The sequence below is a fragment of the Nonomuraea sp. NPDC002799 genome (genome assembly GCF_053592075.1).
In genome coordinates this window covers 806261-854155 of sequence record NZ_JBSFVA010000001.1, presented here as the reverse complement: position 1 = coordinate 854155, position 47895 = coordinate 806261, and the positions used below count along the sequence as shown (strand labels likewise).

At 67.6% G+C, this 47895-nt stretch carries 56 protein-coding genes (1 of these 56 running past the window's edge); 47 read left to right on the top strand and 9 right to left on the bottom strand.

Features of this window, described 5'->3' with window-relative positions:
• From rpoB to truA, 40 genes are all read left to right on the top strand, one after another.
• A partial coding sequence (rpoB, locus tag ACWD0F_RS03875) for a DNA-directed RNA polymerase subunit beta (RefSeq protein ID WP_449872365.1) occupies positions 1 to 2716 on the top strand: 2716 nt, incomplete at its 5' end.
• 17 nt (positions 2717 to 2733) lie between these two features.
• Positions 2734 to 6609, top strand: coding sequence for a DNA-directed RNA polymerase subunit beta' (locus tag ACWD0F_RS03870; protein ID WP_449872364.1), 3876 nt, complete (start codon positions 2734 to 2736; stop codon positions 6607 to 6609).
• A 625-nt stretch (positions 6610 to 7234) separates the two neighbouring features.
• Positions 7235 to 7609: a 30S ribosomal protein S12 gene (rpsL, locus tag ACWD0F_RS03865; RefSeq protein WP_020542315.1), complete on the top strand. Its 375-nt coding sequence runs from the start codon at positions 7235 to 7237 to the stop codon at positions 7607 to 7609.
• 2 nt (positions 7610 to 7611) lie between these two features.
• Complete coding sequence (gene rpsG, locus ACWD0F_RS03860) at positions 7612 to 8082, top strand: 30S ribosomal protein S7 (protein WP_449872363.1); 471 nt, start codon at positions 7612 to 7614, stop codon at positions 8080 to 8082.
• 90 nt (positions 8083 to 8172) lie between these two features.
• On the top strand, positions 8173 to 10221 hold the full coding sequence (gene fusA, locus ACWD0F_RS03855; protein ID WP_449872362.1) for an elongation factor G: 2049 nt from the start codon (positions 8173 to 8175) through the stop codon (positions 10219 to 10221).
• Positions 10222 to 10375: 154 nt separating this feature from the next.
• Positions 10376 to 11569: an elongation factor Tu gene (gene tuf / locus ACWD0F_RS03850; RefSeq protein WP_449872361.1), complete on the top strand. Its 1194-nt coding sequence runs from the start codon at positions 10376 to 10378 to the stop codon at positions 11567 to 11569.
• Between the two features lie 254 nt (positions 11570 to 11823).
• Positions 11824 to 12132, top strand: a complete 309-nt coding sequence (rpsJ, locus tag ACWD0F_RS03845; protein WP_012887830.1) for a 30S ribosomal protein S10 — start codon at positions 11824 to 11826, stop codon at positions 12130 to 12132.
• A gap of 14 nt (positions 12133 to 12146) precedes the next feature.
• Positions 12147 to 12800 carry a 50S ribosomal protein L3 gene (gene rplC, locus ACWD0F_RS03840; RefSeq protein ID WP_449872360.1) on the top strand — a complete coding sequence of 218 codons (654 nt, stop codon included), beginning with the start codon at positions 12147 to 12149 and terminating at the stop codon, positions 12798 to 12800.
• Complete coding sequence (gene rplD / locus ACWD0F_RS03835) at positions 12797 to 13447, top strand: 50S ribosomal protein L4 (protein WP_449872359.1); 651 nt, start codon at positions 12797 to 12799, stop codon at positions 13445 to 13447. The genes rplC and rplD overlap by 4 nt, the downstream gene beginning before the upstream one ends.
• The gene (gene rplW, locus ACWD0F_RS03830) at positions 13447 to 13749 is read left to right on the top strand and encodes a 50S ribosomal protein L23 (RefSeq protein ID WP_449872358.1); all 303 of its coding nucleotides are present in this window, start codon (positions 13447 to 13449) and stop codon (positions 13747 to 13749) included. Before rplD ends, rplW begins: the two co-directional genes overlap by 1 nt.
• 108 nt (positions 13750 to 13857) lie before the next feature.
• Positions 13858 to 14694 (top strand): 50S ribosomal protein L2, encoded by an 837-nt coding sequence (gene rplB, locus ACWD0F_RS03825; RefSeq protein WP_449872357.1) that lies wholly within the window; start codon positions 13858 to 13860, stop codon positions 14692 to 14694.
• 11 nt (positions 14695 to 14705) lie between these two features.
• The gene (gene rpsS / locus ACWD0F_RS03820; RefSeq protein WP_449872356.1) at positions 14706 to 14984 is read left to right on the top strand and encodes a 30S ribosomal protein S19; all 279 of its coding nucleotides are present in this window, start codon (positions 14706 to 14708) and stop codon (positions 14982 to 14984) included.
• A 31-nt stretch (positions 14985 to 15015) separates the two neighbouring features.
• The gene (gene rplV / locus ACWD0F_RS03815; protein WP_148439696.1) at positions 15016 to 15369 is read left to right on the top strand and encodes a 50S ribosomal protein L22; all 354 of its coding nucleotides are present in this window, start codon (positions 15016 to 15018) and stop codon (positions 15367 to 15369) included.
• Positions 15369 to 16235 (top strand): 30S ribosomal protein S3, encoded by an 867-nt coding sequence (gene rpsC, locus ACWD0F_RS03810; RefSeq protein WP_449872355.1) that lies wholly within the window; start codon positions 15369 to 15371, stop codon positions 16233 to 16235. Before rplV ends, rpsC begins: the two co-directional genes overlap by 1 nt.
• Positions 16236 to 16237: 2 nt before the next feature.
• Positions 16238 to 16657 (top strand): 50S ribosomal protein L16, encoded by a 420-nt coding sequence (rplP, locus tag ACWD0F_RS03805; RefSeq protein WP_449872354.1) that lies wholly within the window; start codon positions 16238 to 16240, stop codon positions 16655 to 16657.
• Positions 16657 to 16893: a 50S ribosomal protein L29 gene (gene rpmC, locus ACWD0F_RS03800; RefSeq protein ID WP_449872353.1), complete on the top strand. Its 237-nt coding sequence runs from the start codon at positions 16657 to 16659 to the stop codon at positions 16891 to 16893. The genes rplP and rpmC overlap by 1 nt, the downstream gene beginning before the upstream one ends.
• Positions 16886 to 17179 carry a 30S ribosomal protein S17 gene (gene rpsQ, locus ACWD0F_RS03795; RefSeq protein WP_449872352.1) on the top strand — a complete coding sequence of 98 codons (294 nt, stop codon included), beginning with the start codon at positions 16886 to 16888 and terminating at the stop codon, positions 17177 to 17179. The genes rpmC and rpsQ overlap by 8 nt, the downstream gene beginning before the upstream one ends.
• A 194-nt stretch (positions 17180 to 17373) precedes the next feature.
• On the top strand, positions 17374 to 17745 hold the full coding sequence (gene rplN, locus ACWD0F_RS03790; protein WP_106253399.1) for a 50S ribosomal protein L14: 372 nt from the start codon (positions 17374 to 17376) through the stop codon (positions 17743 to 17745).
• The gene (rplX, locus tag ACWD0F_RS03785) at positions 17745 to 18053 is read left to right on the top strand and encodes a 50S ribosomal protein L24 (protein WP_449872351.1); all 309 of its coding nucleotides are present in this window, start codon (positions 17745 to 17747) and stop codon (positions 18051 to 18053) included. Before rplN ends, rplX begins: the two co-directional genes overlap by 1 nt.
• Positions 18053 to 18628: a 50S ribosomal protein L5 gene (gene rplE / locus ACWD0F_RS03780; protein WP_449872350.1), complete on the top strand. Its 576-nt coding sequence runs from the start codon at positions 18053 to 18055 to the stop codon at positions 18626 to 18628. Before rplX ends, rplE begins: the two co-directional genes overlap by 1 nt.
• Before the next feature lie 4 nt (positions 18629 to 18632).
• Positions 18633 to 18818 carry a type Z 30S ribosomal protein S14 gene (locus ACWD0F_RS03775; RefSeq protein ID WP_345558132.1) on the top strand — a complete coding sequence of 62 codons (186 nt, stop codon included), beginning with the start codon at positions 18633 to 18635 and terminating at the stop codon, positions 18816 to 18818.
• Between the two features lie 166 nt (positions 18819 to 18984).
• Positions 18985 to 19383, top strand: coding sequence for a 30S ribosomal protein S8 (rpsH, locus tag ACWD0F_RS03770; protein WP_449872349.1), 399 nt, complete (start codon positions 18985 to 18987; stop codon positions 19381 to 19383).
• A 16-nt stretch (positions 19384 to 19399) separates the two neighbouring features.
• On the top strand, positions 19400 to 19942 hold the full coding sequence (rplF, locus tag ACWD0F_RS03765; protein ID WP_449872348.1) for a 50S ribosomal protein L6: 543 nt from the start codon (positions 19400 to 19402) through the stop codon (positions 19940 to 19942).
• Positions 19943 to 19944: 2 nt separating this feature from the next.
• Complete coding sequence (gene rplR, locus ACWD0F_RS03760) at positions 19945 to 20328, top strand: 50S ribosomal protein L18 (protein WP_449872347.1); 384 nt, start codon at positions 19945 to 19947, stop codon at positions 20326 to 20328.
• Positions 20329 to 20353: 25 nt separating this feature from the next.
• Positions 20354 to 20983 carry a 30S ribosomal protein S5 gene (gene rpsE / locus ACWD0F_RS03755; protein ID WP_449872346.1) on the top strand — a complete coding sequence of 210 codons (630 nt, stop codon included), beginning with the start codon at positions 20354 to 20356 and terminating at the stop codon, positions 20981 to 20983.
• 2 nt (positions 20984 to 20985) lie between these two features.
• On the top strand, positions 20986 to 21168 hold the full coding sequence (rpmD, locus tag ACWD0F_RS03750) for a 50S ribosomal protein L30 (RefSeq protein ID WP_262849257.1): 183 nt from the start codon (positions 20986 to 20988) through the stop codon (positions 21166 to 21168).
• A 2-nt stretch (positions 21169 to 21170) separates the two neighbouring features.
• Positions 21171 to 21626 carry a 50S ribosomal protein L15 gene (gene rplO, locus ACWD0F_RS03745; protein WP_449872345.1) on the top strand — a complete coding sequence of 152 codons (456 nt, stop codon included), beginning with the start codon at positions 21171 to 21173 and terminating at the stop codon, positions 21624 to 21626.
• Between the two features lie 167 nt (positions 21627 to 21793).
• Positions 21794 to 23098 (top strand): preprotein translocase subunit SecY, encoded by a 1305-nt coding sequence (gene secY / locus ACWD0F_RS03740; RefSeq protein WP_449872344.1) that lies wholly within the window; start codon positions 21794 to 21796, stop codon positions 23096 to 23098.
• Positions 23098 to 23748 (top strand): adenylate kinase, encoded by a 651-nt coding sequence (locus ACWD0F_RS03735; protein WP_449872343.1) that lies wholly within the window; start codon positions 23098 to 23100, stop codon positions 23746 to 23748. Before secY ends, ACWD0F_RS03735 begins: the two co-directional genes overlap by 1 nt.
• Before the next feature lie 107 nt (positions 23749 to 23855).
• Positions 23856 to 24665: a type I methionyl aminopeptidase gene (gene map / locus ACWD0F_RS03730; protein WP_449872342.1), complete on the top strand. Its 810-nt coding sequence runs from the start codon at positions 23856 to 23858 to the stop codon at positions 24663 to 24665.
• A 29-nt stretch (positions 24666 to 24694) separates the two neighbouring features.
• Positions 24695 to 25123 (top strand): DUF1707 SHOCT-like domain-containing protein, encoded by a 429-nt coding sequence (locus tag ACWD0F_RS03725; RefSeq protein WP_449872341.1) that lies wholly within the window; start codon positions 24695 to 24697, stop codon positions 25121 to 25123.
• A gap of 102 nt (positions 25124 to 25225) precedes the next feature.
• Entirely contained in the window at positions 25226 to 25630 is a 405-nt protein-coding gene (locus tag ACWD0F_RS03720; protein ID WP_449872340.1) for a hypothetical protein, read from the top strand.
• Between the two features lie 292 nt (positions 25631 to 25922).
• A complete protein-coding gene (gene infA, locus ACWD0F_RS03715) occupies positions 25923 to 26144 on the top strand; it encodes a translation initiation factor IF-1 (RefSeq protein WP_012887858.1) in 222 nt (73 codons plus the stop codon).
• A gap of 24 nt (positions 26145 to 26168) precedes the next feature.
• Positions 26169 to 26282 (top strand): 50S ribosomal protein L36, encoded by a 114-nt coding sequence (gene rpmJ / locus ACWD0F_RS03710; RefSeq protein WP_003956441.1) that lies wholly within the window; start codon positions 26169 to 26171, stop codon positions 26280 to 26282.
• Between the two features lie 217 nt (positions 26283 to 26499).
• Complete coding sequence (gene rpsM, locus ACWD0F_RS03705; RefSeq protein WP_449872339.1) at positions 26500 to 26880, top strand: 30S ribosomal protein S13; 381 nt, start codon at positions 26500 to 26502, stop codon at positions 26878 to 26880.
• A 45-nt stretch (positions 26881 to 26925) separates the two neighbouring features.
• Entirely contained in the window at positions 26926 to 27330 is a 405-nt protein-coding gene (rpsK, locus tag ACWD0F_RS03700) for a 30S ribosomal protein S11 (protein ID WP_012887860.1), read from the top strand.
• 20 nt (positions 27331 to 27350) lie between these two features.
• A complete protein-coding gene (gene rpsD, locus ACWD0F_RS03695; RefSeq protein ID WP_449872338.1) occupies positions 27351 to 27977 on the top strand; it encodes a 30S ribosomal protein S4 in 627 nt (208 codons plus the stop codon).
• 105 nt (positions 27978 to 28082) lie between these two features.
• A complete protein-coding gene (locus ACWD0F_RS03690; RefSeq protein ID WP_345558105.1) occupies positions 28083 to 29099 on the top strand; it encodes a DNA-directed RNA polymerase subunit alpha in 1017 nt (338 codons plus the stop codon).
• A gap of 132 nt (positions 29100 to 29231) precedes the next feature.
• Entirely contained in the window at positions 29232 to 29777 is a 546-nt protein-coding gene (gene rplQ, locus ACWD0F_RS03685; RefSeq protein ID WP_449872337.1) for a 50S ribosomal protein L17, read from the top strand.
• Between the two features lie 74 nt (positions 29778 to 29851).
• Positions 29852 to 30730, top strand: a complete 879-nt coding sequence (gene truA / locus ACWD0F_RS03680) for a tRNA pseudouridine(38-40) synthase TruA (RefSeq protein ID WP_449872336.1) — start codon at positions 29852 to 29854, stop codon at positions 30728 to 30730.
• On the opposite strand, the gene ACWD0F_RS03675 is transcribed toward truA, so the two are convergent.
• From ACWD0F_RS03675 to ACWD0F_RS03665, 3 genes are all read right to left on the bottom strand, one after another.
• Positions 30695 to 32776, bottom strand: coding sequence for a hypothetical protein (locus tag ACWD0F_RS03675; protein WP_449872335.1), 2082 nt, complete (start codon positions 32774 to 32776; stop codon positions 30695 to 30697). The two genes, truA and ACWD0F_RS03675, sit on opposite strands and share 36 nt — an antisense overlap.
• 347 nt (positions 32777 to 33123) lie before the next feature.
• The gene (locus ACWD0F_RS03670) at positions 33124 to 34422 is read right to left on the bottom strand and encodes a hypothetical protein (RefSeq protein WP_449872334.1); all 1299 of its coding nucleotides are present in this window, start codon (positions 34420 to 34422) and stop codon (positions 33124 to 33126) included.
• Between the two features lie 24 nt (positions 34423 to 34446).
• Positions 34447 to 35205 (bottom strand): CAP domain-containing protein, encoded by a 759-nt coding sequence (locus tag ACWD0F_RS03665; protein WP_449872333.1) that lies wholly within the window; start codon positions 35203 to 35205, stop codon positions 34447 to 34449.
• A gap of 304 nt (positions 35206 to 35509) precedes the next feature.
• Here ACWD0F_RS03665 and rplM point away from each other — a divergent pair, with 304 nt between their 5' ends.
• Genes rplM through glmM form a run of 3 tightly spaced genes read left to right on the top strand, consistent with a single transcriptional unit; the run spans position 35510 to position 37854 of the window.
• Positions 35510 to 35953 (top strand): 50S ribosomal protein L13, encoded by a 444-nt coding sequence (gene rplM, locus ACWD0F_RS03660; protein WP_449872332.1) that lies wholly within the window; start codon positions 35510 to 35512, stop codon positions 35951 to 35953.
• A 28-nt stretch (positions 35954 to 35981) separates the two neighbouring features.
• Entirely contained in the window at positions 35982 to 36506 is a 525-nt protein-coding gene (rpsI, locus tag ACWD0F_RS03655; protein ID WP_449872331.1) for a 30S ribosomal protein S9, read from the top strand.
• A 1-nt stretch (position 36507) separates the two neighbouring features.
• The gene (gene glmM, locus ACWD0F_RS03650) at positions 36508 to 37854 is read left to right on the top strand and encodes a phosphoglucosamine mutase (RefSeq protein ID WP_449872330.1); all 1347 of its coding nucleotides are present in this window, start codon (positions 36508 to 36510) and stop codon (positions 37852 to 37854) included.
• A gap of 57 nt (positions 37855 to 37911) precedes the next feature.
• Here the strand turns inward: glmM and ACWD0F_RS03645 are convergent, their stop codons facing one another.
• The 6 genes from ACWD0F_RS03645 to coaA all read right to left on the bottom strand — a co-directional run bounded on the left by ACWD0F_RS03645 (position 37912) and on the right by coaA (position 43449).
• Positions 37912 to 38628, bottom strand: a complete 717-nt coding sequence (locus ACWD0F_RS03645; protein ID WP_449872329.1) for an ABC transporter permease subunit — start codon at positions 38626 to 38628, stop codon at positions 37912 to 37914.
• A 109-nt stretch (positions 38629 to 38737) separates the two neighbouring features.
• Entirely contained in the window at positions 38738 to 39652 is a 915-nt protein-coding gene (locus ACWD0F_RS03640) for an ABC transporter ATP-binding protein (RefSeq protein WP_449872328.1), read from the bottom strand.
• Positions 39649 to 40509, bottom strand: coding sequence for an ABC transporter permease (locus ACWD0F_RS03635; RefSeq protein ID WP_449872327.1), 861 nt, complete (start codon positions 40507 to 40509; stop codon positions 39649 to 39651). Before ACWD0F_RS03635 ends, ACWD0F_RS03640 begins: the two co-directional genes overlap by 4 nt.
• The gene (locus ACWD0F_RS03630) at positions 40502 to 41410 is read right to left on the bottom strand and encodes an ABC transporter ATP-binding protein (protein ID WP_449872326.1); all 909 of its coding nucleotides are present in this window, start codon (positions 41408 to 41410) and stop codon (positions 40502 to 40504) included. Before ACWD0F_RS03630 ends, ACWD0F_RS03635 begins: the two co-directional genes overlap by 8 nt.
• A 40-nt stretch (positions 41411 to 41450) precedes the next feature.
• On the bottom strand, positions 41451 to 42377 hold the full coding sequence (locus tag ACWD0F_RS03625; RefSeq protein WP_449872325.1) for a DUF389 domain-containing protein: 927 nt from the start codon (positions 42375 to 42377) through the stop codon (positions 41451 to 41453).
• Between the two features lie 169 nt (positions 42378 to 42546).
• Positions 42547 to 43449, bottom strand: a complete 903-nt coding sequence (gene coaA / locus ACWD0F_RS03620; protein WP_449872382.1) for a type I pantothenate kinase — start codon at positions 43447 to 43449, stop codon at positions 42547 to 42549.
• 200 nt (positions 43450 to 43649) lie between these two features.
• Here coaA and ACWD0F_RS03615 point away from each other — a divergent pair, with 200 nt between their 5' ends.
• The 4 genes from ACWD0F_RS03615 to alr form a co-directional block, all read left to right on the top strand.
• Positions 43650 to 45056, top strand: a complete 1407-nt coding sequence (locus tag ACWD0F_RS03615) for an alkaline phosphatase PhoX (protein ID WP_449872324.1) — start codon at positions 43650 to 43652, stop codon at positions 45054 to 45056.
• A 13-nt stretch (positions 45057 to 45069) separates the two neighbouring features.
• On the top strand, positions 45070 to 45420 hold the full coding sequence (locus tag ACWD0F_RS03610) for a holo-ACP synthase (RefSeq protein ID WP_449872323.1): 351 nt from the start codon (positions 45070 to 45072) through the stop codon (positions 45418 to 45420).
• Positions 45421 to 45429: 9 nt separating this feature from the next.
• Entirely contained in the window at positions 45430 to 46878 is a 1449-nt protein-coding gene (locus ACWD0F_RS03605; RefSeq protein ID WP_449872322.1) for an NAD(P)H-hydrate dehydratase, read from the top strand.
• A 65-nt stretch (positions 46879 to 46943) separates the two neighbouring features.
• Positions 46944 to 47895: the 5' portion of an alanine racemase gene (alr, locus tag ACWD0F_RS03600; protein WP_449872321.1), read on the top strand. Its footprint extends 194 nt past the window's final position; only the first 952 of its 1146 coding nucleotides appear in the window; its start codon is at positions 46944 to 46946; its stop codon lies off the right edge, out of view.

Here is a 47895-nt window from a genome sequence, read left to right as displayed (position 1 = left end):
CGGCCAGGACGACGCGCTGCTCGACATCTACCGCAAGCTGCGGCCGGGTGAGCCGCCGACCAAGGAGTCGGCGCAGACCCTGCTGGAGAACCTCTATTTCAACCCCAAGCGCTACGACCTCGCCAAGGTGGGTCGTTACAAGATCAATAAGAAGCTCGGGGTCGACTCGGAGATCACCCAGGGCACCCTGACCGAAGACGACATCGTCGCCACGATCGAGTACATCGTCCGGCTGCACGCCGGTGAGGACTCGATGCCGGGCGCCAACGGCGAGATCATCGTCGAGGTGGACGACATCGACCACTTCGGCAACCGCCGTCTGCGCAGCGTCGGCGAGCTGATCCAGAACCAGGTCCGCCTGGGCCTGGCCCGCATGGAGCGAGTCGTCCGCGAGCGCATGACCACGCAGGACGTCGAGGCCATCACGCCGCAGACCCTGATCAACATCCGCCCGGTCGTGGCGTCGATCAAGGAGTTCTTCGGCACCTCGCAGCTCTCGCAGTTCATGGACCAGACCAACCCGCTGGCCGGTCTGACGCACAAGCGGCGTCTTTCCGCGCTGGGTCCCGGCGGTCTGTCCCGTGAGCGGGCCGGCTTCGAGGTCCGTGACGTGCACCCGTCCCACTATGGCCGGATGTGCCCGATCGAGACGCCTGAAGGCCCCAACATCGGCCTGATCGGCTCGCTGGCCTCCTACGGCCGGATCAACGCCTTCGGCTTCGTCGAGACGCCTTACCGCAAGGTCGTCGAGGGCAAGGTGATCGACCAGATCGACTACCTCACCGCCGACGAGGAAGACCGCTACGTCAAGGCGCAGGCCAACACGGTGCTCAACGCCGACGGCACGTTCCAGGACCCCCGCGTCCTGGTCCGTACCAAGGGCGGCGAGACCGAGCTCGCCCGTGCCGACGAGGTCGACTACATCGACGTGTCGCCGCGCCAGATGGTGTCGGTCGCCACCGCGATGATCCCCTTCCTTGAGCACGACGACGCCAACCGCGCGCTCATGGGCTCCAACATGCAGCGCCAGTCGGTGCCGCTGCTCAAGAGCGAGGCGCCGCTGGTCGGCACCGGCATGGAATACCGTGCCGCGACCGACGCCGGCGACGTGATCAGCGCCGAGAAGGCGGGTGTGGTCGAGGAGGTCTCCGCCGACTACGTCACCGTGATGAACGACGACGGCACCCGCACCACCTACCGCGTCGCCAAGTTCAAGCGCTCCAACCAGGGCACCTCCTTCAACCAGAAGCCCATCGTCGCCGAGGGCGACCGGGTCGAGGTCAACCAGGTGATCGCCGACGGGCCCTGCACCGACAAGGGTGAGATGGCGCTCGGCAAGAACCTGCTCGTGGCGTTCATGCCGTGGGAGGGCCACAACTACGAAGACGCGATCATCCTGTCCCAGCGGCTGGTCCAGGACGACGTCCTCTCCTCGATCCACATCGAGGAGCACGAGGTCGACGCCCGTGACACCAAGCTGGGCCCGGAGGAGATCACCCGGGACATCCCCAACGTCTCCGAGGAGGTCCTGGCCGACCTCGACGAGCGCGGCATCATCCGCATCGGCGCCGAGGTCGTACCCGGCGACATCCTGGTCGGCAAGGTCACGCCCAAGGGCGAGACCGAGCTCACCCCGGAGGAGCGGCTGCTGCGCGCGATCTTCGGGGAGAAGGCCCGCGAAGTCCGCGACACCTCGCTGAAGGTGCCGCACGGCGAGCAGGGCAAGGTCATCCACGTCCGGGTGTTCAGCCGGGAAGAGGGCGACGAGCTGCCGCCGGGGGTCAACGAGCTGGTCCGCGTCTACGTGGCCCAGAAGCGTAAGATCACCGACGGTGACAAGCTCGCCGGCCGTCACGGCAACAAGGGCGTCATCTCCAAGATCCTTCCGGTCGAGGACATGCCGTTCCTGGAGGACGGCACCCCGGTCGACATCATCCTCAACCCTCTCGGTGTGCCGGGCCGGATGAACGTCGGCCAGGTGCTGGAGACCCACCTGGGGTGGATCGCCGCCCGGGGCTGGGACATCTCCGGCGTCCAGGAGGCCTGGGCCGAGCGGCTGCGTGACAAGGGCTTCGAGAAGGTCGCCCCGCGCACCAACATGGCGACCCCGGTCTTCGACGGCGCCCATGAGGAGGAGATCGTCGGTCTGCTGGACAGCACCATCGCCAACCGTGACGGTGACCGGATGGTGCAGCAGAGCGGCAAGGCACGACTGTTCGACGGCCGCTCAGGCGAGCCGTTCCCGTATCCGATCTCGGTCGGCTACATCTATATCCTCAAACTGCTCCACCTGGTCGACGATAAGATTCACGCTCGATCGACCGGTCCCTACTCCATGATCACGCAGCAGCCGCTCGGCGGTAAGGCCCAGTTCGGTGGCCAGCGCTTCGGTGAGATGGAGGTGTGGGCCCTGGAGGCGTACGGCGCCGCCTACGCCCTGCAGGAGCTCCTGACCATCAAGTCCGACGATGTCCTTGGCCGCGTGAAGGTCTACGAGGCCATCGTCAAGGGCGAGAACATCCCCGAGCCGGGCATTCCCGAGTCCTTCAAGGTCCTCATCAAGGAAATGCAGTCGCTGTGCCTGAATGTCGAGGTGCTCTCCAGCGACGGCATGTCCATCGAGATGCGGGACACCGACGAGGACGTCTTCCGCGCGGCGGAGGAGCTTGGTATCGATCTGTCCCGGCGTGAGCCGAGCAGCGTGGAAGAAGTCTGAGGGGGAGATCGCAGAAAATGCTAGACGTCAACTTCTTCGACGAGCTCAGGATCGGTCTTGCGACCGCCGACGACATCCGTCAGTGGTCGCATGGCGAGGTCAAGAAGCCCGAGACCATCAACTACCGAACCCTCAAGCCGGAAAAGGACGGACTCTTCTGCGAGAAGATCTTCGGCCCGACCCGCGACTGGGAGTGCTACTGCGGTAAGTACAAGCGCGTCCGCTTCAAGGGCATCATCTGTGAGCGCTGTGGCGTCGAGGTGACTCGCGCCAAGGTGCGTCGTGAGCGGATGGGCCACATCGAGCTGGCCGCGCCCGTCACGCACATCTGGTACTTCAAGGGCGTTCCGTCGCGCCTCGGCTACCTGCTCGACCTGGCACCGAAGGACCTGGAAAAGGTCATCTACTTCGCGGCCTACATGATCACGCAGGTCGACACCGAGATGCGTGAGCGGGACCTGCCCTCGCTGGAGGCGAAGATCTCCGTCGAGCGGCAGCACATCGAGCAGCGCCGTGACGCCGATGTCGAGGCCAGGCAGAAGAAGCTTGAGTCCGACCTGGGCGAGCTCGAGGCCGCCGGCGCCAAGGGCGACCAGCGCCGTAAGGTCCGCGAGGGCGCCGAGCGCGAGATGCGTCAGCTTCGCGACCGGGCCCAGCGTGAGCTGGACCGGCTCGACGAGGTCTGGAGCCGCTTCAAGAACCTCAAGGTCCAGGACCTTGAGGGCGACGAGCTGCTCTACCGCGAGATGCGTGACCGCTTCGGCCGCTACTTCAAGGGCGGCATGGGCGCGCAGGCGATCCAGGACCGCCTGATCAGCTTCGACCTCGACGTCGAGTCTGAAAACCTGCGCGAGACCATCCGCAGCGGCAAGGGCCAGAAGAAGGCCCGCGCGCTCAAGCGGCTCAAGGTCGTGTCGGCGTTCCTCAGCACGACCAACTCGCCGCGCGGCATGGTGCTCGACTGCATCCCGGTCATCCCGCCGGACCTGCGCCCGATGGTGCAGCTCGACGGTGGCCGGTTCGCCACCTCCGACCTGAACGACCTCTACCGCCGGGTCATCAACCGCAACAACCGCCTCAAGCGACTGCTCGACCTCGGCGCGCCCGAGATCATCGTGAACAACGAGAAGCGGATGCTGCAGGAGGCCGTGGACGCGCTGTTCGACAACGGCCGTCGTGGCCGCCCGGTCACCGGGCCCGGCAACCGTCCGCTCAAGTCCCTCAGCGACATGCTGAAGGGCAAGCAGGGCCGGTTCCGCCAGAACCTGCTGGGCAAGCGAGTCGACTACTCCGGCCGTTCGGTCATCGTCGTCGGCCCGCAGCTCAAGCTGCACCAGTGCGGCCTGCCCAAGCAGATGGCGCTGGAGCTGTTCAAGCCGTTCGTGATGAAGCGGCTCGTGGACCTCAACCACGCCCAGAACATCAAGTCGGCCAAGCGCATGGTCGAGCGGGCTCGCCCCGTGGTGTGGGACGTGCTCGAAGAGGTCATCACCGAGCACCCGGTGCTGCTCAACCGCGCACCGACGCTCCACCGCCTGGGCATCCAGGCGTTCGAGCCGCAGCTCGTCGAGGGCAAGGCCATCCAGATCCACCCGCTCGTCTGCACCGCGTTCAACGCGGACTTCGACGGCGACCAGATGGCCGTGCACCTGCCGCTGTCGGCTGAGGCCCAGGCCGAGGCACGCATCCTGATGCTCTCGACCAACAACATCCTCAAGCCGGCCGACGGCAAGCCCGTGACGATGCCCACCCAGGACATGGTCATCGGCCTCTACTGGCTGACCACCCACAAGGAGGGCGCCGCCGGCGAGGGCCGCGTGTTCGGCTCCATCGCCGAGGCGCAGATGGCCTTCGACCGCAAGGACCTGGACATCCAGGCCCGGATCCAGATCCGGCTGAAGGACGTCCTGCCCCCGCGCGAGTGGGTCGCTCCCGAGGGCTGGGAGCCGGGCGACGCCCTGCGGCTGGAGACGACGTTCGGGCGGTGCCTGTTCAACCAGACGCTCCCCGAGAGCTACCCGTTCGTCGACTTCCAGGTCGGCAAGAAGCAGCTGTCCACGATCGTGAACGAGCTGGCGGAGACCTACCCCAAGATCGACGTCGCCAACTCGCTCGACGCGCTCAAGGACGCCGGCTTCCGCTGGGCGACCCGCTCCGGTGTCACGATCTCGATCGAGGACGTCGTCGCGCCCCCGAACAAGACCAACATCATGGAGAACTACGAGCGCCGGGCCGACAAGGTTCAGCGCGAGTACGAGCGTGGTCTGATCACCGACGAGGAGCGCCGTCAGGAGCTCATCGAGATCTGGACGCACGCCACGGCCGACGTCGAGACCGACATGGTCAACGCCTTCCCGGCGACCAACCCGGTCTGGATGATGGTCAACTCCGGCGCCCGTGGTAACAAGATGCAGGTCCGGCAGATCGCCGGTATCCGTGGCCTGGTGTCCAACACCAAGGGTGAGACGATCCCGCGGCCGATCAAGGCCTCGTTCCGCGAGGGCCTGTCGGTGCTGGAGTACTTCATCTCCACCCACGGTCAGCGGAAGGGTCTGGCCGACACCGCTCTGCGTACCGCCGACTCGGGTTACCTGACCCGTCGTCTGGTGGACGTGGCGCAGGACGTCATCGTGCGCGAGATCGACTGCGGCACCGACCGCGGGGTTCCGCTGCACGTCGCCGACCGCGACGCGTCGGGCAACCTGGTCAAGGCGGAGAACGCCGAGTCCAACGTGCACGGCCGCATCATGGCCGAGGACGTCGAGGTCGACGGCAAGGTCATCGTCCCGGTGGGTGTCGACATCAACGACATCCACGTGACGAAGCTGGTCGAGGCCGGTGTCGAGACCGTCCGCACCCGCAGCGCGCTCGTCTGCGAGGCCAAGATCGGTGTCTGCGCGACCTGCTACGGCCGCTCGCTGGCCACCGGCAAGCTCGTGGACGTCGGCGAGGCGGTCGGCATCATCGCCGCCCAGTCGATCGGCGAGCCCGGCACGCAGCTGACCATGCGTACGTTCCACACCGGTGGTGTGGCCGGCGCCGACATCACCCACGGTCTGCCCCGTGTCACGGAGCTGTTCGAGGCGCGCATCCCCAAGGGTGTCGCCCCGATCTCCGAGGCCGAGGGCCGGGTGCGGATCGACGAGACCGACAAGACCAGGAAGCTCGTGGTCACCCCCGACGACGGGTCGGAGGAGATCGCCTACCCGGTCTCGATGCGGTCGCGCCTGCTCATCCAGGACGGCCAGCGCATCACGGTCGGCCAGCAGCTCGTGGCCGGTGCGGTCAACCCCAACGAGGTGCTGCGCATCCTCGGCCCGCGGGCCGTGCAGCTGCACCTGGTGGCGGAGGTCCAGCAGGTCTACCGCTCGCAGGGTGTGTCGATCCACGACAAGCACATCGAGATTATCGTGCGGCAGATGCTCAAGCGCGTGAACGTGCTGGAGTCCGGTGACACCAGCCTGCTGCCCGGCGAGCTCGTGGAGCGTCCGCGCTTCGAGCTGATGAACCGCGAGACGGTGGCGGAGGGCGGCTCGCCGGCCGCCGGCCGTCCGGTGCTCATGGGCATCACGAAGGCCTCGCTCGCCACCGAGTCGTGGCTGTCGGCGGCCTCCTTCCAGGAGACGACCAGGGTCCTGACGGACGCGGCGATCCACGCCAAGTCCGACTCGCTCCTGGGCCTGAAGGAGAACGTCATCATCGGCAAGCTCATCCCGGCCGGCACTGGCATGCCGCAGTACCGCAACATCCGGGTGGAGCCGACCGAGGAGGCCAAGGCCGCCATGTACACCGTCGGGGGTTACGACGGCTCGGCCGCCGACTACACCTTCGGCACCGGCAGCGGCGAGGCTGTTCCGCTGGAGGAGTACGACTTCGGTCAGTACAACCGCTGACCTTCTGGTCGCCTGTACAAGCTGACGCGCCCGGGTCTCTCGTCGAGAGAGACCCGGGCGCGCTGCTTTTCCCCTGCGCGTCGCCGTGGTGGCCCCAGAGGCCGCGCGTGGCCGAGGGTCGGCCAGGGAGACGGCCGCGGGCCGCACCCGTCGTCATGGCGCCCTGTGGCCGGTCTCCCGGCGATGGGACCGCCCGCGGGAGGGCGGCGTGGGGGCGTACGGAGCCGTGCGTGAGCGTTACGGTCAGATGGCGGTTTCCGGTCTGGGGGGCGAAAGCGTCCGGGGGCCTATACCATGGGGCCCGAAGCTTGGATGAAATAGGTCTCGGCGATCCGAAGTGGCAAGGCTTGTACGCTTTGCCGCGTCGTTTTGACGTGTCGCACAGGCCTGGGTAGTCTTGAGCATCGTGCCCCGTCTTCTGTACGGGCTCTCGACCGTGCGCCCATTGCGGCGCGTAGGGCGGCTTCCTGGCTCGTCATCTCGCGGGATGTGTCTGTGCGAATAGCGCGACACGCCCGAGCGCGGGGGCGCCGGGACAGGGGTAAACCAGCAGGTCATGACACCGGCAGAACCTGCGAAAAGCATCACATTGACGTAGTACCGGCCAGCACGAAACGGAGTGGCAGTGCCCACTATTCAGCAGTTGGTCCGCAAGGGCCGGCAGGACAAGGTCTCCAAGACCAAGACTCCTGCCCTCAAGGGGAGTCCGCAGCGCCGCGGCGTTTGCCAGCGCGTCTACACGACGACCCCCAAGAAGCCCAACTCGGCACTGCGCAAGGTGGCCCGCGTTCGGCTCACGAACGGCATCGAGGTTACGGCCTACATCCCCGGTGTGGGGCACAACCTCCAGGAGCACTCCATCGTGCTCGTGCGTGGCGGTCGTGTGAAGGACCTGCCTGGTGTTCGCTACAAGATCATCCGCGGCTCGCTGGACACCCAGGGTGTCCGCAACCGTAAGCAGGCCCGCAGCCGCTACGGCGCGAAGAAGGAGAAGAGCTAACAATGCCTCGTAAGGGTTCTCCTGGCCGTCGTCAGCTCATGGCTGACCCGGTTTACAGCTCGCCGCTGGTCACCGCTCTGATCAACAAGGTGCTCCTGGACGGCAAGCGCTCCATCGCGCAGTCGATCGTCTACGGCGCCCTTGAGGGCTGCAGGGACAAGACGGGCAACGACCCGGTCGTCACCCTGAAGCGCGCGCTGGACAACGTCAAGCCCACGCTTGAGGTCCGCAGCCGCCGTGTCGGTGGCGCGACCTACCAGGTGCCGGTTGAGGTGCGCGCCACGCGCAGCACCACCCTGGCCCTGCGCTGGCTGGTGCAGTACTCCCGCGCCCGCCGCGAGAAGACCATGACCGAGCGCCTCATGAACGAGCTCCTCGACGCCAGCAACGGCCTCGGGGCGAGCGTGAAGAAGCGCGAGGACACCCACAAGATGGCCGAGTCCAACAAGGCCTTCGCCCACTACCGCTGGTAACCCCGGCGGGTTCGACGAGACGACGAGGACGCGAGAGAAGTGGCCACCACGACCGCTCTTGACCTGGCCAAGGTCCGAAACATCGGGATCATGGCCCATATCGACGCGGGCAAGACCACCACGACCGAGCGCATCCTGTTCTACACCGGCATCAACTACAAGATCGGTGAAGTCCACGAGGGCGCTGCCACGATGGACTGGATGGAGCAGGAGCAGGAGCGCGGCATCACGATCACGTCTGCCGCGACGACCTGCGAGTGGGTCGGTCACACGATCAACATCATCGACACTCCGGGCCACGTCGACTTCACCATCGAGGTGGAGCGTTCGCTCCGCGTCCTCGACGGCGCGGTCGCCGTGTTCGACGGCGTCGCGGGTGTCGAGCCGCAGTCGGAGACGGTGTGGCGCCAGGCTGACCGCTACGAAGTTCCCCGGATCTGCTTCGTCAACAAGATGGACCGGGTCGGCGCGGAGTTCCACCGCTGCGTCGAGATGATGATCAGCCGCCTGGGGGCCACCCCGGCTGTGATTCAGCTTCCGTGGGGCGTTGAGGCCGACTTCAAGGGCGTCATCGACCTCATCACGATGAAGGGGCTCATCTGGAGCGCCGAGGCGGCCAAGGGCGAGATGTACGACATCGTCGACGTCCCGGCCGACCACGCCGAGGCCGCTCGTGAGTGGCGTGACCGCCTCATCGAGACGGTCGCCGAGAACGACGACGAGCTGATGGAGCTCTTCCTCGAGGGCACTGAGCCCTCCGAGGAGCAGCTGATCGCGGCCATCCGCCGCGCGACGCTGGCCAGCGCCATCAACCCGGTGCTCTGCGGCACCGCGTTCAAGAACAAGGGCGTTCAGCCCCTGCTCGACGCGATCGTCGCCTACCTCCCCGCGCCGACCGACCTCGCGGCCTTCAAGGGCCACGCGGTCGGCAACGAGGAGAAGGTGATCGAGCGGCACGCGGACCCGGCCGAGCCGTTCTCCGCGCTGGCATTCAAGATCGCCAGCGACCCGCACCTGGGCAAGCTGACCTACATCCGCATCTACTCGGGCACGCTCGAGACCGGATCGCAGGTCGTCAACTCGGTGAAGGGGAAGAAGGAGCGGATCGGCAAGATCTACCAGATGCACGCCAACAAGCGCGAAGAGCGCCCGTCGGCGATCGCTGGTCAGATCGTGGCCGTCATGGGTCTGAAGGACACCACCACCGGTGACACCCTCTCCGACCCGGCCAACCAGGTCGTGCTCGAGTCGATGACGTTCCCGGCTCCGGTCATCAACGTCGCGATCGAGCCCAAGACCAAGGGCGACCAGGAGAAGTTGTCGATCGCGATCCAGCGACTGGCCGAGGAGGACCCGTCCTTCCAGGTCCGTCGTGATGAGGAGACCGGTCAGACGGTCATCTGGGGCATGGGCGAGCTTCACCTTGAGATCCTCGTCGACCGGATGCGTCGCGAGTTCAAGGTCGAGGCGAACGTCGGCCGTCCCCAGGTCGCCTACCGCGAGACCATCCGCCGCAAGGTGGAGAAGGTCGACTACACCCACAAGAAGCAGACCGGTGGTTCCGGTCAGTTCGCGCGGGTGATCATCAACCTCGAACCGCTGGGCGAAGGCAACGACGGCTACGAGTTCGAGAACAAGGTCACGGGTGGCCGTGTCCCGAGGGAGTACATCCCCTCGGTCGACGCCGGCGCCCAGGAGGCCGCCGAGTTCGGTGTCCTGGCCGGTTACCCGATGGTCGGCGTGAAGGTTACGCTGACTGACGGTGCCGCCCACGACGTCGACTCCTCGGAGATGGCGTTCAAGATCGCTGGCTCGATGGCCTTCAAGGAGGCCGCGCGCAAGGCGGACGCGGTCCTTCTCGAGCCGACGATGTCTGTCGAAGTCACCACGCCCGAGGACTACATGGGTGATGTCATCGGCGACCTCAACGGTCGTCGCGGGCAGATCCAGTCGATGGACGAGCGCGCAGGCGCTCGCGTCATCACGGCGCTCGTGCCGCTGAATGAGATGTTCGGCTACGTGGGCGACCTTCGTAGCAAGACGCAGGGACGCGCGAGCTACAGCATGCAGTTCGACTCCTACTCGGAGGTGCCTCCGGGCATCGCCAAGGAGATCGTCGCGAAGGCCCGGGGCGAATAGTCCCTGGTCCGGTCGCTAAGACCGACCGGTCCAGGACTTCAGTCCTGGTCCCTGGCGGGGTGGTGCGAGCCACCACCCCGTCGCCAAGGGGTTCGGGAGTTCCCGGGCCCGAGTGTGTAGACGAAAGTCAGTCAGATTCTCAAGGAGAGAACCAGTGGGCAAGGCCAAGTTCGAGCGGACCAAGCCGCACATGAACATCGGCACCATTGGACACATCGACCACGGCAAGACCACGCTGACCGCGGCGATCACCAAGGTGCTTCACGACCGCTACCCCGAGCTCAACAAGGCGACCCCGTTCGACAAGATCGACAAGGCGCCTGAGGAGAAGGCTCGTGGCATTACGATCTCCATCGCGCACGTCGAGTACCAGACCGAGAAGCGCCACTACGCGCACGTGGACTGCCCTGGTCACGCCGACTACGTGAAGAACATGATCACCGGCGCCGCTCAGATGGACGGTGCGATTCTTGTCGTCGCCGCCACCGACGGCCCGATGCCGCAGACGAAGGAGCACGTCCTCCTGGCCCGCCAGGTCGGCGTCCCCTACATCGTCGTGGCCCTGAACAAGGCCGACATGGTCGACGACGAGGAGATCCTGGAGCTCGTCGAGCTCGAGGTCCGTGAGCTGCTGTCCGCTCAGGAGTTCCCCGGCGACGACCTGCCCGTCATCCGCGTCTCCGCGCTCAAGGCTCTTGAGGGCGACGAGAAGTGGGCCGACAGCATCGTCGAGCTGATGAACGCCGTGGACGAGAACGTCCCCGAGCCCCCGCGTGAGACGGAGAAGCCGTTCCTCATGCCGGTCGAGGACGTCTTCTCGATCACGGGTCGTGGCACGGTCGTCACCGGTCGTATCGAGCGCGGTATCGTGAAGGTCAACGAGCAGGTTGACATCATCGGTATCAAGGAAGTGAAGACCACCACCACCGTCACCAGCATCGAGATGTTCAACAAGATGCTCGACGAGGGCCAGGCCGGCGACAACGCCGCCCTGCTCCTGCGTGGTATCAAGCGTGACGACGTCGAGCGCGGCCAGTGCATCATCAAGCCGGGCACGACGACCCCGCACACCGAGTTCACCGGCCAGGTCTACATCCTGTCCAAGGACGAGGGCGGGCGCCACACGCCGTTCTTCAACAACTACCGCCCGCAGTTCTACTTCCGTACGACTGACGTGACCGGTGTGGTGAACCTCCCCGAGGGCACCGAGATGGTCATGCCGGGCGACAACACCGAAATGCGCGTTGAGCTGATCCAGCCCATCGCCATGGAGGAAGGCCTCAAGTTCGCGATCCGTGAGGGTGGCCGCACCGTCGGCGCCGGCCGGGTCGTTAAGATCATCAAGTAGCTGGACCGCTGGGGTGGCGGTCGGCCCCGAGTCAGGGACCGACCGCCGCACCACGTAAACAGGCTCCACGTCACGGCGCCGTGATCCAGCAGTAGCTTCGGCCATGTGACCGAAGTCACTGCCGGATCACGGAAGAAAAGGCAGATCGACTACGTCTGCCTCGTGGGGTCGCGCAGGTCTCGACCTGCAACGACATAGCGGCAACAGGCCGCACGATACTTTTTCAGACGACAGCGAAGGACACCGAGGCCATTATGGCGGGACAGAAGATCCGCATCCGGCTTAAGGCCTATGACCACGAGGTCATCGATAGCTCGGCCAAGAAGATCGTCGAGACGGTGACGCGGACTGGCGCGAAGGTCGCGGGCCCGGTGCCGCTGCCGACCGAGAAGAACGTGTACTGCGTCATCCGCTCGCCGCACAAATACAAGGACAGCCGCGAGCACTTTGAGATGCGCACGCACAAGCGGCTGATTGACATCATCGACCCGACCCCCAAGACGGTTGACTCGCTCATGCGGCTCGACCTCCCCGCGGGTGTCGACATCTCGATCAAGCTCTGAGGGAACGCACTGACATGGCTAAGACGATCAAGGGCGTCCTGGGCAAGAAGCTCGGCATGACCCAGGTCTTCGACGCGGACAACCGGATGGTTCCGGTCACCGTGGTCGAGGCCGGTCCGTGCGTGGTGACCAGGGTCCGTACCGCGGAGAAGGACGGCTATTCCGCCATCCAGCTCGGCTTCGGGCAGGTCGACCCCCGGAAGGTCAACAAGCCGCTCGGCGACTACCTGCGTAAGCACGACATCACTCCGCGCCGTTACTTCGCGGAGATCCGCACCGACGACGCGAGCGACTACACCCTCGGCCAGGAGCTGCTGGCCGACACCTTCGAGACCGGCCAGTTCGTCGACGTGACGGGCAAGAGTAAGGGCAAGGGTTTCGCGGGTGTCATGAAGCGGCACGGCTTCAAGGGTTTGGGCGCGTCGCACGGTACGCAGCGCAAGCACCGCTCGCCGGGTTCCATCGGTGGCTGCGCCACCCCGGGCCGCGTTTTCAAGGGTCTGCGCATGGCTGGCCGGATGGGTAACGTCCGCACCACCGTGCAGAGCCTGAAGGTTCATTCCATTGACACCGAGAACGGTCTCATCCTGATCAAGGGTGCGATCCCCGGCGCCAACGGCAGCCTGGTCCTCGTCCGTACCGCTGCCAAGAAGGGGGCTGCCAAGTGAGCACCACTATTGACGTCCTCGACGCCAGCGGTGCCAAGACCGGCACGGTTGACCTGCCCGAAGACATCTTCGGTTACAAGGTCAACGTTCCACTGATCCACCAGGTGGTCGTGGCCCAGCTCGCCGCTCGGCGGCAGGGCACCCACAAGGCGAAGAGCCGTGGTGAGGTCTCCGGCGGCGGCAAGAAGCCGTACCGCCAGAAGGGCACCGGCCGCGCCCGTCAGGGCTCGACCCGTGCGCCGCAGTTCGCCGGCGGTGGCGTCGTCCACGGTCCGGTTCCGCGCGACTACTCGCAGCGTACGCCCAAGAAGATGAAGGCCGCCGCCCTGCGTGGCGCCCTCTCTGACCGGGCCGGCGGCGGTCGCGTCCACGTGGTCAGCACGCTGGTGTCGGGGGAGACCCCGAAGACCAAGACCGCTCTGGACGCGCTGCGCAAGATCACTCAGGCTCCGCGCGTGCTGCTCGTCGTCGGTGAGACGGACGAGCTGACGTGGCTGAGCCTGCGTAACGCCCCCGAGGTCCACCTGCTGGACGCCGGGCAGCTCAACACCTACGACGTGCTCGTGCACGACGACGTGGTCTTCACCCAGGAGGCGTACGACCAGACCGTCGCTCGCCTGAGCAACAGCGGGAAGGAAGACGCCTGATGGAGAAGATCGCCGACCCGCGCGACATCATCGTCAAGCCGGTCGTCTCTGAGAAGAGCTACGGCCTGATCGACGAGAACAACAAGTACACGTTCCTGGTGAAGAAGACCGCGAACAAGACCCAGGTCAAGATCGCTGTTGAGCAGATCTTCGGGGTCAAGGTCACCAGCGTGAACACCATCAACCGGCAGGGCAAGCGCAAGCGCACCCGCACCGGTTTCGGCAAGCGTCCCGACACCAAGCGCGCCATCGTGAGCCTGGTCGAGGGCGATCGGATCGATATCTTCGGTCAGATCGGCTAGCAGCTTCATAGAAGTGAGTGCGGGCCGCATGGTCCGCGCGGGGCGGAGACCGTCGCACCTCGGTGCGGCGGGCTCACCCATGTAACCGACGAAGGATGAACGAAAAAGATGGGCATCCGTAAGTACAAGCCGACGACTCCAGGTCGCCGCGGATCGAGTGTCTCGGACTTCTCCGAGATCACCCGTAGCGAGCCTGAGAAGTCGTTGCTTGCGCCCCTTCATGGCAAGGGCGGCCGCAACGTACACGGCCGGGTCACCGCACGCCACCAAGGCGGCGGTCACAAGCGCGCCTACCGGATCATTGACTTCCGGAGGCATGACAAGGACGGCATTCCGGCGAAGGTCGCTCACATCGAGTACGACCCCAACCGCACCGCCAACATCGCTCTGCTCCACTACGCCGACGGCGAGAAGCGCTACATCATCGCGCCGACGGGCCTCAAGCAGGGCGACCGAATCGAGAACGGCCCCGCTGCCGACATCAAGCCGGGCAACTGCCTGCCGCTGCGCAACATCCCGACGGGTACCTTCATCCACGCGGTGGAGCTCCGTCCGGGCGGCGGCGCCAAGCTCGGCCGCTCCGCGGGCGCCCAGATCCAGTTGCTCGCCAAGGAAGGCCAGTACGCCACCCTGCGTATGCCGTCCGGCGAAATGCGCATGGTCGACGTGCGCTGCCGGGCGTCTGTCGGTCAGGTCGGCAACGCCGAGCAGGCCAACATCAACTGGGGTAAGGCCGGCCGTATGCGGTGGAAGGGCAAGCGCCCGACCGTCCGTGGTGTCGCGATGAACCCCGTCGACCACCCGCATGGTGGCGGTGAGGGCAAGACCTCCGGTGGTCGCCACCCGGTGAACCCGAAGGGCAAGCCCGAGGGGCGCACCCGTCAGGCCAACAAGGCCAGCGACCGGCTGATCATCCGGCGTCGGAGCAAGAGGAAGAAGCGGTAGGAGCAGCCGAAATGCCACGTAGCCTAAAGAAGGGTCCCTTCGTGGACGGTCACCTTCAGAAGAAGGTCGACGTCCAGAACGAGAAGGGCACCAAAACCGTCATCAAGACGTGGTCGCGGCGCTCCATGATCGTCCCCGACATGCTGGGGCACACGATCGCCGTACACGACGGCCGCAAGCACGTCCCGGTGTTCGTCACCGAGTCGATGATCGGCCACAAGCTGGGAGAGTTCGCCCCCACGCGGACCTTCCGCAGCCACGTCAAGGAAGACCGGCGCAGCCGGCGATAGACGCCTTCAGAAGCAGTAAGAGGAGTAAGCGATGGAAGCCAGGGCTCAGGCGCGGTTCGTCCGTGTCACGCCCCTCAAGGCCCGCCGCGTGGTGGACCTTATTCGCGGGCTGCCCGCTTCGGAGGCGCAGGCCGTACTGCAGTTCGCTCCCCAGTCGGCGAGCGAGCCGATCTACAAGGTGCTCAGCAGCGCCATGGCGAACGCTGAGCACAACTTCGATCTCGACCCCAACACGCTCTTCGTGAGCCGTGCCTGGGTGGACGAGGGCCCGACGCTGAAGCGGTTCCGTCCGCGTGCACAGGGTCGCGCCTATCGGATCAACAAGCGGACGAGCCACATCACTGTGATCGTGGAGTCCCGCGAGCCGAAGGGAAGGACCCGATAGTGGGCCAGAAGGTTAACCCGCACGGGTTCCGCCTCGGCATCACGACCGACTTCAAGAGCCGGTGGTACGCCGACAAGCTGTACAAGGCATACGTCGCCGAGGACGTGGCGATCCGCCGCATGCTGCAGAAGGGCATGGAGCGGGCCGGCATCTCCAAGGTCGAGATCGAGCGCACCACGGACCGCGTTCAGGTGGACATCCACACCGCGCGTCCCGGCATCGTGATCGGCCGCCGCGGCGCCGAGGCGGACCGTATCCGTGGCGACCTGGAGAAGCTGACCAAGAAGCAGGTTCAGCTCAACATCCTCGAGGTCAAGAACCCGGAGATCGACTCCCAGCTCGTCGCGCAGGGCGTGGCCGAGCAGCTCTCCAGCCGTGTCTCGTTCCGTCGTGCCATGCGCAAGGCGATGCAGTCGGCCATGAAGTCCGGCGCCAAGGGCATCCGTGTCCAGTGCTCCGGTCGTCTGGGCGGCGCCGAGATGTCGCGGTCGGAGTTCTACCGCGAGGGCCGTGTGCCGCTGCACACGCTTCGCGCGGACATCGACTACGGCTTCTACGAGGCCCGTACGACCTTCGGCCGCATCGGCGTGAAGGTCTGGATCTACAAGGGCGAGGCTCCGACCAGCCGCGCCGAGCGCGAGGCCGCCGCCGCAGGCGCCCGTGCCGGCCAGCGTCGTGACCGCGACGACCGTCGCGGTGGCGGCGGTGGCGGTGGCGGTGGCGGTGACCGTCCGCGTCGTGGTGGCGGCGGCGACCGTCCCCGTCGTGGTGGCGGCCGTGGCGACCGCGCCCCCCGCAACGAGGCGGCCGCACAGGCCGCCCCCGAGACCGGCCCGGCTGCGCAGCCGGGTGCTGAAGGGAGCTGACCATGCTGATCCCGCGCAGGGTCAAGCACCGCAAACAGCACCGGCCCGACCGCAGCGGAGCCGCCAAGGGCGGCACCAGGGTCGTGTTCGGCGAGTACGGCATTCAGGCGATTGAGCACTCCTACGTGACCAACCGCCAGATCGAGTCCGCTCGTATCGCCATGACCCGTCACATCCGTCGTGGCGGCAAGGTGTGGATCAACATCTACCCCGACCGTCCGCTCACCAAGAAGCCTGCTGAGACCCGCATGGGTTCCGGTAAGGGTTCGCCGGAGTGGTGGATCGCCAACGTCAAGCCCGGACGCGTCATGTTCGAGCTGTCCGGCGTGGCGGAGTCGGTCGCACGTGAGGCCCTCACCAGGGCCATTCACAAGCTGCCGATGAAGTGCAAGATCGTTAAGCGTGAAGTGGGTGAGGCGTGATGGCTAAGGGCCTGACCGCCGGCGAGCTGCGAGTGGAAGACCAGGACACCCTGGCCCAGAAGCTCAAGGAAGCCAAGGAGGAGCTGTTCAACCTCCGCTTCCAGTCAGCGACCGGTCAGTTGGAGAGCCACGGGCGGCTGCGTGCCGTTCGCCGCGAGATCGCCCGTATCTACACCGTGATGCGCGAGCGCGAGCTCGGCATCGTCACGGTCGAGAAGGAGACGAGCGATGGCTGAGACCGAGACAAGCACCACTGAGGAGACCGAGGCCGGGCGGCATTTCCGCAAGGTCCGGGAGGGCCTCGTCGTCAGCGACAAGATGGACAAGACCGTCGTCGTCGCCGTCGAGGACCGCGTGAAGCACCGTCTGTACGGCAAGGTCATCCGCCGTACGACCAAGTACAAGGCGCACGACGAGGCCAACGCCTGTGGCGTGGGCGACCGCGTGCTGCTCATGGAGACCCGCCCCCTCTCCGCCACCAAGCGGTGGAGGGTCGTGGAGATCCTCGAGAAGGCCAAGTAACACTCCTTCTCGGATATACCGCGCCTCGTGGGGGCTCTCAGAGCCCCCATGACGGCGTCCAAGGACGCGAGGCCGGCAGGCCTCGCGTCGCCTGCGGTGCGGCCCTCTCAGGGGGGTTGTGGCCGGGGGAACAAGACAACAGCGGTTCCGCCAGGCTCAGGAATGAGAACCGGCGCGACTAACAGGAGTTGAACGTGATCCAGCAGGAGTCGCGGCTCAAGGTCGCCGACAACACGGGGGCGAAGGAAATCCTTTGCATCCGTGTTCTCGGTGGCTCGGGCCGACGCTACGCCGGTATCGGCGACATCATCGTCGCCACTGTCAAGGACGCGCTGCCGGGCAGCACGGGCGTCAAGAAGGGCGACGTCGTCAAGGCCGTCATCGTCCGCACGGTCAAGGAGCGCCGCCGGCCCGACGGCTCCTACATCCGTTTCGACGAGAACGCCGCCGTCATCATCAAGGACAGCGGCGACCCTCGTGGCACTCGTATCTTCGGCCCGGTCGGCCGCGAGCTGCGCGACAAGAAGTTCATGCGCATCATCTCGCTCGCGCCGGAGGTGCTGTAATGCCGAAGCTGCTGCATGTGAAGAAGGGTGACCTGGTTCAGGTCATCGCCGGCAAGGACAAGGGTGCCAAGGGTCACGTCATCGCCACCCTCCCCCACGTGGACCGCGTGGTGGTCGAGGGCGTCAACATGATCAAGAAGCACACCAAGGAGACCCACCAGGGTCCGCGCGGCGCCAAGACCGGCGGCGTGCAGTCCATGGAGGCTCCTATCCACGTCTCGAACGTGAAGAAGCTCAAGGACGACAAGCCCGCCGAGAAGAAGGCCGACGAGAAGAAGGCCGACGACGAGACGGGTGAGGACAGCTGATGACTGCGACGACCACTGAGACCGAGCGCCCGACGCCGCGACTCAAGACGAAGTACCGCGAGGAGATCGCGGCCCAGCTTCGCGAGCAGTTCGGCATCGAGAACGTCATGCAGATCCCCGGTCTGACCAAGATCAAGGTCAACATGGGTGTCGGCGAGGCGGCTCGTGACTCCAAGCTCATCGAAGGCGCCGTTCGCGACCTCACCGTGATCACCGGGCAGAAGCCGGCCGTCGTCCGCGCGCGCAAGTCCATCGCCCAGTTCAAGCTGCGCGAGGGCATGCCGATCGGCGCGCACGTCACGCTGCGCGGCGACCGTATGTGGGAGTTCCTCGACCGGCTGCTGTCGCTCGCGCTGCCCCGTATCCGGGACTTCCGCGGTCTGTCGCCCAAGCAGTTCGACGGCAACGGCAACTACACGTTCGGTCTGACCGAGCAGGTCATGTTCCACGAGGTCGACCAGGACAAGGTCGACCGGCCGCGGGGCATGGACATCACGATCGTGACCACCGCGACGAACGACGACCAGGGCCGGGCGCTGCTGAAGCTCCTCGGGTTCCCCTTCAAGGAGGCCTGATCCAATGGCGAAGAAGTCGCTGATCGCCAAGGCGGGGCGCAAGCAGAAGTTCGAAGTCCGGGCGTACACGCGGTGCACGCGTTGTGGCCGGCCGCGCGCCGTCTACAAGAAGTTCGGGCTCTGCCGCGTGTGCTTCCGCGAGATGGCGCACCGGGGCGAGCTGCCCGGCATCACCAAGTCCAGCTGGTAGATACCCTTGGGGGCGGCCTTGAGTCGCCCCTGAGCGGTGCTATCGGCCGCACATATCCAGCAAAGACCAGGACGCTCTCTCGTGGAGCGTCCATGACCGCGCCGAAGGTCCACCGGTAGAGCACTGCTTCACCGACTGGAAACCGCGGCGAGGAAGGCCACTGGCCATGACGATGACCGACCCGATCGCAGACATGTTGACGCGTCTGCGAAACGCGAACTCGGCGTACCACGACAGCGTGACGATGCCGTACTCGAAGATCAAGGCGCACATCGCCGAGATCCTCCAGCAGGAGGGTTACATCCAGGCTTGGGTCGTCGAAGACGCCAAGGTTGGCAAGAACCTCGTGGTGGAGCTCAAGTTCGGCCCTACCCGTGAGAAGTCGCTCGCGGGCCTGCGCCGAGTTTCCAAGCCCGGTCTGCGGGTTTATGCAAAGAAGGACAATCTGCCTCGAGTCCTGGGCGGGCTGGGCGTCGCGATCATCTCGACGTCCGCCGGTCTCATGACCGACAAGCAGGCCGGCAAGCGTGGCGTGGGCGGGGAAGTCCTCGCCTACGTCTGGTAGAGGGGAGGAACACAGCATGTCGCGAATCGGACGGCTGCCCATCCCTGTGCCAAGTGGCGTCGACATCACGATCACCGGTCAGGATGTCCAGGTCAAGGGCCCGAAGGGCACGCTTTCTCACAAGGTCGCGGACCCGATCAAGGTCGACCGCGACGACGACGGCGCCATCGCCGTCAGCCGACCCAACGACGAGAACAAGGTCCGTGCGCTGCACGGCCTGTCCCGGACGCTGATCGCCAACATGGTGCAGGGCGTCACTCAGGGGTACTCCAAGACCCTGGAGATCGTCGGCGTCGGTTACCGCGTTCAGGCCAAGGGCCCGACGCAGCTGGAGTTCGCACTGGGCTTCAGTCACCCGGTCATCGTCGAAGCCCCCGCGGGCGTCACCTTCCGTGTCGACAAGCCGACCCTGTTCCACGTGGACGGCATCGACAAGCAGAAGGTCGGCGAGGTCGCGGCCAACATTCGCAAGTTGCGCAAGCCTGACCCGTACAAGGGCAAGGGCGTGCGTTACCAGGGTGAACAGATCCGCCGCAAGGTCGGAAAGGCTGGTAAGTAGGCATGGCTCCGAAGACTGCGTTCAGCAAGCACACGGCTGCCCGCACCGTCTCGCGGGCCCGCCGTCACCGCCGCGTCCGCAAGAACGTCGTCGGCACGACTGCGCGTCCGCGCCTGGTCGTCAACCGGTCGACCCGTCACATGTTCGTCCAGATCGTGGACGACACCGCCGGCCACACGCTGGTGAGCGCGTCCACCATGGACGCCTCGCTGCGCACGCTGGGGGCGGACAAGACGGAGAAGGCGAAGAAGGTCGGCGAGCTCCTCGCTCAGCGGGCCAAGGAAGCCGGGATCACGGCGGTCGTCTTCGACCGCGGTGGCAACCGCTACGCCGGCCGCATCGCGGCTCTGGCGGACAGCGCTCGCGAAGGCGGGCTCGAGTTCTGATGGCAACTGAGATGAGGAACCACTGATGGCTGCAGCTCCGCGTCGCGGTGGCGGCACCGGTGGCGAGCGGCGTGACCGTCGTGATGATCGCCGCGGTGGCGCCGCTGACAAGGGCGTCTCGTACATCGAGCGTGTAGTGAAGATCAACCGAGTGGCCAAGGTCGTGAAGGGTGGTCGTCGCTTCAGCTTCACCGCCCTCGTCATCGTCGGTGACGGCAACGGCATGGTCGGCGTCGGCTACGGCAAGGCCAAGGAAGTTCCCGCGGCCATCGCCAAGGGCGTCGAAGAGGCGAAGAAGCACTTCTTCAAGGTGCCGCGGATCCAGGGCACCATCCCGCACACCGTGCAGGGTGAGGAGGCGGCCGGTGTCGTCTTCCTGCGTCCCGCCTCGGCCGGTACCGGCGTCATCGCCGGTGGCCCGGTGCGTGCGGTCCTGGAGTGCGCGGGCATCCACGACGTGCTGTCCAAGTCGCTCGGCTCGGACAACCCGATCAACATCGTGCACGCCACCGTGGCGGCTCTGAAGGGCCTCTCGCGGCCCGAGGAGATCGCCGCCCGCCGTGGCCTGCCGATCGAGGACGTGGCTCCGGCCCGGATGCTCAGGGCTCAGCGCGAGGGCATCGCCGAGGCCGCGGCCGCGAAGGCGGTGAGCTAGTCATGGCGCGTTTGAAGATCACTCAAACTCGCTCGAAGATCGGCGGCAAGCAGAACCAGCGTGACTCGCTGCGTTCGCTTGGCCTGAAGCGAATCGGCGACGTCGTCGTCAAGGAGGACCGTCCCGAGATTCGCGGGATGGTCTCCGTGGTGACGCACCTCGTCGAGGTGGAAGAGGTCGACTAGTCATGACTGACAAGGCTCCGCTCAAGATTCACGACCTGCGTCCCGCCCCTGGCTCCAACAAGTCCAAGATCCGCAAGGGTCGTGGCGAGGCGTCCAAGGGTAAGACGGCCGGTCGCGGCACCAAGGGCAGCCGCGCCCGTACGACGGTCCCCCTCGGTTTCGAGGGTGGCCAGGTGCCGCTGCAGAGGCGTCTGCCGAAGCTCAAGGGCTTCTCCAACGCGCTGTTCAAGACGACCTACCAGGTCGTCAACCTGGACAGGCTCGGTGAGCTGTTCCCCGACGGTGGCGATGTCACCGTCGAGACGCTCGTCGCCAAGGGCGCTGTCCGCAAGAACCAGCTCGTGAAGGTGCTCGGCACCGGCGAGATCACCGTCGCGGTCAACGTGCGGGCTCACGCCTTCTCGTCCGCCGCGAAGGAGAAGATCGCCGCGGCCGGTGGCTCCGTTACCGAGCTGTAAGAGCTATTACGAGGCGTGGGGGCTTTGACAAATGCCCCCACGCCCGTAGTGCGTTAGAGTTCGCGAGACGGCAGGCATCTGTCCGGCTCGTCAGACCTAAGACTTGAGATGGCAGATCCCCGCACCATCGCATACTCACACCGCCGTAAAGGCGCGCAGGAGGGACCGTGCTGACCGCGTTTACCCGGGCGTTCCGGACACCGGACCTGCGCAAGAAGTTGCTCTTCACTCTGGGCATCATCGCGCTATTCCGCCTCGGTTCGGTTCTTCCGACTCCGGGAGTTCACGTCCAGAACCTCGCGGCCTGTTTCGATCAGGCCCGTAACGGAGCCGCCGGCAACATCTACGGGATGGTGCAGCTTTTCAGCGGTGGTGCGCTCCTGAAGCTGTCGGTGTTCGCGCTGGGCATTATGCCGTACATCACCGCGAGCATCATTCTCCAGTTGCTCGTCGTGGTGATTCCACGTCTTGAGGCGCTGAAGAAGGAGGGACAGGCCGGTCAGACCAAGATCACGCAGTATACGCGTTATCTGACCATCGGTCTTGCCGTCCTCCAGTCCACCGCCTTCATCGCGCTGGCCCGCACCGGCCAGCTCTTCCCCAACTGCCAGCAGGACGTGCTGCTCGACCCCGACAACATCTTCCAGATCGTCACGATGGTCGTCATCATGACGGCGGGCACGTCGGTGATCATGTGGCTCGGTGAGCTCATCACCGACCGCGGTGTCGGCAACGGCATGTCCATCCTCATCTTCACCCAGGTCGTCGCGGTCTTCCCGTCCGAGCTGGCCAGCATCTTCCAGGCCAACAAGTTCACCTTCACGGTCGTCATGGTCGTGGGCATCTTCATGATCGCCGCGGTCGTCTTCGTCGAGCAGGCGCAGCGCCGCATCCCGGTCCAGTACGCCAAGCGGATGGTCGGGCGCCGGATGTACGGCGGCACGTCTACCTACATCCCGCTGAAGGTCAACCAGGCCGGCATCATCCCGGTGATCTTCGCGTCCTCGCTGCTCTACCTGCCGCAGCTTGTCACCTCGCTCTTCCAGACGACGGACAACGCGGCGATCCGGTGGATCTCGCAGAACCTGGCCACGGGCGACACGCCCATCTACATGGCCACGTTCTTCCTCTTGATCATCTTCTTCACGTACTTCTACGTGTCCATCACCTTCAACCCCACTGAAGTCGCGGACAACATGAAGAAGTACGGTGGGTTCATTCCGGGCATCCGTCCTGGCCGGCCGACGGCTGAATACCTCAACTTCGTGCTCACCCGTCTGACCGCGCCTGGCTCGCTGTACCTGGGGCTGATCTCCATGGTTCCGATCGTCGCGCTGGCGGTGTCGGGAGCGAGCCAGAACTTCCCGTTCGGAGGGACGAGTATTCTGATCATGGTAGGCGTCGGCCTGGACACGGTTAAGCAGATCGAGAGCCAGCTTCAGCAGCGCAACTACGAAGGTTTCCTGCGGTAGTGCGTCTCGTTCTGGTCGGGCCCCCCGGAGCGGGTAAGGGGACACAGGCCCAGTACATCGCATCGAACCTGTCCATCCCGAAGATCTCGACAGGTGACATCTTCCGTGCCAACGTCTCCGGCGGCACGGACCTTGGAAAACTGGCCAAGACGTACATGGACCGTGGCGACCTGGTGCCCGACGAGGTCACCATCGCCATGGTCCGTGACCGGCTCTCGGAGGACGACGCGCAGGACGGTTTCCTGCTCGACGGCTTTCCGCGCAATGTCGCGCAGGCGGAGATCCTGCGCGACATGCTCAAGGACTGGGGTCAGGCTCTTGACCTGGTCCTTGAGCTCGTGGTCGACGACGACGAGGTGGTCAGGCGGCTGGCCGGCCGCCGCACCTGCAGTCAGTGCGGCCGCATCTGGCACGTCGAGTTCGACGACAAGAAGGACGACAAGTGCGACGCGTGCGGGGGCGCGCTGTTCCAGCGTGACGACGACAAGGAGGGGACCGTCAGGCATCGTCTGGAGGTCTACCAGGAGCAGACGGCGCCGCTGGTCTCCTACTACGCCGACGAGGGCATCCTCGTGGGGGTGGACGCCACCGGCCCGGTCGAAGAGGTCACTCAGCGGGCTATGGACGCGATTCGCCCTTTCATGGGGTAGCCGCAGCAGGACCGATTGCGGAGGTGGCACGGGTTTCCGTGCCACCTCGCGGCTATTGTGGGGAATTGGGCTCCCAGGTGGCCCGTTGAGACCCAGGGGGGCTGAAGATGTTCAAGCGGAACAGGCACGGAATCCAGATCAAGTCGCCGGAGCAGCTCGACAAGATGCGGGCGGCCGGTCTGGTGGTCGGGCGCACGCTCGACCTGTTGAAGCGTTCGGTCGAGCCGGGCATGACGCCCCTCGACCTCGACGTCATAGCCGAGAAGGCGATCAGGGACGCGGGGGCGATCCCATCGTTCAAGGGCTACCAGGGCTTCCCCGCCACGATCTGCGCGTCGGTCAACGACGAGGTGGTGCACGGCATCCCGACCGACGCCCGCAAGCTCTGCGAGGGCGACGTGATCTCGATCGACTGCGGCGCCATCCTTGAGGGCTGGCACGGCGACTCGGCCGTCACGGTGCCGGTCGGCGAGGTGGACCCCAAGCTGACGGAGCTCATGCGGGTCACGGAGGAGTCGATGTGGCGCGGCATCGCCGCGCTGACGCCCGGCCGGCACCTGTCCGACATCGGCTACGAGGTGGAGCGGTACGTCAAGTCCCAGGGCCGCTTCGGCATCCCCCAGGAGTACGGAGGCCATGGCATCGGCACCGAGATGCACATGGACCCGTGGATCGCCAACCACGGCAAGCCGGGCCGGGGCCCGATGCTGGAGGAGGGCATGTGCCTGGCGATCGAGCCCATGGTCAACCTGGGCACCGACCGCACGCGCGTGCTGTCCGACGACTGGACCGTGGTAACGATCGACGGCAAGCAGTCCGCACACTTCGAACACAGCGTTGCCGTGACACATAATGGTCCTTGGGTGCTAACCGCTCTAGATGGGGGCGAAGAGCGCCTGGCCGAGTTGCGTACGTAAGAGCTTTTTCTAGGCGGGAGTGGACCGGGATGGCCAACAGCCCCGAGATGCGTGCGTCCGACTCCGATCGCGACCGGGTGGCTGCCGTCCTCCGCGAGCACACCGCGCAGGGCCGGATCACGATGGACGAGTTCAACGACCGGCTCGAACAGCTCTATACGAGCAAGACCTATGGTGAGCTGGCCAAGCTGACGACCGATCTGCCCGACGTGGACATGCGCCACCTGCCGGTCAAGGCCACCCCCAAGCCGGCCGCCAAGTCCGGGATGCATCCCGGCATGCGGGCGGCCTGGGGCGCGTGGGCCACGGCCAGCAGTATCAACTGGGTCATCTGGTTAATCGTGAGCGTTTCGTCGGACCACTTCATCTACCCGTGGCCGCTGTGGGTGATGGGCCCGTGGGGCGTGGTGCTGCTGATGAGCACCATCTTCGGGAGCGGGCCGTCCAAGCGCCGCTAGCGCTGTGTGCACTTGTGCACTGTGTGCATTCGTGCGCAGTCCGGATATAGCCGGATTCGTAACGTGAGGCGTGTCGGGAACACGACTCACGGAGGAACCAAAATGCGCAAGATCCTTGCTGCGGCCGCTGTCGCCGGTTCGATGGCCCTCACCGGTCTCGCCGTCGCCCCCGCCGCCCAGGCGGCCACCGTCACGACCGCCTCGTCCGCCTCGACGTCGAACTGGGGTGTCTACCACTCCAGCAACAACAAGGCGCACACCTACGGCAAGACCTGGAAGAAGAACGGCAAGCTCTACACCCACTGGTACGGCAAGGAGTCCACGTCCAAGAAGGGCTACGTGTGGTTCCGGTACACCTACAAGAGCGGTGGCGGGAGTAAGCGGGTCTACTCCTGGAACGGGTCGGCCAACGCCCAGTTCAGCCTCAAGAACGTCAAGCGGCTGTACACCTACACCTGCTGGGGCGGCCAGTTCAAGTACTGCGGCTCGGAGCACCGCATCTACTAAGAGCTTCATCCCCTCAAGGCCCGCCGGGACCTCTCCCTCGGCGGGCCTTCTCGTGTGTCGTTCGTGGCGTGTCCCGAGCGGGAGTGAGCGTGGGGTAGACTCTTACATGGTTGTGTCAGGACACCTGGCACGCGTTTCGCGTTTTAGTCTCAGGTGTCGTACACTCCTTAGTCGGCTCACTATGACTCATCACGCGTCGGCGATCTTGATCGCCGCTCTCTTCGAGGCGTGGGGTCGCGGCTGCTTAGTGAACCGGAGCCTCAGACGATCGATCAGTGAAACGCGAGGAATTTTGGCCAAGAAAGACGGCGCCATCGAGATCGAGGGCACTGTGGTCGAGTCGCTCCCGAACGCCATGTTCCGGGTGCAGCTCGACAACGGCCATAAGGTCCTGGCCCATATCAGCGGGCGGATGCGGATGCACTACATCCGAATCCTGCCGGATGACCGGGTAGTCGTTGAACTGAGCCCCTACGACCTCAGTCGTGGGCGGATCGTCTACCGATACAAGTAAGACGTCTGAGGAACACGAAGGACAATGAAGGTAAAGCCGAGCGTCAAGAAGATCTGCGACAAGTGCAAGGTGATCCGCCGGCACGGTCGCGTCATGGTGATCTGCGACAACCTGCGCCACAAGCAGCGCCAGGGCTAGTCGCCGCAAGGCTCCTCCGAGTCCGCCCCGTCAGGGAGCGGGCTCGACGCATGAGGAGCCTGAAGTCAGCAATCGCGTCTTACACCTGACGAAGCGGGCCTTTCGGGGCCTGAACCGTTCAGGAGACCCCCGGTCGGAGGCCGGGGCCCTCACCCCGGGCATTGGGGAGGGGTAGTGAGGCGCAAGACCTCCGCCAAAAGAAGGAGAATGCCCGACCATGGCTCGCCTGGTTGGCGTCGACCTCCCCCGCGAGAAGCGGCTGGAGATCGCTCTCACCTACATCTACGGAATCGGCCGCACCCGCGCCCTGGAGATCCTCCAGGCCACGGGCGTCAGCGGCGACCTCCGCGTGCACCAGCTCTCCGACACTGAGCTCGTCCCGATGCGTGACTACATCGAGGCGAACTACAAGATCGAGGGTGACCTGCGCCGCGAGGTCCAGGCCGACATCCGCCGCAAGATCGAGATCGGTTGCTACCAGGGCATCCGGCACCGCAAGGGCCTTCCGGTCCACGGTCAGCGCACGCAGACCAACGCGCGCACCCGTAAGGGCAAGAAGAAGACCGTCGCCGGCAAGAAGAAGCCCGGTAAGAAGTAGTCCACGCAGCCGCGGGACCGAACACCTCAGGAGTGAAGGCAAAGGATGCCTCCTAAGAGCCGCCAGGGTGCGCCCAAGAAGGTGCGCCGCAAGGAAAAGAAGAACGTCGCTCACGGGCACGCCCACATCAAGAGCACGTTCAACAACACGATCGTCTCGATCACCGACCCTTCGGGCAACGTGATCTCCTGGGCCAGCGCCGGCCACGTGGGTTTCAAGGGCTCCCGTAAGTCCACCCCGTTCGCCGCTCAGATGGCCGCCGAGAACGCCGCTCGCCGTGCCATGGAGCACGGAATGCGCAAGGTTGACGTCTTCGTCAAGGGTCCCGGCTCCGGCCGTGAGACCGCGATCCGCTCGCTGCAGGCCACCGGCCTCGAAGTGGGCTCGATCCAGGACGTCACCCCGGTTCCGCATAACGGTTGCCGTCCGCCGAAGCGCCGCCGCGTCTGACCCCCAGGAGATAGTGAGAAATGGCTCGTTACACGGGCGCGGACTGCAAGCTCTGCCGTCGCGAGAAGACCAAGCTCTTCCTCAAGGGCAGCAAGTGCGAATCCGCTAAGTGCCCCATCGAAATCCGTCCTTACCCTCCGGGTGAGCACGGTCGCGGACGTCCCAAGGAGTCCGAGTACCAGCTTCAGCTTCGTGAGAAGCAGAAGACCCGCCGCATCTACGGCGTCCTCGAGAAGCAGTTCCGCAACTACTACGAGGAGGCCGCGGGCAAGAGCGGCAAGTCGGGTGAGGTGCTGCTCCAGATCCTGGAGAGCCGTCTCGACAACGTCGTCTACCGCGCCGGTTTCGCCCAGTCGCGTGACGCGGCCCGCCAGCAGGTGCGCCACGGCCACATTCTGGTGAACGGCCACAAGGTGGACATCCCGTCCTACCGCGTGCGCGAGCACGACATCATCGAGGTGCGCGAGACCAAGCGCAACCTGCTGCCCTACGAGGTCGCTCGGGCGACCGCGGGCGAGCGCACGGTTCCGCCGTGGCTCGGCGTCGTGCCCGAGAAGCTTCGCGTCCTGGTGCACCAGCTGCCGGTTCGCCAGCAGATTGACACCCAGGTCCAGGAGCAGCTCATCGTCGAGTACTACTCCAAGTAGTCACTCGTTCGTTTAGTTCGGGTACGTCACGGCGTACCCGAACTAAACTGTTTAACGGAGTGGCGTCATATAGCGGGCGCCACACGAAAAGGGGAGTTCCCACACATGCTGATCGCTCAGCGTCCGACTCTTCTCGAAGAGTCGATCGACGACACCCGGTCCCGATTCGTCATCGAGCCGCTGGAGCCGGGCTTCGGCTACACCATCGGCAACTCGCTGCGCCGCACGCTGCTGTCGTCCATTCCGGGCGCGGCCGTGACGAGCATCCGCGTCGAGGGCGTGCTGCACGAGTTCTCGACCGTTCCCGGGGTCAAGGAAGACGTCACCGACATCATCCTCAACCTCAAGGAACTGGTCGTCTCCTCCGAGCACGACGAGCCGGTCGTGATGTACCTGCGCAAGCAGGGCCCGGGTGAGGTCACCGCCGCCGACATCGCGCCCCCGGCCGGTGTCGAGGTGCACAACCCCGAGCTGCGCATCGCCACGCTCAACGGCAAGGCGAAGCTGGAGATGGAGCTGACCGTCGAGCGCGGTCGCGGCTACGTCTCCGCCGCGCAGAACAAGCAGCCGGGCCAGGAGATCGGCCGCATTCCGATCGACTCGATCTACTCCCCGGTGCTCAAGGTCACGTACAAGGTCGAGGCGACCCGAGTCGAGCAGCGTACCGACTTCGACCGTCTCATCCTCGACGTCGAGACCAAGCCCGCGATGAAGCCCCGCGACGCGGTGGCCTCCGCCGGCAAGACGCTCGTCGAGCTCTTCGGCCTGGCCCGTGAGCTCAACGTCGAGGCCGAGGGCATCGACATCGGCCCGTCGCCGACCGACGCCGCCCTGGCCGCCGACCTGGCGCTGCCGATCGAGGAGCTGAACCTGACCGTTCGCTCCTACAACTGCCTCAAGCGCGAGGGCATCCACACCGTGGGTGAGCTCGTCGCTCGCAGCGAGCAGGACCTGCTCGACATAAGGAACTTCGGCGCCAAGTCGATCGAAGAGGTCAAGCAGAAGCTGCACGAGATGACGCTGGCGCTCAAGGACTCCCCGCCCGGGTTCGACCCGAGCGCGGTGGCCGGCGGCGGCTACGACGACGACGACAGCGCCTACGTCGAGACCGAGCAGTACTGATCCTCGCGCCGCCCGGAGCCTGCTCCGGACGGCGCCGGCGTGAACGTAACGGTGTCGCGGAACAGCCGTGACGCCGGCCCGACCCCGGTACCTGGTACGGCCGGGGCGGGTTAACCCACAAGGAGCGATGAAATGCCCAAGCCCACCAAGGGTGCACGTCTTGGCGGCAGCCCGGCGCACGAGCGGCTGATCCTGGCGAACCTCGCCACCGATCTGTTCCGCCACGGCAAGATCCGCACCACCGTGACCAAGGCCAAGCGCCTTCGCCCGGTGGCGGAGCGCCTGATCACCAAGGCGAAGAAGGGCGACATCCACAACCGTCGCCAGGTCCTGGCCATCGTCAAGGACAAGGGCGTGGTTCACCACCTCTTCACCGACCTCGCGGTGACGTTCGCGGAGCGTCCCGGTGGCTACACCCGGATCACCAAGATCGGTGCGCGTAAGGGCGACAACGCCCCGATGGCGGTCATCGAGCTGGTGACCGAGCCGCTGAACGCCGTCACGACCCGCCGCACCGAGGCTCCGGCCGCCGCCCCGGCGCCCGCCGCCGAGGAGACCGAGGAGACCCCGGCCGAGGCTCCCGAGGCCGCCGCCGAGGAGAGCACCGAGGCTTCTTCGGAGACCGAGGCCCCCGAGGCCGAGGCTCCCAAGGCTGAGTCGAAGAAGGACGAGGCCTGATCTTTCAGGCTGGTTGAAACGGGCCCGGACCCCTGACGGGGGTTCGGGCCCTTTCCGTTTCTAGGAGGATCATCGTGGTACGGCTCCGCCTCGACCTCGCGTACGACGGGACCGACTTCTCCGGATGGGCCAAGCAGCCCGCGCGCCGGACGGTTCAGGGCGAGATCGAGCAGGCGCTCGGGCGGATCCTGCGTCTCGGCGGGCCGGCGGAGCTGACCGTGGCCGGCCGTACCGACGCAGGGGTGCACGCGCGCGGGCAGGTCGCGCACGTGGACGTGCCGGACGGAGCACTGGCCGAGCTCGACGGGAACCGGGGGCCGCTGGGCGTCGATGAGCGGCTCGCTGCGCTGGTGCGACGGCTCGGCGGTGTCCTGCCGCCGGACGTAAGGATTTATCGGGTCTCGGTGGCTTCTGAGGGCTTTGACGCCCGGTTCTCGGCCATGTTCCGGCGGTACGCGTACCGGGTGAGCGACGCGGTGGGCGGCGTCGACCCGCTGCGGCGGCGCGAGGTGGTCTGGCACAACCGGCCGCTGGACCTGGGCGCGCTGAACGCGGCGGCGGCCCGGCTGCTCGGCGAGCACGACTTCGCGGCCTTCTGCAAGAAGCGTGAAGGCGCGACCACGATCAGGGAGCTGCAGCGGCTGGACTGGGTACGCGAGCCCGGCGGGATGCTGGTGGCGACCGTCGTGGCGGACGCCTTCTGTCACTCGATGGTGCGGGCGCTGATCGGCTCGCTGCTGGCCGCCGGTGACGGGCGCCGGCCGGTGGAGTGGCCGGGGGAGGTGCTGACGCGGGCCGTACGCGACTCGGGGGTGCACGTGGCGCCCGCGCACGGGCTGTGCCTGGAGGAGGTCGGCTATCCGGCGGCGGCCGCACTCGCCGCGCGGGCCGAGGCCACGCGGCGGGTGCGGACGCTCTCAGCCCTTGGTGACGCGGCGCTCGAGGACGAGTGAGGTCTGGTCGCGGAACGCCCCGCTGACCTTGGGCAGCGTCTTCTCCTTTGAGTCAGGGGTGTGGCCGTCGGCGTGGGTGGCGTAGCTGAAGACGATGTAGCGGCCCCAGACCATGCCCGCCGCGTAGCCGCCCGCGATGTGCACGCGCTCGCCTCCGCTGCCTGCCGCGCCCGGGAGGGGGCGGAACCAGATGTTGCGGCCGAGGTTCTTGGCCTGGTCGGCGCCGGCCGCCGCCTCCTTGGTCGGCAGGACGGCTATGCCGGTGGTGACGGCGTAGTGGCGCTTGCTGTCGACGTATGTGGCTCGGAGCACCCGCGTGCACTTCTGCGCCTTCAGCGCGTCCGCGAACGCTCCGGTGGCGGCCTTGTCGCAGCTCGTCTCCATGTGGGCCTTGACCCGGGTGAACGTCGTGCCCGCCGCGCTGACCTTCTTCTTCGGGAACGCCTCCGACAGTGACAACTTCTGCGGGTCGGTCTGCTCGGAGTTGAGCACGGACGTGCCGCTGGCGTCGGGGGGCGGGGTGGCGGCCGGCTCGGCGGAAGGTGGTGGCGACGTGGTGGCGCGGGTGGCGGCCGTGGTGGGGGCGGGGGGGCTCACGGCCTGGTAGGCGAAGAAGCCGCCGGTGGCCACGCCTGCCAGGGCCAGGGCGCCGAGGGTGACGAACAGGGCTCGTCTGCTTCTGCCCGGCGGGGTGGGGGGTGGGGGCGGGGTCTGGAACGGGGGTTGTTTGAACGCTCCCGGAGGGAAGGCTGGGCTGCCGCCTGGGGGGAGTTCGAGGGGGGTCGTGGGCTTATGTCCCCACGTGTCTCTGGGGAAAGGGAGCTCGGGCAGTTTGTCACCGGTTGCGGGGGTGGGGGGCCAGACGGGTATGTCGCCTGGCTCTGGCGGGTGGGACGTGGGGTGGGGGTCGAAGTGGTGGGGTGGCTGGGTGCCTTCTTGGGGGGGTGCGACGGGGGCTGAGAGGGGGGTGGTGCGGGGTCGTGGCGAGGGGCCCTGCTGGGCGGTGGGTGCCGGGTTCGGCTGGGTCTCGCCAGGGTGCGTGGTCCCGTGCTCCTGGGTGTCTGGGCGCTCGGTCGCCGGCGCGGTCGTGGTGGGGAGCGGGGTGGTGGGTGCGGTCGGACCGTAGTGCGGGGTGGTGGGGGTGGTTGCGCCGTGGTGCGGGGTGGTGGGTGCGGTTGCACTGGGGTGGGGGGTTGCGGGCGCGGTCGTGGTGGGGAGCGGGGTGGTAGGTGCGGTTGCACCGTAGTGCGGGGTGGTGGGTGCGGTTGCGGTGGGGTGGGGGGTTGCCGGCGCGGTCGTGGTGGGAAGCGGGGTGGTGGGTGCGGTCGCACCGTAGTGCGGGGCCGTGGGGGCGGCTGGGTAGGGCGTGTCTGAGCGGGCTGTGTCCCGTTTGGCGGCTTCTGGGTCGAAATAGTGGGCCGGGCGGGGGAAGCCTTCTGGGTTTGTGGCGTTCGGGTCGAAGCGTGGCGCAGTGTCCGGGTCGTCGGGTTCGGCGACCAGTTCGCCTGTGGCGGCCGGCCAGGTCGGCATGGCGTGCGGGTCCGTGACGGGTTGCGGCCACACCTGCATGCCCGCGGCGGCGGCGGTGAACGCCGGTGGCGGCTCCCAGGGCGGCGCGCCGGGCACCACCGGCGTCCCCGGCCAGGGGGCAGGTTGCTGCTCCTCGGACCGGCTCTGGCCGGCGGTCTGCGGGTGATCTGCCCAGCCCCGGTCGGCTCGCAGGTGGCCGGGGCGCGTGAGGTCGTCGTCCTGGGAGCCTGTCAGGCCCTGGTCGGCCTGCGGCCAGCCGGCCGGGGGGTGGTCCCCTCGCGGCCTCTCGGTCATGGAGTGGTCCCCTCGCGCCCATTCGGTGTGCGGGCCGCCGCTGTGCGGGCGGTCGCTTGAGGACCATTCGGTGTGCGGGCCGCCGCTTGAGGACCATTCGGTGTGCGGGTCGCTGCTGTGCGGGCCGTCGTCGGTTGAGGACCGTGCTGCGTGCGGGTCGTCGTGTGCGTGCAGGGCGTCGTCGGCGAACCAGTCGTAGGGTGCGACATCGTCCTCGTACACCTCCCACGGCTGTGCGGCGGCGCCCCACCCGGACGGCTGCCCGGCGTCCGGCGGGCCGGGTGGCGATCCTTGGCTGACGGGTATGACAGGCCGCCCCTCGGCGCCTGCCTCCGGCGAAGGAGGGGTCGCCGATGGAACGTCTCGTCCGTTGGTCTGGCCGAAGCTCGGCGGTGGCGTCGCGGGTGCGGCCGAGCTGTCGGCCTCCCCGCGACCGTGCTCAGACCCGGGTTCCTGGCCACGCATAGGGGGAGCCTAGCGAGAGAGGCGAGATCGTTATGTCGGTATGGGCGTTCCCAGAAGGATCCGGCATCCCGTTTGGGGGGTAAACGGGTACAAAGCCGGTTTCGCTAGAGGGGACTGCCGGTCAGGGTGCGGTTGTCCAGGGCCTTGAAGACGGTGGCCTTGGTGATGTCGTCCATGGCGGCGAAGAGCTGCTTGGAGCCCTTGCTGTCCGGCTTCGTGCCGTCCTTGTTCTGGAACCAGACCATGATCGCGTAGTGGCCGTGCGTCCAGATCTTGGCGCCGCCGCTGCCCGAGCCGAGCAGCTTGGTGACACTGTCCTTACCCGCCAGGGGCTTCACATAGTTCGTCGTGTCGCCGGCTTTGGCCACCTTGCCGGCGGTCTTGCTGGTCGTGAGGTTGGCCACGCCGACCGTGCCGATCACCTTGCCGGCCTTGTCGCGGAAGCTGGCGCGTACGAGCTGGTTGCACTTGCCGGACTTGAGCGCCTTCTGCAGCGTGCTGCCCAGGGCGCCGTCGGCGCACTTCTTGTCCTTGGTGGTGATCGTCATCTCGTAGTCGCGGCCGGAGACTTTGATCTTCTTCTTGGAGCCGAAGACCTCCTTGACCGTGATCGGATCGGGGTCCGTCGAGCGGTCGGTGGCGAAGCCGTACTTGCCGGGCGGGGCCGACGGCAGCGGCGCGGAGGTCGCGCGGGTGGACTCGGCCGCGGTGGGGTCGGCGCCGCCGGCGTTCCACATCAGGGCGAGGCCGCCGCCGAGCAGGGCCAGCGTGGCGACTCCGCCGAGCGCGAACCAGAGCGGGGCGCGCGAGGTCCGGCCCTCGTCGTACGGGCTCCACCCCACCTTGCTCTGCTGGGGCTGGGGCGCCTTCTCGGTGGCGGCATCGGCTTCGGGGGCGTCGTCGCCGCGTTTCCTGCGGGAGCGGCGGGACTGCTTGTCGGGATCCTGGGGCTGGCCGGGCCCGCCGGCCGGGGGCTGAGCGGGGTTCGACATCCCGTAGGGCGCCGCGCCCTGGGGGCTGTTGCCGCCCCCGCCGAAGGACGAGCCGCCGCCCTGGCCGAAGGACGAGCCCCCGCCCTGCGGGCCCGGCCCGTTCGGGCCCTGGGCGCCAGGCCCGAACATCGAGCCGCCGCCCTGCGGGTTGTTGCCCGGCCCTTGGGGGCCGTTGCCCTGGGGGCCGGGTTCGAAGAACGAACCGCCCTGGGAGTTGCCGCCGGCGGCGGCGAAGGCGGATCCGCCTGGAGAGCCGTTCTGGGAGCCGTTGCCCCCATCGAAGAGGGAACCGCCCGTGCCCTGAGAGCCGTTGCCCATCCCGAAGGGGGCACCGCCCGGCTCCTGGGGTGCTCTCCCCATGCCGTAAGGCGCGCCGCCCGTGCCGTTTTCACGTTCCTCGGGAAAACCCATGCGGCGACATTACCGTGATGTTCGTCATTGGGTTCCGAAGTCCTGGGTCCACCATGGGCCGCCGGGGCCCGCCGCGACGCCGACGCCGATGGACTTCAGGCGGCAGTTCAGGATGTTCCCGCGGTGGTCGGGGTTGTCCAGCCAGCCGCGTACGGCCGCTTCTGAGCTGCTGTAACCGGCGCCGATGTTCTCCGCGGCGCCGAAGCGGTAACCGGCGCGCTCCATCCGGTCCCAGGGGGACCCCCCGTCGGGGGAGTTGTGCGCGAGCAGCCCGGTGCGGGCCATCTCCAGGGAGTGCGCCCGCGCCGAGTCGGTCAGGCGGCTGTCCACCCGGAGCGGCCCGCAGCCCTTCCTGGCCCTGGCCTCGTTGGTGAGGGTGACGACCGCGGGGGCCAGGCCCCCGATCACCCGCACGCCGTCGAGATGGTCGGTGAGCACCGCGGGATCGTCCTGCGAGTTGAACCCGGAGATCTGGTCCTGGGCGGTCTTGGACGGCTTGGGCGTGCTCCTGCCGCGCGGGACGGTGGAGGTCGTGAGCTTCCTGGGGATGCGTTCGGCCTGCGGCTGCGCCTTTCTGACGGCCGTGGGGGCCGGGTTGGCCGTGGCGGCGGCGGGCGGGGCGGTCTCGTTCAGGTAGACGTGGGGGGTCGGCTCGGCGTCGTCGGTCAGCCGGCCGATCAGCACGCCCGTGAACAACACCGTCAAGAGGCAGGCCAGCACGCCCAGGTGACTCCGGCGCCGAGCGCCCTGCTGGGTTTGCCGGGTGTGAGAGTTCCGCCACATACCGCCGTCAACGATAGGGATGTCTGGTCCTGTGAAAGAAGAGGTCCCAGGGAAACGAAATGGAACCGTTCTGCGTCGGGTAGACTGACCGAGCGTTACCGGTCTTTTGACCTGTCCGCCTTCGGGCGGGTAACGTAGTCGTCTGTTGTGTGCATAGGTCCAGCGTGACCAATGCGCGGCGCGTCCGGCGTCATCTCCCATATCGAGGAGACGGGTACGGGACGTCGTGTGCCCGCACCGACCGACAAATGTTGCTGTCACATCCGACAGCGCCGAAGACGCGAGCATAAAGAAGGCTACGACCGTGCGCACGTACTCACCGAAGCCCGCCGACGTCCAGCGTCAGTGGTACGTCATCGACGCGACCGATGTCGTGCTGGGCCGGCTGGCCAGCCACGTCGCGATCCTGCTCCGCGGCAAGCACAAGCCGATCTTCGCCAATCATGTCGACACCGGTGACTTCGTCGTCATCATCAACGCCGACAAGATTGCGCTGACCGGTAACAAGCGTGAGCAGAAGAAGGCGTACCGCCACTCGGGCTACCCGGGCGGTCTGCGTTCCGTCAGCTATGGCGAGCTCATGGACAAGCGGCCCGACAAGGCAGTGGAGAAGGCCGTCAAGGGCATGCTCCCGAAGAACTCCCTCGGCCGGAAGATGGCCAAGAAGCTCAAGGTCTACGCGGGTTCTGAGCACCCGCACCAGGCCCAGCAGCCGGTGCCGTTCCAGATCACCCAGATCGCCCAGTAGTAGTTCGCGAAAGATTCAGAGGAGAACCGTGGCTGAGCCCACCGGTGTCGAGACGGTCGTTGAGACGGCTGAGCTGGAGGAGACCTCCAGCGAGGAGTTCCCTTCCGAGTACACCACCGAGTCCACCGCCAGCGCTGACGCTCCCGTGCGCAAGCCCGTCACGACGGGCAACTCGTACGGCACCGGCCGCCGTAAGGAGTCGATCGCCCGCGTGCGCATCGTCCCCGGCACCGGCAAGTGGACGATCAATGGCCGAACGCTGGACGGCTATTTCCCCAACAAGGTCCACCAGCAGATCGTCAACGAGCCCTTCGTGGTGCTCGGTGCCGAAGAGGCGTTCGACGTCATCGCGCGCATCGACGGCGGCGGTGTGACCGGTCAGGCCGGCGCGCTGCGCATGGGTCTGTCCCGCGCCCTCGCGGTGCTGGACGTCGAGGTCAACCGCCCGCCGCTGAAGAAGGCCGGCTTCCTCACCCGTGACGCCCGCGCCACGGAGCGGAAGAAGTACGGCCTCAAGAAGGCCCGCAAGGCTCCGCAGTACAGCAAGCGCTAAGTTGGCGCGCCTTTTCGGCACCGACGGGGTACGTGGGGTCGCTGGTCGCGACCTCACGGCCGAGCTCGCCATGGACCTCGCGGTCGCGGCGGCTCATGTCCTCGGCGATGCGGGCGCGTTCGCCGCTACCGGACGTCGTCCGGTAGCGGTCGTGGGCCGGGACCCGCGTGCCTCGGGAGAGTTTCTCGAGGCCGCAGTGGTCGCCGGCCTCGCGGCGTCTGGAGTGGATGTGCTGCGCCTCGGCGTGCTGCCCACCCCGGCCGTCGCCCACCTCACCGCCGCGCTCGGCGCCGACCTCGGCGTCATGTTGTCGGCGTCGCACAACCCGGCGCCGGACAACGGCATCAAGTTCCTGGCCCGCGGCGGCTTCAAGCTGTCCGACAAGGTCGAGGACGAGATCGAGCGGCGGCTGGGCGAGGAGTGGAGCTTTCCGGTCGGCTCGGCCGTAGGCCGCGTGCGCGACGCGTACGGTGAGGCCGACCGTTACATCTCCCACGTGCTGACCACCATGAACGCGGCCCTCGACGGCCTGTCGATCGTGGTCGACTGCGCTCACGGCGCCGCCCACATGGTGGCTCCCGAGGCGCTGGTGCGCGCGGGCGCCAGGGTCGAGGCCATCGGCGCTCGGCCCGACGGCCTGAACATCAACTCGGGCCTCGGCTCCACCCATCTGGACAAGCTCCAGCAGGTGGTCGTGTCGCGCGGGGCGGACCTGGGCGTGGCCTACGACGGAGACGCCGACCGCTGCCTGGCGGTCGACCACACCGGTGCGGTCATCGACGGCGACCACATCATGGCCATCCTGGCCGCCGCCATGCACGGCGAGGGGCTGCTGCGCAAGGACACCGTGGTCGCGACCGTGATGTCCAACCTGGGCTTCAAACTGGCCATGAGCGGCGCCGGCATCAACGTGGTGGAGACCGCGGTGGGCGACCGCTACGTGCTGGAGCGCATGAAGTCCGACGGCTACAACCTGGGTGGTGAACAGTCGGGCCACGTCATCATGCTCGACCACGCCACCACGGGCGACGGCCTGCTCACCTCGCTGCATCTGCTGGGCGTGGTGGCCAAGTCGGGCGTGCCGCTGAAGGAGCTGGCCGCGGTGATGACGCCGCTGCCGCAGATCCTGATCAACGTCAAGGGCGTGGACCGGGCCAAGGCATCCGTGCCCGAGCTCGTCGCCGCCGTGGCCGTCGCCGAGGCGGAGCTCGGGGAGACCGGGCGGGTGCTGATCAGGCCGAGCGGGACCGAGCCGATGATCAGGGTGATGGTCGAGGCCGCTTCGGAGGAGCACGCCAACCTGGTCGCGGGGCGGCTCGCCGACGTGGTGCGGACGGCCTGCGTCTAAGTTTTTTTGTCGAAGGGGTACGGCCATACGGTCGTACCCCTTCGTCATGTCCTGCGGCTATTCGTCCCCGGTCAGCGAGAACGCCCGGAGCCGGAGACTGGCCCACAGGACGCCGCCGACGGTGACCACGATCAGGGCGGGCACGGCGAAGCCCAGCGAGACGTCCGTCTTGAGGAACGGCGAGCTGGTGAACTGGTCGGCGATCACCTGGCCCCAGTGCTGGATCGAGAACTTGCGCGCCCCCGGGATGAAGCCCCCCACCAGGCTCTCCCAGACCAGCGCGTAGATGACGCCGATCGTGACCGCGTGCCTGGTGATGACGCCGAGCAGCAGGAAGACCGCGGCGTACGCGATGCCGGCCACCAGGACGCCCACCGCGAAGCCCAGGGCGATGCCGTCCTCGTCGCGGATGAGCAGCCAGGCCGCGATGTAGGTCGGGACGGCCGCGAACACCGCCAGCAGCGTGGCCGCCACCAGGAACTTCGTCTGGGCGATGACCGGGCGGGAGATCGGCTTGGACATCAGGTGGATGATCGTGCCGTCGTCGATCTCCGGGGCGATGACGCCGGTGCCGGCGATCAGGCCGAGCAGCGGCAGCATGGTGCCGATCGCGAAGCCCTGCAGGAGCAGCACGGCCGAGCGCTGGTCGGCGCTGCCCACCAGGCGCAGCAGCACGGCCAGGCCGATCAGGGCCAGCGGGAGCAGGATGAGCAGGATGATGCGGCGGCGGCCGAGCAGAGAGCGGTAAGTAATGCCCGCTACGACGGTATTCATGGCCTCACTCCGTTCGGCGACTCGGTCGCCCGATGCCGCCACCTTCCTCCGCTCTGGTCGCTTCGCTCCCGCCGCTCCTCCAGGTGGCGGCACTCCCTCGTGGTATTCATCAGGTGCTCCTGGTGATCAGGTAGGAGAAGACGCTCTCCAGGTCTTCGTCCGCCGGGGAGACCTGGTGCAGGTGCACGCCTTCGGCCTGGGCGACGCGGGGCAGGAGCCGGGCGAAGCGGCGGAACTCGGTGGCCTGGACCTCCAGGCCGTCCGGGCGCAGCGTGATGCCGCCGGCCGAGTTGTCGCGGATGAGGGCGGCGGCCAGCTTCCGGTCGTCCGAGGAGCGGATCAGGAACAGGTGGGGCCGGTCCGTCATCAGCCGCCGGATCTCCCGGAAGTTCCCCGAGGCCGCGTGCCGCCCGGCGACCAGCACCTCGATCTGCTGGGCGACCCGCTCGACCTCCTCCAGGATGTGGGAGCTGAACAGGATCGTCTTGCCCGCCGTGCCCATGGCCCGGATCAGGTCCATCAGGTGCATACGCTGGCGCGGGTCCATGCCGTTGAACGGCTCGTCCAGCAGCAGCACGGGCGGGTCGTGGACGAGGGCCGCGGCCACCTTGACGCGCTGGCGCATGCCCTTGCTGTACGTCTCCACCCGGCGGTCCTTGGGCCCCTCCATCTCGACGGTGGCCAGCGCCTTGCGGGCGGCTTCGTCGGGGTCGGAGAGGCCGTGGAGACGGGCGGCGGACAGGACGAACTGCCAGCCGGTGAGGAAGCCGTACACGCCCTCCCGCTCCGGAACTAGGCCGATATTTCGGTAAATCTGGTGGTTCTTCCAGACCTGGACGCCGTCCAGCGTGACGGTGCCGCCCGACGGCGGCAGGAAGCCGGCCATCATGTGCAGGAGCGTCGACTTGCCCGCGCCGTTGGGGCCGAGCAGGCCCGTGACGCCCGGGCCGATCGTCATCGTCACGTCGTTGACGGCCACCACGTTGCCGTACCAGCGCGAGACCTGGGAAAGCTCGATCTTCACTGCGAGGCCGCCTTCCGGTAGCGCAGCGCGAGCGCGAACACGCCGGCGACGACCAGCACGACCAGGATCGCGGCCGAGGCGGGGCCGTTGGGGTAGGGGCTGCTCTCGATGGAGTGCGGCGGGGTGCCGAACAACCACGACTGCACCGAGTCGACCAGCCAGAACGGGTTCAGCAGCCACGCCCAGGCGGCCCCCGACTCGTTGCCCGTCGAGGCCAGCGAGGCGTAGACCACCGGGACCGAGGCGGACGACAGCAGGTAGACCACGATCACCGAGGCCACGCCGAGCCCGCGCCGCGGCGTGAACGAGGCCAGCGCCAGCCCGAACGCCGACAGCAGCACCGCCAGCGCCAGCGTCATGACCAGGGCGCCGACGTATTCGCCGGTGGCCGGGGAGCCGGGCATGTCGACGACCAGCTCGCCCACGTAGATCAGCGTGAGCGGCACCGCCACCAGCAGGAACAGCGCGACGGTCATGGCCGTGACCTTGGCGGCGACGTACTCGGTGACCGAGACGGGGCGTGACAGGTAGAGAGGCAGCACGCGGTGGCGCAGGTCGGGGGCGACCACCGTGGGCGCCTGCGAGGCCAGGAAGGTCGCTATCACGGCCTGCATGACGACCGCGAACCCGCTGTAGGCGATGCCGCGCTGCCGGGCCAGGGCCATGATGGCGATGGTCACCACGGCGGGCAGCAACATGATGGTGGCCAGGGCGAACGGCATGATCTTGCTGCGGGCGGTGCGCCCGAGGCCGAAGATGCCGCGCAGGCTGTGCACGGCCAGCGCCCTGGTCGCGTAGCCGCGGCCGAGCCGCGGCCCCTCGTAGTGCCGATAGCCGATGTCGTAAATCTCAGACATTTGCCGTCTCCTCCCTGAAGACGTCCTCGATGCGGTGACGTCCTTGTTCGAGGCGGATCAGGCAGAGGTCCAGGTCCACGGCGGCGTCACGGATCGCGTCGAACGTCTCGGGGCCGAGCACCTTGACCACGAGCAGGCGGCCCTGCCGCGAGACGGTCTGCCCCTGCTCGGTCAGCCGGGCGGCCAGCGGCTCGGTGCCCTCGTCGACCTCGACCGTGACCGTCTGCGTGGCCTGGGTGAACTCGGCGATCGCCGAGGAGCGCAGCAGCCGCCCGGCGTCGATGACGATCACGTGGTCGCAGATGCGCTCCAGCTCCCCCAGCAGGTGGGAGGTGACGAGCACGCTGATGCCGAACTCGGTGCCGATGCGCCGGATCAGCGCCAGCATCTCGTCGCGGCCCCGCGGGTCGAGGCCGTTGGTGGGCTCGTCCAGAAAGATCAGTTTAGGGTCGTGGACCAGGGCCTGAGCCAGCTTGACGCGCTGCTTCATGCCCGTGGAGTAGCCTCCGACGGCACGATAGCGCTCTTCGGCCAGGCCGACGTGGCGCAGCACATCGGCGGCGCGTTCGCGGGCGGCGACGCGCGGCAGCCCGGACATCTGTGCGAGGTGGACGACTAATTCGGTGGCGGATACGTCCGGCGGGAGACACTCGTGCTCGGGCATGTAGCCCACGAGCCTGCGAATTTCGGCCCCCTGTGCGGTCACGTCCAGATCGAGCACCCTGGCGGTGCCGCCGCTGGGCGGCAGCAGACCGAGCAGGATCTTGATGAGCGTGGACTTGCCCGCGCCGTTGGCACCCACCAGACCGGTGACCCCTGGCCCCACGGTGACCGTGAGCTGGTCGATCGCGGTGACGGTGGGGAAACGTTTGGTCAGCCCCTCGGTGGCGAGGATGTGCATGTGCCGGACCCTACCTGGCGTCCCAGGCCCTTGGCCTCGTTCATGCGGATGAACGGCGTCCTACTTGAGGCCAGAATTTCCGCTGGACGAGCAGTGTCGCGGTGCCCGCGATCACCATGCCGAGGATGTTGACCGCGAGCTGCGAGATCGACCCCGCGACCTCGGCCCAGTCGCTCAGCGCCATCGCGACGGCCGCGTAGCCGGCCGCGGGCACCGTGGTGACCGAGATGAAGACGCCGATCAGGGCCGACGACTTGCCCGCGGTGACCGACAGGACGCCGGCCGCGCCGGCCAGCAGGGCCACGATGAACGACCACCGGTCCGGCTTGACGATGAACTGGACCTCCTCGTTGCCGGTGAGGTTGCCCATGTCGATCCAGCCGAGCAAATTGAAGACGAGCGCGCAGGCGAAGCTGATGGCGATCGCCACCGTGAACCCGACGATCAGCGTCTTGATCGACTTGATGATCAGATGCCACCGGCGGTGCAGCAGCCCGAAGCAGATGGCCGCGATCGGGCCGAACTCGGGCCCCAGCACCATCCCGCCGATGATCAGAATGGGGGAGTTGAGCAGCACGCCGATGCCCGTGAGCTGGGTGGCGATGGCGAGGAAGACAAGATAGGCCCACGTGATGCGGGACTCGGAGTGCATCTTGTGCGCCAGTTCCTCCCACACCACCGCGTCGCCGGGGTCGCCGGGAGCCTCCTCGATGGCCTCGGCCGCGACCTTGGACAGCGCCAGGTCGACCTGCTCGATGGCGATGGAGCCCTCGTCCTCCAGCCATTTGAGCCTGCTGAGCACCTCGTTGGCCGACTCGCGCGCCGCGTCGCAGAGCAGCACGTCGCCGGCGGGCCGCCGGCCCGCGCCGGGCAGGACGACGATGTTGGTGACGCCTGGGCATTCCTCCAACACCGCCGTCGCCTCGGGGGTGCGCGCGGCCGGGCAGATCAGTCGCAGGTGTAGCACGTTGCCATTGTCGTCCATCGGACGTTGACGTGGCGTTGACGCGATCACGTGAGGCTTTCTCACATGATTCGCCACACGTGCCACGATCATGGTGAGGAGTGCTGGTTCGCCGGGATCGACGACCAGGAGTGCGGGGGCAGGTTCGCCCGTTACGTGTTCGAGGAGGCGTTCAGGTCTGTCGCAGACGCACCCGGCGGACCGCGTGGTCGACGCCCTTCTTCAGCACGAGGTCGGCGCGGCCCCTGGTGGGGGCGATGTTCTCGACCAGGTTGCGCTCGTTGATGTCGCGCCAGATGTTCTCGGCGAAGCGGGTGGCCTCGTCGTAGGGCAACTCCGACAGGTGGCGGAAGTAGGACTTCGGGTCTTCGAAGGCGGTGCGGCGCAGCTTGTGGAAACGTTCGACGTACCAGGTGCGGATGTTCTCGATCTTGGCGTCGACGTAGATGGAGAAGTCGAAGTAGTCGTTGACCGCCAGGGACGTGGGCGGGGCGGGCTGGAGGACGTTGAGCCCTTCGATGATCAGGATGTCAGGGCTTTTCACGGTCTGTTTGGCACCGGGGACGATGTCGTATTCGAGGTGGCTGTAGATGGGAGCGTGCACTTCCGGGAGGCCCGCCTTCACCTCCGCCACGAACCTGACCAGCGCCCGCCGGTCATAGCTCTCGGGGAAGCCCTTGCGATGCATGATCTTCTTGGCCTCCAGCACCGCGTTGGGATGCAGGAAGCTGTCGGTGGTGATCAGCTCCACGTGCGGGTGCTCGGGCCAGCGGGCGAGCAGGGTGTGCAGCAGTCGCGCCGTGGTCGACTTGCCGACCGCGACGCTGCCCGCGATGCCCAGGATGTAGGGGACGCGCTGCTCCGCGTGGCCGAGAAACGCGCTCAGCACGCTGCTGCGCTCTTTGGACCCGGTGAAGTGCAGGTTGAGCAGCCGGGTCAGAGGGAGGTAGATGTCGGTGACCTCGGTGAGGTCGATGGGGTCGTCGACGCCGCGCAGCTCTTCCAGCTCGTCTGCGGTGAGAGTCAAGGGCGTGTTCTTGCGGAGCTCGCTCCACTGCTCCCTGCTCAGTTCCACGTAGCCGTTGTTCACCTAGGCAGCGTAGCGATGCGGGACAAACCGGATCATGGCCGGGGGCGCGGGTGCTTCGGTGTCCACAGCCTGTGGATAAAGACGTGGGATTACCGAGACTGCGTTCGGGGAAGGAGGACGGGTCTTTCGCGAAGTCGCTCTTTCGGCAATCGCAGACGGCTACTGTTTCGTGCCGGGAGGTCTTCGTGGACCGTCGTCGCTTCATCTTCACCGTGGCCACGGGCATCGCCGGGCCTTTCGCGGGGGTCGCCTGCGCGGGCGAGCAGGGCGGAGCCAGACCGGCGCCCGGATACGGGGCGTTGAGGCCCGTACGCGACCTGCGCGATGGAAAGGTGCGGCTGCGCCTGCCCGACGGGTTCACCTACCGCTCCTTCAGCGCCGCCGGCGAGAAGTTCAGCGACGGATCGGCCGTACCGGGCCGGCACGACGGCATGGCGGCCTTCTCCGGCCCCGGCGGCAGCGCCATCCTCATCCGCAACCACGAGGTCTCCGGGCCCGTCGGCGCGTTCGGCGACAAGGACAAGGCCTACGACCCGATGGCCGGCGGCGGCACCTCGACGCTGCGCGTCACCCGCTACGGAGAGGTGCTGACGAGCGCCCCCTCGCTGAACGGCACCATGACCAACTGCTCCGGCGGTCCCATGGTGTGGCGGGCCTGGGTGAGCTGCGAGGAGACGGTCAACGGGCCCGACGTGGCCGACGACCACTCCGGCGCCGACAACGCCAAGCTCAAGGAGAAGCACGGCTACCTCTTCGAGGTGCCGGTCCACCGTGCCGCCACGGCCAGGCCGATCAGGTCCGCCGGGCGGTTCGCGCACGAGTCGGTCGCGTTCGACCCGGCCACGGGCGCGCTCTACCTGACCGAGGACAACTTCGCCTTCCCGTCCGGGTTCTACCGGTATCTGCCCCCGAAGCATCCCGTCCAGGCCGGGAAGCTGCTCGACGGCGGCCGGCTGCAGATGCTCGCCGTCAAGGGCGCCAAGCGCAAGGACCTGTCAGCGGGACAACCTCCGGGCGCCTCGTACGCCACCGTCTGGGTGGACATCGACGACCCCGACCCGGCCTTCACCGGCAGGCCGTCCTACGACGAGGCGGTCCAGGCCGTCGGCAGGCAGGGCAGGGAGGAGGGGGCGGCGATCTTCTCCAGGCTGGAGGGGGCCGTCTACCACCAGGGGACGGTCTACTTCGTCTCCACCCAGGGCGGGGCCACCGCGCCGGGCGACTCGCCGCCCGACGGGTTCGGCAAGGGGCGGGGCCAGGTGTGGGCGTACGAGACCTGGAGCGGGCGGCTCAAGCTCGTCTACGAGTCGCCGCGCTCGGCCGTGCTCGACCTGCCGGACAACGTGACGGTCAGCAGGCGCGGCACGCTGGTGTTGTGCGAGGACGGCGACGGCGACAACTACCTGCGCGGGCTCACCAGGACGGGGCAGATCTTCGACTTCTGCCGCCTGGAGCCCATCACGGGCGACCCCGGCGCGGAGTTCGCCGGGACCACGTTCGGGCCCGGCGGCCACACGCTGTTCGTCAACGTCCAGGCCAGGCAGGGCCGCTCCTTCGCGATCTGGGGTCCGTGGGAACGGGGCCTGTTCTAAGTACTCTGGGACGATGATCCTGGGTATCGGCGTGGACATCGTGGACATCGCCCGCTTCGAGGCCGCCCTGGAGCGCACACCGGCTCTGCGGGACCGGCTCTTCACCGAGATCGAGAAGCCGCTGCCGGTGCGGTCGCTGGCCGCCAGGTTCGCCGCCAAGGAGGCCGTGGCCAAGGCGCTCGGCGCGCCCAGGGGGCTGGGACACCTGGAGGCCGAGGTGCGCCGCGACGAGCTCGGCAAGCCCGAGTTGCGGATCACCGGCAAGGCCGCCGAGGTGGCCTACGACCTCGGGGTCAAGCGGTGGCACGTTTCTCTGAGCCACGACGCGGGCGTGGCCGTGGCCTACGTGATCGCCGAGGGATAGTTTCTGATCATGCGCACCGCCTACACCGCCGACCAGATCCGGGCCGCCGAGCACGTGCTGATGGCACGACTGCCCGAGGGCACGCTCATGGCCCGGGCCGCCACCGGGCTCGCCGCCGTCTGCGCCGACCTGCTCGGCAGGGTGTACGGCAAACGCGTCGTGCTCCTCGTCGGCAGCGGCGACAACGGCGGCGACGCGCTCTACGCCGGTGAGCGCCTGGCCAGGCGAGGCGCCTGGGTGGGCGCCGTGCTCGCCGGGTCCAAGACGCACGAGGCGGCCCTGCGGGCGCTGCGGCAGGCCGGCGGCCGGGTCGTCGAGCCCGGCGAGCTGGAGCGGGCCGATCTGATCATCGACGGGCTCGTCGGCATCGGGGTGGCCGGGGCGTTGCGGGAGCCGTACGCGCGGCTGGCCGAGCGGGCGAACGCCGCGCGCGGCACGATCGTCGCGGTGGACGTGCCGAGCGGCGTGGACGCGAGCAGCGGCCGGGTGCACGGGGCGGCGATCCACGCCAAGGTGACCGTGACCATGGGGGCCTACAAGACGGGGCTGCTCGTCGATCCGGGCGCCGCCTGCTCGGGACGCGTCGAGCTGGTGGACATCGGGCTCGGCGCCTTCCTGCCCGATCCCGACACCGCCGCGCTGACCGACGGCGACGTGGACGTCCTGCTGCCGAGGCCCGGCCAGGAGTCGGACAAATACCGCAGAGGAGTGCTGGGGGTCGCGGCGGGCAGCGACCAGTTCACCGGCGCCGCCGTGCTCGCCGTGGGCGGGGCGCTGCGGGCGGGCGTGGGCATGGTCCGCTACGCCGGCCCCGCCGAGCCGGTCGCGCAGGTGCGCGGCCACTGGCCGGAGGCGGTCGTCACCGAGCTGGCGCGGCCCTCGATCGACGACGTGGGGCGGGTTCAGGCGTGGGTGCTCGGGCCCGGCCTCGGGACCGGTGACTGGGCGCACGAGCTGGCGGCCAGGGTGCTCGCGTCCAACGTGCCCGTGCTGGTCGACGCCGACGCGCTGACGCTGGTGGCCGGGGATCGGGGGCTGCTGCGGCGTACCGCGCCGGTGCTGATCACGCCGCACGCCGGGGAGCTGGCCCGGCTGATCGAGGCCGGCCGCGACCAGATCGAGGCCGCCCGGCTGGAGCACGTCCGCGTGGCGGCGGCCGAGCTGGGGGTGACCGTGCTGCTCAAGGGCTCGACCACCGTGATCGCGGAGGACTCCAGGCCGGTCCGGGTGAACGTCACCGGCACGCCCTGGCTCGCGACCGGCGGCACGGGAGACGTGCTGGCGGGGGTGGCGGGGGCGCTGCTCGCCCAGGGGCTGAGCTGCTACGACGCCGCCTCCTGCGCGGCCTACCTGCACGGGGTCGCCGGGCGGATCGCCGCCGGTGGAGCGCCGCTGACGGCCGCCGACGTCGCCGCGGCCGTCCCCAGGGCCATCCGCGCCGTCACCGGCGACTCGTAGGCGTGTAGGGGTCCTGGCAGCGAAAATCGCGCTCGACCACGTGCGTGAGCTGCCACACTAGAAGGATGTACTACTCGATGCCCTCGCCCGCGCAGGCGCGGGTGGACCTGGCGGCGATCCGGCGCAACGTGGCCCTGCTCAAGGAGCGGGCCGGCGGCGCCGAGCTGATGGGCGCCGTCAAGGCCGACGCCTACGGGCACGGGCTGGTGCCGGCGTCGGAGGCGATCCTGGAGGGTGGCGCGAGCCGGCTGGGCACCGCGTTCGTACGCGAGGCGCTCGCGCTGCGCGCGGGCGGCGTGACCGCGCCGATCCTGTCGTGGCTCATCACCCCCGGCGAGCCGCTGGACGAGGCGCTGCGCCAGGACATCGAGCTGTCGGCCGCCGACGAGCGGCTGCTCGGCGAGATCGCGGACGCCGCGCGCCGCACCGGCCGCACCGCGAAGCTGCACCTGGAGGCCGACACCGGCATGAGCAGGGGCGGGGCTCCGGCGGCCGCCTGGCCCGGCCTGCTGGACCGGGCGCTGGAGCTGCGGGCCGAGGGGGTCATCGACATCGTCGGCCTCTGGTCCCACTTCGCCTGTGCCGACATTCCCGGACATCCCTCGATCGAGTTGCAGATACAGGCGTTCGAGGCGGCGCTGAAGACGGCCGAGCAGGCCGGCGCGGCCGGTTCTCACGTCATCAGGCACCTGTCCAACTCCGCCGCCCTCATGACGCTGCCCGCCGCCCGCTACGACCTGGTCAGGCCGGGCCTCGCGACGTACGGCCTGAGCCCGATCCCCGAGCTGGGCGACTTCGGCCTCCGGCCGGCGATGACCTTGGTGGCGCAGGCCGGCCTGGTCAAGCGGGTCCCCGAGGGCTCGGGCGTGTCCTACGCCCACCTCTACACCACCGAGCGCGAGACGACGCTCGGCCTGGTCCCGCTCGGCTACGCGGACGGCATCCTGCGGCACGCGACCGGGCGCGCCGAGGTGCTGGCCGGCGGGCGCCGCAGGCGCGTCGCGGGCCGGGTCTGCA

What these genes read in the sequence shown, in the direction of transcription:
- ACWD0F_RS03870 (WP_449872364.1), top strand. Translation starts at nt 2,734, where the DNA reads ATGCTAGACGTCAACTTCTTCGACGAGCTCAGGATCGGTCTTGCGACC.
- rpsG (WP_449872363.1), top strand. Translation starts at nt 7,612, where the DNA reads ATGCCTCGTAAGGGTTCTCCTGGCCGTCGTCAGCTCATGGCTGACCCG.
- fusA (WP_449872362.1), top strand. Translation starts at nt 8,173, where the DNA reads ATGGCCCATATCGACGCGGGCAAGACCACCACGACCGAGCGCATCCTG.
- rpsJ (WP_012887830.1), top strand. Translation starts at nt 11,824, where the DNA reads ATGGCGGGACAGAAGATCCGCATCCGGCTTAAGGCCTATGACCACGAG.
- rplC (WP_449872360.1), top strand. Translation starts at nt 12,147, where the DNA reads ATGGCTAAGACGATCAAGGGCGTCCTGGGCAAGAAGCTCGGCATGACC.
- rplW (WP_449872358.1), top strand. Translation starts at nt 13,447, where the DNA reads ATGGAGAAGATCGCCGACCCGCGCGACATCATCGTCAAGCCGGTCGTC.
- rplB (WP_449872357.1), top strand. Translation starts at nt 13,858, where the DNA reads ATGGGCATCCGTAAGTACAAGCCGACGACTCCAGGTCGCCGCGGATCG.
- rpsS (WP_449872356.1), top strand. Translation starts at nt 14,706, where the DNA reads ATGCCACGTAGCCTAAAGAAGGGTCCCTTCGTGGACGGTCACCTTCAG.
- rplV (WP_148439696.1), top strand. Translation starts at nt 15,016, where the DNA reads ATGGAAGCCAGGGCTCAGGCGCGGTTCGTCCGTGTCACGCCCCTCAAG.
- rplP (WP_449872354.1), top strand. Translation starts at nt 16,238, where the DNA reads ATGCTGATCCCGCGCAGGGTCAAGCACCGCAAACAGCACCGGCCCGAC.
- rpmC (WP_449872353.1), top strand. Translation starts at nt 16,657, where the DNA reads ATGGCTAAGGGCCTGACCGCCGGCGAGCTGCGAGTGGAAGACCAGGAC.
- rpsQ (WP_449872352.1), top strand. Translation starts at nt 16,886, where the DNA reads ATGGCTGAGACCGAGACAAGCACCACTGAGGAGACCGAGGCCGGGCGG.
- rplX (WP_449872351.1), top strand. Translation starts at nt 17,745, where the DNA reads ATGCCGAAGCTGCTGCATGTGAAGAAGGGTGACCTGGTTCAGGTCATC.
- rplE (WP_449872350.1), top strand. Translation starts at nt 18,053, where the DNA reads ATGACTGCGACGACCACTGAGACCGAGCGCCCGACGCCGCGACTCAAG.
- ACWD0F_RS03775 (WP_345558132.1), top strand. Translation starts at nt 18,633, where the DNA reads ATGGCGAAGAAGTCGCTGATCGCCAAGGCGGGGCGCAAGCAGAAGTTC.
- rpsH (WP_449872349.1), top strand. Translation starts at nt 18,985, where the DNA reads ATGACGATGACCGACCCGATCGCAGACATGTTGACGCGTCTGCGAAAC.
- rplF (WP_449872348.1), top strand. Translation starts at nt 19,400, where the DNA reads ATGTCGCGAATCGGACGGCTGCCCATCCCTGTGCCAAGTGGCGTCGAC.
- rplR (WP_449872347.1), top strand. Translation starts at nt 19,945, where the DNA reads ATGGCTCCGAAGACTGCGTTCAGCAAGCACACGGCTGCCCGCACCGTC.
- rpsE (WP_449872346.1), top strand. Translation starts at nt 20,354, where the DNA reads ATGGCTGCAGCTCCGCGTCGCGGTGGCGGCACCGGTGGCGAGCGGCGT.
- rpmD (WP_262849257.1), top strand. Translation starts at nt 20,986, where the DNA reads ATGGCGCGTTTGAAGATCACTCAAACTCGCTCGAAGATCGGCGGCAAG.
- rplO (WP_449872345.1), top strand. Translation starts at nt 21,171, where the DNA reads ATGACTGACAAGGCTCCGCTCAAGATTCACGACCTGCGTCCCGCCCCT.
- map (WP_449872342.1), top strand. Translation starts at nt 23,856, where the DNA reads ATGTTCAAGCGGAACAGGCACGGAATCCAGATCAAGTCGCCGGAGCAG.
- ACWD0F_RS03725 (WP_449872341.1), top strand. Translation starts at nt 24,695, where the DNA reads ATGGCCAACAGCCCCGAGATGCGTGCGTCCGACTCCGATCGCGACCGG.
- ACWD0F_RS03720 (WP_449872340.1), top strand. Translation starts at nt 25,226, where the DNA reads ATGCGCAAGATCCTTGCTGCGGCCGCTGTCGCCGGTTCGATGGCCCTC.
- rpmJ (WP_003956441.1), top strand. Translation starts at nt 26,169, where the DNA reads ATGAAGGTAAAGCCGAGCGTCAAGAAGATCTGCGACAAGTGCAAGGTG.
- rpsM (WP_449872339.1), top strand. Translation starts at nt 26,500, where the DNA reads ATGGCTCGCCTGGTTGGCGTCGACCTCCCCCGCGAGAAGCGGCTGGAG.
- rpsK (WP_012887860.1), top strand. Translation starts at nt 26,926, where the DNA reads ATGCCTCCTAAGAGCCGCCAGGGTGCGCCCAAGAAGGTGCGCCGCAAG.
- rpsD (WP_449872338.1), top strand. Translation starts at nt 27,351, where the DNA reads ATGGCTCGTTACACGGGCGCGGACTGCAAGCTCTGCCGTCGCGAGAAG.
- ACWD0F_RS03690 (WP_345558105.1), top strand. Translation starts at nt 28,083, where the DNA reads ATGCTGATCGCTCAGCGTCCGACTCTTCTCGAAGAGTCGATCGACGAC.
- rplQ (WP_449872337.1), top strand. Translation starts at nt 29,232, where the DNA reads ATGCCCAAGCCCACCAAGGGTGCACGTCTTGGCGGCAGCCCGGCGCAC.
- ACWD0F_RS03670 (WP_449872334.1), bottom strand. Translation starts at nt 34,422, where the DNA reads ATGGGTTTTCCCGAGGAACGTGAAAACGGCACGGGCGGCGCGCCTTAC.
- ACWD0F_RS03665 (WP_449872333.1), bottom strand. Translation starts at nt 35,205, where the DNA reads ATGTGGCGGAACTCTCACACCCGGCAAACCCAGCAGGGCGCTCGGCGC.
- ACWD0F_RS03645 (WP_449872329.1), bottom strand. Translation starts at nt 38,628, where the DNA reads ATGAATACCGTCGTAGCGGGCATTACTTACCGCTCTCTGCTCGGCCGC.
- ACWD0F_RS03635 (WP_449872327.1), bottom strand. Translation starts at nt 40,509, where the DNA reads ATGTCTGAGATTTACGACATCGGCTATCGGCACTACGAGGGGCCGCGG.
- ACWD0F_RS03630 (WP_449872326.1), bottom strand. Translation starts at nt 41,410, where the DNA reads ATGCACATCCTCGCCACCGAGGGGCTGACCAAACGTTTCCCCACCGTC.
- ACWD0F_RS03610 (WP_449872323.1), top strand. Translation starts at nt 45,070, where the DNA reads ATGATCCTGGGTATCGGCGTGGACATCGTGGACATCGCCCGCTTCGAG.
- ACWD0F_RS03605 (WP_449872322.1), top strand. Translation starts at nt 45,430, where the DNA reads ATGCGCACCGCCTACACCGCCGACCAGATCCGGGCCGCCGAGCACGTG.